Source organism: Roseibium sp. RKSG952 (assembly GCF_009711355.1).
In genome coordinates this window covers 243,090-285,011 of the sequence record NZ_SMMF01000963.1, presented here as the reverse complement: position 1 = coordinate 285,011, position 41,922 = coordinate 243,090, and the positions used below count along the sequence as shown (strand labels likewise).

The window sequence follows — 41,922 nt, the reverse complement described above, 5'->3', positions numbered from 1 at the left end:
GCAGAAACAACGCTGGGAAACCTCCATAACCAGAGAACTGATGGAGGGTCCGCTTGGTTTGAAGCACAGGCAGCGTCGCAATCGGTAATGCCTTCAACATTGATTTCGGACAAGCTGGGAGAATTGACGAGGGTCGAAGAGGGCGCTTGGAAACATGCTCCTAATGTGCCGGTGGACGTTCGGCCTATCTACATAAATTACCTTGCGATGATCGGTGATCAGAAGATGTTTCTGAAAATGCTGAACTAGATCGAGTAAGCTGCCACGGTGAATGCTTTGCGGCATGGCTCGCTCGCTAATCATCCACTGGTTTACTTAAGTAGAGACGTCTCGCCCTATACTTCCGGCCCGAGGTTGCTTTAGGTTCTTTTAAAAAAGATCGAAGCAGATTCTTAGGGTATTCAGTGTCTCAATCCACAAACAACCTTGCCTCATACATATGGTCGCTTGCTGACCTACTCCGTGGTGATTTCAAGCAGAGCCAGTATGGCCGAATAATCCTGCCTTTTACGCTTTTGCGCCGCCTTGAGTGCGTTCTGAAAGCAAACAAAGCCGAAGTATTGGCTCAGGCTGACAAACTGACAAACTCACCACTTCCAGAGGAGGCAAAGGAGAAAATCCTGCTCCGGGCCTCTAAGCTCTCCTTCTACAACACCTCCAAGATGGATCTCGCTTCTCTTGGTGCTAGCGGGATCAAGGATAACCTAGAAAGCTACATCCAGAGCTTCTCGACCGACGCCCGTGAAATCTTTGAACACTTCAAGTTCGGTGAGTTCATCGCCCAGTTGGATGATGCCAATCTGCTCTACAAGGCCGTTCAGCAAGTCAAAAGCGCTGATCTGCGGCCGGAAGTCATTTCGAACCATGACATGGGGCTAGTGTTCGAAGAGCTGATCCGTCGCTTTGCGGAAAGCTCCAATGAAACCGCTGGTGAACACTTCACTCCCCGTGACATCGTCGATCTGACGACCTCCCTTGTATTTATGGAAGATGATGAAGCCCTCACCAAAGAGGGCATCATACGTACGATCTATGATCCTACTGCTGGCACCGGAGGCTTTCTGTCCGCCGGTATGGAATATGTCCTGAAACTAAATCCCGCAGCCGTCATGCGGGCTTTCGGGCAGGAACTGAACCCGGAAAGCTACGCCATCTGTAAGGCGGACATGCTTATCAAGGGGCAGGACGTTACCAACATCAAACTGGGAAATACTCTTTCGCAGGACCAGCTGGCGAGCGACAATTTCGACTACATGCTCTCAAACCCGCCCTTCGGTGTGGATTGGAAGAAGATCGAGAAAGACATCAAGGACGAGCACGCGATCAAAGGGTTTGACGGGCGCTTTGGTCCGGGCTTACCCCGAGTATCGGACGGATCACTGCTGTTCTTGATGCACCTCATTTCCAAAATCCGGGATACGGACAAGGGTGGGGGACGCATTGGTATCATCCTGAATGGTTCTCCACTGTTCACCGGGGGTGCAGGTTCGGGCGAAAGCGAAATTCGCCGACACATTCTGGAATCCGACCTGCTGGAGGCGATCATCGCCCTGCCAACGGACATGTTCTACAACACGGGCATTGCCACCTATGTCTGGGTGCTGACCAACAAGAAAGCCCCTGAACGCAAGGGTAAGGTGCAGCTGATCAATGGCGTCGATCTATTCGGCAAGATGCGCAAATCCCTAGGGTCCAAGCGCAAACGTCTTGAGGACAGCCATATTGCAAAGATCACCCGCTGTTTCGGAGGGTTCGAGGCGGTTACTGCGGAGGAGGGTAATACGTTCGCCTCAAAGATCTTTGAAACACATGAATTTGGTTACCGCCGCCTGACCATCGAACGCCCACTGAGGGAAAGTTATCAGTTCAGTGATGATCGCATCGAAACCCTGCGTTTTGCGCCCAAGCCGCTGAATGCGATCACCCGTTGGATCTATGACACCTACGGCAAAGGTTGGGATGAGGAGGGCGCGGATTATGGTGTTCTCGATGCATATGAGGATGAAATCCGCACCCATATCAAAGCTGAGTTCACCGAGTTGAAGGAAACGCAGATTAAGGATGCGCTGGACCTAAGAACATGGCGCAGACAATTGGAAATCCTGAAAAAGGCTAGGGAACTAAAATTCGAGATCGGCGCCGATCAGTATGACGATATGAATCTTTATGACAAAGTGCTGAAGGCGAGCGGTGTTGCGTTGGACACTACAACCAAGAAACAGATCACGGCCGCCGTCAGTTGGAAGAACCCCAGGGCCGAGAAGGTCATCAAAAAGGTGCACAAGAATACAGGGCCGAACCCGACCTATGGCCTGTTTGAGGTGAATGGCCAGACCATCGAATACAAACCTGATGGCGATCTGCGGGATAACGAGAATGTGCCGCTGAGCCCGTCGCAAAGCGTGAATGCGGTGAATGAGGCCTATTTCGCGACCGAGGTCACACCCCACGTACCGGACGCCTGGATCGATGGCGGTAAGGTGGATGCGATTGACGGAGAGATCGGGATTGTCGGCTATGAAATTCCGTTTAACCGACAGTTCTATATCTACCAACCGCCCCGCGACCTGGTTGAGATCGATGCTGAGTTAGATGCGGTCAGCGCCGAGATCATGGATCTGCTGCGTGAGGTACATGTTTAATGGAGGGGGATGTTGGAAAGTATGCACCGTATCCAGCTTACAAAGCTTCGGGGGTGGCGTGGTCGAAAACAATTCCTGAGAACTGGTGCGTTAAGAGACTTTCAACTTTAGTAGAATTTCAGCAGGGAAAGGCTCACGAACCATTCATCGATGAAGATGGAAGCTACATTTGTGTCAACTCTCGCTTTGTATCGACCGAAGGGCAAAAAGTTAAATACTGCACCCGCAATTTAACTCCAACCAAGATTGGAGATGTTTTGATGGTAATGAGTGATTTGCCAAACGGCAGGGCCTTGGCGAAAGCGTACTTCGTCAAAGACTCTGGCCCCTATGCTGTGAACCAACGTGTATGCAGATTGCGCGCAACTGAGGCAGACCCAAGATTTCTTTTTTACCTGCTAAACCGCAACAACTACTTTTTGCGATTTGATGATGGAGTTAACCAAACTCATCTTTCGAATGCAGCATTCACGAAATTCCCTGCTGTAGTCCCATCTCTGTCCGAACAAACCCAAATCGCTGCCTTTCTCGATCATGAAACGGCAAGGATTGATGAGTTAATCGCCAAGCAGTTGCGATTGATCGCGCTTTTGGAGGAGAAACGACAGGCGGTGATCAGTCATGCGGTTACTCAGGGCCTGAACCCCAACACCCCCTTACGCCCCTCGGGTATCGACTGGCTCGGCGACGTGCCGGCGCATTGGGAGGTTGGCTATTTGGGTTATGAAGCTTCGATCAAAGCTCGTTTGGGTTGGAAAGGCCTAAAGGCAGACGAATACGTTGACGATGGGTACATCTTCCTTGCGACACCAAACATAAAGAGTGATCAAATTGACTTTGAAAACGTCAACTTCATCACCCAAGAACGCTATGATGAGTCTCCTGAAATTGCCCTCAAAGTCGGAGACGTGCTTGTTACAAAAGATGGCTCAACCACTGGAACAACCAATGTTGTTCGTGATTTGCCTCGCCCGGCAACCGTAAACAGCTCAATTGCCGTCATCCGTAGTTCAGGCCGCTTGGCTAGTATTTACCTCTATTTCTGGTTCCAATCAGAATACACGCAAAATGTTATTAAACGTATGCAGGACGGAATGGGCGTTCCTCATCTATTTCAAGCGGACCTAAGAAAGTTCTGTGTTCTGTTGCCGCCCGCTACAGAACAATATGAAATCGTTCGACATTTGGAAGATGTGGTTCCAGCATTGGACAAGCTGCTCAGAAAAGCCCAATCCGCCATCACACTCCTCCAAGAACGTCGCTCAGCCCTGATTTCTGCTGCCGTCACTGGTGCGGTGGATGTGCGTGATTGGCGCCCTCCAGCTGACAGAAAAACCTCCCAAGGAGAAGCCGCATGAACATCTCAACCGGCAAGACCAGGGAAATCGTCTTTCAGGACGAGATGATACAGCAGTTGATCGCGGCCGGATGGCAATTGGGCTCACCCGCCAACTATGACAGCGAACGAGCGCTGTACCCAGAAGACCTGTTGGGCTTTGTGAAAGACACGCAGGATACAGAATGGCAGAAACACACCAAGAACTATCCCACCGACCCCGAGGGCAAACTGCTCAACCGGGTGGTCAGCCAGTTGCAAAAGGCTGATCCACATGCGCTCAACACCCAGCTGCGCACCTTTGGCACTCTCGGTGTGTTGCGCCACGGCATCAAGGACCGCAACGCCAAGTTCAAGCTGTGCCAGTTCAAACCCGAACACGACCTGAACCCAGATACGCTGGCTCGCTACAAGCAAAACCGGCTGCGTATCGTGCCCGAACTGGTCTACTCTCCCTATGCCACCGAAGAACATCTGGACGGGTCCGGTACACAAGCCAAGAAATGGCGTATTGATCTGGTTCTGTTCGTGAACGGTCTGCCGATTGCAACGTTGGAGCTGAAGTCCGAGTTCAAACAATCCGTTCAAAACGCCATAAACCAGTATAAGAAGACCCGCCTTCCTGTTGATCCTGCTACAAAAAAGCCGGAACCACTGCTGACTTTCAAGCGTGGTGCATTGGTGCATTTCGCGGTCAGTCAGTATGAGGTCTACATGACCACCCGTCTGGACGGGAATGGTACGTTCTTCCTACCGTTCAACAAGGGTACTAAAGAAGGCGGCGCCGGCAATGATGTTCCCGAAAACCAGGACGAATACGCAACCGGCTATCTTTGGCAAGAGGTGCTGCAACCCGACAATCTGCTGAACATCCTCGCCCGTTTCATGCATTTGCAGATCGAGGAGAAAGAAGACTGGCAGGGGAAGAAGTACAAGAAAGAAACCATGATCTTCCCGCGGTATCATCAGTGGGATGTGGTCGGAAAGCTGATCGGCGCAGCCAGAGATGAAGGGCCAGGAAACAAGTACTTAATCCAGCATAGTGCAGGGTCGGGCAAGTCAAACTCGATTGCCTGGACAGCGCATCAGCTTGCGTCGCTTTATAATGAAAAGGGCAACAAGACCTTCAACTCGGTGATCATCGTTACAGATCGGACTGTGCTAGACGACCAGTTGCAGGAAACGATTTATCAGTTCGAGCATGCGGATGGTGTGGTTGGCCGGATCAATCGTCAGGAGGGCGATGGGTCGAAGTCTGAGAAACTGGCGAAGGCGCTGGAAGCGTCGCAGCCCATCATCATCGTGACGATCCAGACCTTTCCTTATGTTCTGAAAGCGATTGAGAACAGCACAAGCCTGAAAGAGCGCTGCTATGCGATCATCGCGGATGAGGCGCATTCTTCGCAGTCAGGATCGACGGCAAGGCAGTTGAAGGAAGTCCTGTCGATTGATGCCAAGGAAGACGGCGAGGAGATGACCTCGGAGGATATCCTGGATGCCGCTGTGGCGTCCCGCAGGGCTTCGCCAAACCTCAGCTATTTCGCGTTCACGGCAACGCCAAAGACGAAAACCCTTGAGCTGTTCGGGCGCGTACCAAATCCTGCGGAACCTCCGTCCAAGACGAACCTGCCGGAGGCCTACCATGTCTATTCCATGCGGCAGGCCATCGAGGAGGAATTCATCCTCGATGTTCTGAAGAACTACACCAGTTACAAGGTGGCCTACAACCTCGCGCTAAAAATGCAAAAAGCCGATGAGGAGGTCGATGCCAAGAAAGCCAAGGTCAAGCTGAACCAATGGGTGCGGCTGCATGATTACAACATCGCCCAGAAGGTTCAGGTTATTGTTGAGCATTTCAAGGCCAACATCATGGGCCTGCTTGGTGGACAGGCGAAGGCCATGGTCGTCACAAGTTCTCGTAAAGAGGCAGTTCGTTATAAGTTGCTTTTCGATAAGTACATTCAGGACAAGGGATACGATAAGATCCATGCCATGGTGGCGTTCTCGGGGGAGGTCGAGTTCAAAGCGAGCGATCCGAATGCTGCCGGTCTGGTCGGTGAGAAGTTCACCGAGCACGGTATGAACCCTGGCCTAAAAGGGCGGGACATGCGCAAGGCGTTCGACACCGATGAATACCAGGTGATGATCGTTGCCAACAAGTTCCAGACTGGTTTCGATCAGCCCAAATTGTGCGCCATGTATGTCGACAAAAAGTTGGCTGGCGTTGAGTGTGTGCAAACCTTGTCGAGGCTCAATCGCGTATATCCAGGTAAGAAAATCAGCGGAACATATGTGTTGGACTTCTTCAATGAGCCCGAAGACATCCTGAGCGCTTTCCAGGAATACTACCAGACTGCCGAGCTCATCGATGTATCAAACCCCAATCTTGTCTATGACCTTTCTGAAAAACTAAGAGCGACCGGCATCTTTCAATGGTCAGAAGTCGAACAGTTTTGCGAAGCCTACCTGCAAAAAAACAAAAGCAATGCAGCGATCTCAAACATTTGTAAGCCAGCCGTTGAAAGATGGACGAGCAGATACAAGTCGGCGGTAGAGGCATACAAAATTGCGTACGAGACCTTCGAGCGAGCCAAGAAATCTGGTGACGCGGTCCTGATCGCCAACACCGAAAAGCACTTCAAAGAATGTAAAGAAGAAAAAGACGCACTGGAGATCTTCAAAAAGGATCTCGGGACTTATGTTCGCTTCTATGAGTTCATTTCCCAGATCGTCGACTACGATGACAAGGATCTCGAAAAGCTCAGCCTATTTGCTCGAAATCTGGGTCCCCTTCTTAGAGAGGCTAATGTAGATGACGAGTTCATTGACTTGGAAGATGTGGCCCTCAGCCACTACCGGTTATCCAAGCTGAAGCAGCAAAACCTGTCTCTGGCGGTGGGAGGGCACGAAGGTTTAGAGCCAGGATCTGGCCTTGGCAGTGGTGTCGCTAAGGACAAGTCAGAAGAGTTGCTTTCACAGATTATTGCGCGCCTGAATGACCTGTTTGCAGGAGATGGTTTGTCGGACGCCGACATGGTGAACTATGCGCAGACGATTTCCGACAAAGTTCGTGAAAACAGTCGTGTGATGACCCAGATCGCCAACAATACGAAAGAGCAGGCTATGCTGGGGGATTTCCAGAAGGCGGTTGAGGATGCAATTCTGGACAGCAGCGCGGTACACCAGAAACAAATGACCCAGCTCTTGTCCATGCCCGAGAAAGGGAGTGTTTTTGCCGACATCATATATGAGCTGCTCAACAGGGATCGGAGTAAGTAGGTAAAATTGCAGAGCTGATCTGACGATTACATCTTGGTCTGTATGTCTGCCCGGTGAACTCAACCTAGCGTGTTCCGTAGGGGGCCATGGTGGCCACCATTGATGGTGGCCACCATGGCTGACCTAAGTGTTGGAGCGCATCGCAGGTCACAAGACCAATCGCATTGGTGAACTGGCCAACGGCTCCGACTGTTCAGCTTCCCAGTATAAATTCTGCCCATTTGGCTTTCAGGCTGCGACGTGGTTCCAGTAGGTCCGACCTTTGGTATGACCGTTCGGTCTTGTTGCCAACTTTATGAGCAAGACATGTCTCCGAAATCGATTCTAGGCCCGGATGAGTTTCACGCTGCCAGTCTTTAAAACTACTTCGAAATCCATGAGGTCGACCCGGTTCTTCCAGTTCATTGAGCGCCTTCAACAGAGAGTTCCCATGAATTGGTTTACTTCTGTGTCCAGGAAACAGAAATCCGTTTTTCCGTCTTTTCCTGCATTCCTCTACAACAAGCATTGCCTCGGCCGACAAGGGGACACGGAAGTCTTCAGCTTGGCTCTCGTTACTCTTCATGCGTTCTGCGGGCACAGTCCAAACATCACCTTCAATCTCGTCAAAGCGTGCTCCACAGACACTGTCGGCTCGCTGAACGGTTAGGATGACCAGCCTTAATGCAAGATTGCTAGAGGTGAACTTGTTCAAGCGACGGTATAAGGCGGGCACATCCTGCCAAGGAGTGGATTCGATGTTTTCAGTTTTATGATTGACAATAGGAAGACGGCCTACCGCTTTATTCACGATCAGAGGGTCTACTTTGGCGTCCTGATCCAGGCAGTAATTCAACACCATCTTCGTTCTTTGAACTACTTTGTCGGCGGTCGGCTTGTGGTTCTTCCAAATCGGTTCCAACACCCGTTTGATGTCATGGGTTTTTAACGAGGAAACACGCCGCTTCCCAAGTTTCGGAATTACATGGGTGTCCAGTGGAGAACGCCACTTGCCGGCAACCCCACCTTTTTTCAACTTGGCCGCATTGTGTTTGAGGCAGCTTAACACAGCGTCTTCGAAAATCGGATCATAAGCATTCTGTTCGATTTTCTGTTGAGCGAGTTCCTCTTCTCTAACGTCAATTGGATCACAACCGTTGTTCTTGACGCTTTCCCAATGGTCCCTTGCCACACGGGCATCAGCCAAACTAATGCTGGGGTACGGCCCTAACCCCATATCTCTTCTTCTGCTAAGGCGGCTGTAGCGGTAGATCCATTTTCCTGAGCTTCGGGATGTCTTTTCAAGTTGCAGACCACCACCGTCGTATAGGGTTCCAACTTCAGCGTTTTTAGCTTTTGACGCACTTAGTTTGTGTCTTGTTCTACTCATTTCCTTGCCTTCGGCCCCACAATTAGCCCCACATTTGACTTGCGATTTTCTGCATCTGCATGCGGCGCCTGGCAACAGGGCGCCAGGTAAGTTATTGAATTTAAAGTGTTCGTGCTTCAGCCTGCAACAACCTGCTGCACTGAGTGTGTCTTCTCGACCGCACCAACTGATCCAGAAGTGTGACAATGGATTAGTCGCCAGATCAAATCCAAGACTTTGAAGGGCTTCGGACCATCGCAATTGGTTTGGAGGCGACTGAAACCAAACAGATATGTTATTGATCGATCACACGGCGCTGCCCCGTTCCACTTCCCTTTTGATGGGCATATATGCGAGACAGACAATCGTACTGTTGTTTCGCTGGCAATCAGCGACTTGCTTCCTGCAGTGCAACGAGCACTTCGGGACGACAGCAAAGTGAAAAACTACACCATCCTGCGGATAGCGCGCCAGAGTTGAATATGACAAATCCTGACGTAAAAACAAATCTCTGGCGGAGTGCGCGATTGAGCGTTGCTCCAATGATGGACTGGACGGATCGACATTGTCGCTATCTGCATAGGCTGCTCAGTTCGGAAACGTTGCTCTATACTGAAATGGTCACCGCGCCGGCGTTGGTCCGGGGTGGGGCGCTGCATTTGCTGGAGTATCATCCTCAGGAGCATCCGGTTGCGCTGCAACTGGGGGGCTCGGACTCGCAGGAACTGGCGCAGGCGGCCCGGATGGGGGCTGATGCGGGGTATGATGAGATAAATCTGAACTGTGGTTGTCCTTCGGACCGGGTGCAATCCGGGACTTTTGGTGCCGTGCTCATGAAAGATCCGGGGCGAGTGGCCGAGTGTGTCGAGGCTATGCGCCAAGCAGTCGATGTCGATGTCACGGTCAAATGCCGGATCGGGGTGGATGAGCAGGAGCCGGAAGAGGTCTTGCCAGAATTCCTCGAACGAATTCAGTCAGCTGGGTGCCAAAGGGTGACGATTCATGCGCGCAAGGCTTGGCTACAGGGACTGAGCCCAAAAGAAAATCGAGACATTCCACCACTCGACTACGATCTGGTACATCGGATGAAGTCTGCGTTTCCCGATCTTCATGTTTCGATCAATGGGGGCATCACCTCGTTGCAACAGGCGCGCGAACATTTGGAAGCGGGACTAGACGGTGTCATGATTGGCCGTGCGGGCTATCATCAACCGACCGATATCCTCGCTGAGGCTGATCCGTTGATTTTCCAGACTGGGAAGGCTGCTGATCCGATTGAAGTTGTCGGAAAAATGGTGCCCTATATCGAACAACACCTTGCCGACGGTGGTCGGTTGCACCAGATCACCCGGCATATGTTAGGTCTGTTTGCGGGCCGCCCTGGCGCACGTGCGTGGCGCAGAATGTTGTCTGAGGGTGCGGTTCGGGATCATGCAGGACCAGAGGTTTTGTTGCAGGCGCTTGATCGCGTGATGCCGCAGGAACAAGTGCAAAGAGCAGTTTGATACGGCCCTGAGCCGGTATGGGGGGATGATGCCCGAGACGATGTTGCTGGCCCAGATGCTGGGCCTTTTGCTTGCAATCGGGGCTTTGGCCGGTGTTCTGGCTGGATTGCTTGGCGTTGGCGGTGGTATTGTTCTGGTTCCAGCTTTTTTTTATGCCTTCCAGACGCTGGGATATGGCGGGCCGCAGTTGATGCAGATGTGTCTGGCGACTTCGCTGGCGACAATCATCGTGACGTCGGTCAGGTCGGTGATGGGCCACAACAAAAAGGGTGCGGTCGACTGGGATATCCTGCGCAGTTGGGGTCCGGGAATTGTGATCGGGGCGATTTTTGGGGTTCTGGTTGCATCAGCGCTGCATACTGAAATGCTTCAGGCCTTGTTTGGCATATTGGGAATGGTGATCGGGGCTTATCTGGGGCTTGGTCGCTCAGAATGGCGATTGGGTGATGCTATGCCCAAAGGTCTTCGGCGCGCTGCGCTGTCCCCTTCGGTTGGTTTTCTCTCTGTTCTGATGGGGATCGGCGGAGGCAGCTTCGGGGTGCCCCTGATGAGTCTGTATAACACCCCGATCCACCGCGCCGTCGCCACGGCCGCCGGATTTGGCGTGATTATCGCGGTCCCTTCGGTTCTGGGGTTTCTGTTTCTGGACATCGCTCCTGAACATCGTCCACCGTTGACAATCGGAGCCGTGAACCTGATCGCGTTTGGCATCGTGGTAGCGATGACAATGATAACCGCCCCGTGGGGTGTTAAGTTGGCACATGCGATGGACCCCAAACCGCTCAAGCGGGTTTTTGCGGTGTTCCTGACGCTGGTGGCTTTGAACATGTTGCGAAAGGCGCTGGGCTGGTGAGCGAGTTTCTCGAAAAGGGTTGGATCAAATTCCCCCATGACCCGGTACTGTCAAACTGGGTAGAGCAGGTTCTGCCTTCGGCAAAAACATCGGTGTCTGATCCTGCACATGCTGAGTGGCACGATTGCGAGGGTACTTGGTTCATCGGGGTCGATGCATTGGATAATGACGCTCGGGGCAGGGTGGCGGGCTCTGCTGTCTTGTCCGGAAGTGCGATCGAGTTTGTGGAAAATCACTATGGACGACTTGATCTGCACAAAGGGCAGGTCTCGATTATCTATCCGGGTTATCCGCGACCAAGACGAGGAGAGGGTGAAGCTGCTGCGCGCTATCGTGCCAATCGGGATGCAGCCCATGTAGATGGGCTAAAACCCATGGGGCCGAACAGGCGACGTCAGGTGGATGAGCCGCATGCCTGGATATTAGGCATCCCGTTAAGTGAGGCCAGTGCCGATGCCTCTCCCATGGTTTTGTGGGAAGGCAGCCATAAGGTCATGGGGGCGGCTTTCAAACGTGCTGTCGCCGGAGTGCCCGCTGCGCAGTTGGGATACACAGACGTAACTGAAATCTACCAGTCGGCGCGACGTGAGGTTTTTGATACCTGCCCTCGGATCGAACTTCCGGCCAAGCCGGGCGAAGCCTATTTGCTGCACCGCCATTGCTTGCACGGCGTCGCACCTTGGGGAGAAAATGCAAGCGCGGGACCGGATGGACGGATGATTGCCTATTTTCGGCCTGAGTTCACTGGTGGTGTGGCGGAATGGATCGAATCCCCGTAACGTCCTGTCATTCTTAGGATTTGGAGGGTTTGTTCAATGATTACGGTCCACACGAATTCCGATGGCGCGCTGATCGAAGTTGAGCTGTCGGGGGAAGTGACAAGCGCTGATTATGCCACCACACTGGTTCCGGCCATTGAGGCGGCGCTAGCCGAACACGACTCGGTTCGTCTGTTGGCGATCGTGTCACCCGAGTTCAAGGGATACGATCTGGGTGCCGCCTGGTCGGACACTAAGCTGGGCCTCAGCCATTGGCGCGGCTTTGACCGGATCGCGGTGGTGGCAGATCAGGGATGGGTGCAAACCAGTATTCGACTGGCGGCACCGATTTTGCCATGTCCCGTGCATGTGTTTGAAATGACCGAAGTCGAAACCGCCCGGCGCTGGATTCGTGAATCCCTTGGCGCGATCCATGTCATCGATCTGGGTGGCCCCTGTGTTCAGGTCAGCCTGATGGGAAAGCTTGACCCGGAAGAGTACAAGCAGGCCGAACGTGATCTGGATGACAAGCTGCGCGATCGCGACGGGTTTAGGCTGTTGATTGATTTGCGTGAGTTTGACGGCTGGCAGGGTCTGACAGCGATGGCGGCGCACTTCCGGTTGGCGCGCGGGCATATCGGGCTACTCGACAGGGCGGCTATTGTCGGAGACAAAGCGTGGCAACACATGGCGCAGCGTTTGGCAAGCCACGTATTGGGCACGCGGACACAGTATTTCCCCTCAGATGAATATGAAAATGCCAAATCCTGGTTGGCTGCAGGATAGGTGTGCTGGCGGAGGAATCGGATTCCTCCGCCACATATTGTTGTGCTGCGCAGGCATGGGGATGCTCAAACGGTTTGGTGTCAGACCTCGTGCGAACAGCTGAAACTACGCCTTTGAGATACTAAACGCTCGGTGACGTTGCGTCGTAAACGCGCTCGGGTGCCAATGTGGTTGCGAATAAATGTTGAGTTTCGAATGATTTTTTATCATTCGGTAAAAAAATGATGTAGATTACCCGGATTTTCCCCCTAATCCCTGCATCCATTTTTTGTATTGGCACCGCGTCGCTGCGGGTCTCCACTCACTCACTTGAAGTCCTCGAGCTCTCCCCCTCGGAGTTCGGATCGGATCCGCAGCGGCACAGGTATCACAGGTATTGGAACACCCAGATGCGATTGCTCGAAAGATTGAAGTACAAATTTCTGATCAAAGACGTGAGCACCCCTGTTCCACTCGGAGTGCAAAAAACACTGCAGCGGGCCACTGAGAAACCAGCGACCAATCGCTCGGAGATTTCAAAGATCTTCCAAGCCGAGTTGGAAAACCCAGCAGCAGGCGGCCCAGAGAGGGAATAACTAAGGTGCCGTTGTTTCGTGCAATCCGGGGGCAGATTAACTGCGCTCCAACCGCGCTGCACGGCCACCACGACGTTTTGCCAGTCTGGGCTTACGTTCGGGCAGATCCTGCATGATTTCGGCGCGTTCGTTGCTGTCCATTTTCGACCATCGTGTGATTTCATCAATGGTGCGATAGCAGCCGGTGCAGATGCGCTCGGTCGGATGAACGACACAGATCTGGACACAAGGGCTTTCAACCTCGTTCCTTTTCCAAACCATATTAGTCATCAGAGGTCTCCGACCCGTTACAGAAAGCGCAGCCTGTCCAGGGCTCCTTGCAGGATATAACCTGCCGCGACATGATCGATAACCTGTCCGCGACGTTTTCGTGTCGTATCCGCCTCAAGCAGTGCCTTTTCTGCCGCAACCGTGCTGAGCCGTTCGTCCCAGAAACCGATGGGCAATTCGGTCAGACGCGACAGATTTCGTGCAAAAGCACGTGTGGACTGACAGCGGGGGCCCTCGGTTCCATCCATGTTTTTGGGCAATCCAAGCAGGATCCCTCCAATCTCGCGATCGGTGACGATTTCCATCAAGCGGGCAGAATCCAGTGTGAATTTCTTGCGCCGAACGGTTTCCAGTGGACTGGCGACACCACGCATACGGTCTGAGACGGCAACACCAATGGTCTTTTCACCGAGATCCAGGCCCATCAGCGCCGTCATCGGCTGCAGGTCGGCAGCAAAATCTTCGAATGCATCGTGAATCATTGGGCAATCCCGGCCTGTTGTGCAGCGGCAGCTATCATCTGCAGCGCATTGTCGTTTCCTGCGAAAACGCTTAGCGCTTCATCCCGAATTCCGATTGCGCGTTCCTTATCACCTAGCACACCAAGTGCAGCAATCAGACGCGCCCACTCTTCAGGCGACCCACCTTCGGTCGCAAGCCGATCGGACAGCTGATTGACCATACCTCTGATCATGTCCTGACGTTCTTCGGCTGTCAGTTCTGACGCGGCCTCCATGTCTTCCTGGGTTGGGCCAGGTGAAGCGACAGGCAGTTGAGGTGGATTGAAGACGCCAGCGCGGAAGGCGAGATCGTCCATTTGCGACCGGATCGCATCCGCCCAAGGCGCCCCGGCGGGCGCAGAGCGCAAGGTATCCAGCCAGACGCGGTAAGCTATATCGGGGCGTCCTGTCTGGGCCAGCATCTGTCCCCAGTAGTATCGGGCAGGGCCAAGGTCGGGGCTACGCTCAAGCGCCTGACGCAAGGCTTCCTCGGCCTCGGGCGAAACATATCCGCCTGCTGCAAGAATCATCATTTCTGCCAGGTTTGAATAGGCCTCAGCTGACGCCTCGGAGCCGGACAGTTCTATCACCCGACGTTGGGCTTCGTATCCAGCCTTGAAGTTGCCTGCGTTGGTCTCGTGCTGTGCCAGCAGGATATGCCCCTGCAGGTCATCGGGGCGCTGGGCAACCGTGTCGCGCAGTTTTTGCAAGAGTTGCGCATAGCTCTCTTCCAGTTTGGGGGGCTGAACCGGCGTCGTCTGCTCTTCGGCGGCGGCCTGGCTTGGGCGGTTCACGCGCAACTCCTCGGCCAATTCCAACCGTTCCGAGAGCGGCATATCGGGAAAACCTGCTGCACCGATGCGATGATACATGAGCCATGCGCCACCAATCAGAACAAGGGCAACTGCGATCACAGCAACTGCGGACGTCACGCTGGATGGGCCTGATTGAGCCTTCTCGCCCCGCATCTGTGTATCAGCGGCCAGAATGCGGCGCGAAATCTCGGTCCGAACACGTTCTGCATCTGCCTGTCCGATGACGCCGCGTGCCAGATCGCGGTCCACGCCTGCCAGCTGTTCGCGATAAACGCGCAGGTCATAGGCCGCAGTCGGCTCATCGCTGCGACGTCCCCGAAGCATCGTGTAACCCAAAAATGCTGCGACCAGTAGCGCGGCCAGAATAGTCAGGACCGTGAATGGCATATTATCTCCGAATTCGTTGCCCTGACTTAGACCTGTGAGCACCTCAAAAAAAGGGACAAATGGCCGCGAATGGTGCACATGTCGCAATAGCACTATATTGCGGCGTTGTGCGGCAGGGGTATTCTGCCCTCACAATGCATATCTGCGCCCAATCACGAGACCTGACGGATTCGCACATGAGACACTATTCAGCCTTTGCTGTAGCGCGTGAGGCGCTGCGTTATCACACCGGGTGGGAACGCGCTTGGCGTTCGCCCGAGCCTAAAAAACGCTATGACGTCATCATCGTAGGCGCTGGTGGTCACGGTCTGGCGACCGCGTATTACCTGGGCAAGAACTATGGCATCCAGAATGTTGCAGTAATCGAAAAAGGATGGCTGGGCGGTGGTAACACTGGTCGGAACACGACCATTATCCGCTCGAACTATCTTCAGGATCCATCCGCCGCGATCTACGAAAAGGCGCGTGGCCTCTATGAAGACCTGAGCCAGGACCTGAACTACAACGTCATGTTCAGCCCGCGCGGCGTTATGATGCTGGCCCAGACCCAGCACGAAATCCGCGGGTATCAGCGTACGGCCCATGCCAACGCGCTGCAGGGTGTAAAGACCGAATGGATCGGCCCCGAGCGCGTGAAGGAACTGGTGCCAATCATCAATATCCACGGTCCGCGTTATCCCGTTCTTGGGGCGCTGTGGCAGGAACGTGGTGGCACCGCACGCCACGATGCTGTGGCCTGGGGTTATGCTCGTGCCTGCTCGAACATGGGCATGGATATCATCCAGAAATGCGAAGTTACCGGCGTCCGTCAGGAAAACGGCCGAGTAACAGGTGTCGAAACCACCAAAGGCGCGATCGAGTGTGACAAGCTGGGCATCGTGGTAGCGGGTCATTCCGGTCAGTTGGCCGAGATGGCAGGCTTCCGTCTGCCGGTGGAATCACTCGCCCTGCAGGCGTTGGTTTCTGAGCCGATCAAACCCTGCATGGACGTGGTCGTAATGGCCAACACCGTGCACGGTTACATGTCTCAGTCCGACAAGGGTGAGATGGTGATCGGCGGCGGTACCGACGGTTTCAACAACTACACTCAGCGCGGGTCTTTCCATCACATCGAGGAAACGGTCCGAGCGCTGGTAGAAACATTCCCGATGATCTCGCGTCTGAAGATGCTGCGCCAGTGGGGTGGCATCGTGGATATGACCGGTGACCGGTCTCCGATCCTGTCGAAAACGCCTTTGGGTGGCTGCTTCATCAACTGCGGTTGGGGTACCGGTGGCTTCAAGTCGATCCCTGGCTCTGGTTGGGGCATGGCGCAGCTTATGGCTACGGGCCACTCGCCACTCACCGAAGCCTTCTCGTTGGAGCGTTTCAAAGAAGGTCGCTTTATCGACGAAAGCGTTGCAGCCGGGGTGGCGCACTAAGGTCCGGTTGAACTGGTCCTGACTGTGTCAAACGATAGATTTCAGGTCGGCTTTGTCGCTGACCTACCGCCGAAAGGATGAACATATGCTGATCCTCAATTGCCCGTATTGCGGCGTGGATGCTGAAGAGTCGGAACTGGCCGCTGGCGGTGAAGCGCATCTGAAGCGCTTTGGCCCCGGGTCGTCGGATGGTGACTTCCACGACTACCTGTTCATGCGTGAAAACCCGAAAGGTGTTCATTTTGAACGCTGGCGCCATGCAAATGGCTGCGGCAAGTGGTTTCACGCTGCGCGCTGCACAAACACGCTTGAAGTATTCGGAACGTATTCCGCTCAGACTACTGAGCCACCAAAAGAAATTCGCGAAGCCATTTCGGCCAAGCGCCCCGGCTGGAAGTGGAGAGACTTTGAATGATCCGCTTCGCCATTTGTAATTCCGCCTGCGAAAGGTCCGCAACATGAGTACCCGTCTCGCAAAACAAGGCCGGCTGATTGACCGGTCGAAACAGGTCACCTTTACCTTCAACGGCACCTCAATGCAGGGCTATGAGGGCGACACGCTTGCCTCAGCCTTGCTGGCCAATGATCAGATGATGATGGGCCGGTCGTTTAAATACCACCGTCCGCGTGGCGTTGTCGCCAGCGGCGCGGAAGAGCCGAACGCCTTGGTTGGTCTGGGGCAGGGCAGCCGGTTCGAACCGAACCAGCGCGCCACAACCACTGAACTGTTCAATGGCCTGACCGCAATTTCACAGAACCACTGGCCGAACCTCGAATTCGACATCGGCGCTGTGAACACCGCGCTGGCCCGGTTCCTGCCGGCTGGTTTCTACTACAAGACGTTCATCCACCCCAAACCGTTCTGGAAGCACGTCTATGAGCCGTTCATTCGTCAGTCCGCCGGTCTGGGCAAGGCGCCGGACAAAGAGACACGCGATGCCGATACCTATGAGCACTTTTACGCCTTCACCGATGTTTTGGTGATCGGCGGCGGTGTTGCTGGTCTTCAGGCGGCTAAGGCTGCAGCACAATCCGGCGCAAAGGTCATGCTGATTGAGCAGACCGCGCATTGGGGTGGTCGCGCCCCGGTTGATGGTGGAACCATCAACGGCGAACCTGTGGATAAGTTCGTGGAACAATTGGTTTCCGAACTCGAAACAATGGATAACGTCACCATGCGGTCGCGCTGCATGGGGGCAGGAGTCTATGACCACGGTTATGTACTGGGTTACGAGCGTCTGACGGATCATAAACCGGGTACACAAGGCCCTCGTCATCGCCTGTGGCGCATCCGCGCCAAACAGGTCGTGACTGCGACCGGTGCAATCGAACGCCCGCTGTCTTTTGCCGGAAACGATGTGCCGGGTGTCATGCTGGCCTCGGCCATGCGCGACTATGTCGTGAACTGGGGTGTGACCCCGGGTGACCGCGTTATCATCGCCACCAACAACGATGATGCCTATCGTACCGCAATCATACTGAAACAGGCCGGTGTTGACGTCCTGCGTGTCGTTGATGCCCGTGCTGCAGCAGGACCATTGGCTGAGGAAGCACGCCAGCTTGGCATTCGTGTTGATCCCGGTAAGGCGATTGCCAAGGTCAAAGGTGGCAAGCGCGTTAAGAAGGTTGCGATCTGCAATCAGGAAGGCATCGGTGGTGCCCGGGAAGAGGTCGAATGTGATGCCGTTGCCATGTCGGGCGGCTGGTCTCCGGTCGTTCACATGTGGTCTCACTGCGGTGGCAAGCTGATCTGGGATGAAGCGAATGCGCATTTCCGTCCTGATCCGGATCATCCGCCACTGGGCGCCAACGGAGAAGGGTTCGTTCTGGCGGCCGGTGCCTCCAACGGGCCGCTGGGCTTGGGCGACGTTCTCACCGATGCGCATGCTGCTGGTAAAGCGGCAGCCAAGGCTGCAGGCTTCAAACCCAAAAACACCAAGGCACCAGAGGGAGCGACGACAGACGAGGCTGCGATGGAAGCAGTCTGGCTGATGCCGGCGAATGCTGAAATTCAGCTGCGCATGAAGTCCTGGCTCGACTTCCAGAACGACGTCAAAGTGTCCGACGTTCAACTGGCTGCGCGTGAAGGTTATGAAAGCGTTGAGCATACCAAGCGGTACACAACGCTGGGCATGGCAACGGATCAGGGTAAACTCAGCAATATCAACGGTCTGGCGATCCTTGCTGACTCGTTGGATTCTGAGATTCCTCAGGTCGGAACCACCACTTTCCGTCCGCCTTACACCCCGATTTCGATGGGTGCGATTGGCGGTGAGGCTCGTGGCGATGTCTTCCAGCCGATCCGTCAAACACCGATGCACAACTGGCACGACAAGAATGGCGCCGATTGGGAGCCGGTCGGCCACTGGCGCCGGACCTACGCCTATGTGCGCCCCGGAGAGTCTGTGCATGACGCGGTGAACCGTGAGGTGAAGAACACCCGCGACAACCTTGGCCTGCTGGACGCTTCGACGCTTGGTAAACTGATCGTCAAAGGCCCTGATGCCGGCAAGTTCCTGGACATGATGTACACCAACATGATGTCCACATTGAAGGTTGGCAAATGCCGCTATGGCCTGATGTGTTCAGAAAACGGTTTCCTGATCGACGACGGCGTTGTTGCGCGTATCGATGAGGATACATGGCTTTGCCACACGACCACCGGTGGAGCGGAACGTATCCATGGCCATATGGAAGAGTGGCTGCAGACCGAATGGTGGGACTGGAAAGTCTACGTTGCCAACGTGACCGAGCAATATGCGCAGGTCGCCGTTGTCGGCCCCAACGCCCGCAAGGTGTTGGAGAAGCTGGGCGGCATGGATGTCAGCAAAGAGGCGTTGCCGTTCATGGAGTGGCGTGACGGCAAGATCGGCGAGTTTGATTGCCGGGCCTACCGCATCTCGTTCTCAGGTGAGCTATCTTATGAGATCGCCGTCCCTGCCAGCCAGGGTCAGGCGTTCTGGGATGCCTTGATGGACGCAGGCAAGGAATTCGGCGTGATGCCTTATGGCACCGAATGTCTGCACATCCTGAGGGCCGAGAAGGGCTTTATCATGATCGGGGATGAAACCGATGGCACCGTGATCCCGCAGGATCTGGGGCTGCACTGGGCGATCTCGAAAAAGAAAGAGGACTTCCTCGGTAAACGTGCGCAAGAGCGCGAGCATATGATCGATCCCGACCGCTGGAAACTGGTTGGTCTCGAGACTGTGGATGGTTCCGTAATCCCTGATGGGGCCTACGCAGTGGGTGAGGGGGTAAACGCCAACGGTCAGCGCAATATGATCGGGCGTGTAACCTCGACCTATTACTCGGCCAATCTGGGCAAGGGAATTGCCATGGGTCTGATCAAACATGGTCCGGATCGCATGGGTGAAATCGTCGAGTTCCCGGGTACAGACGACAAAATCTACAAAGCCAAGATCGTAGACCCGATCTTCTTTGACAAGGACGGGGAGAAGCAGAATGTCTGAACCCATCAGCGCATTGAACCACGCCAGCTATGATGGCATTGCCAAGGTCGAAGAGTGCGGCCTGCAGGGTATGATTACCTTGCGTGGTGATCTTTCAGACAAGGTTCTGATCAAGGCAGTCAAAGATGCGACAGGGCAGAAGGTTCCCGGTCAGCGCGAAGTCTTCGTGGATGGAGATACCGGCGTTTGCTGGATGTCGACCGATGAATTGCTTGTATTGGTGCCATATGCCGAGGTTGAGGCCAAACTGGCAGCGATGACCAATGCTCTTAGCGGGACACATGCACTTGCGGTCAACGTATCTGACGCGCGTGCGGTGTTCCGTATCTCGGGTGGGAATGCACGCGAGGTTCTGGGCAAGCTGGCGCCGGTCGAACTGTCGGCCGAAGCCTTCCAACCCGGGCAGATCCGCCGTTCACGTTTGGCTCAAGTGGCTGGGGCGTTCTGGATGGATGACGCCGAGACTTTCCGCGTGGTGTGTTTCCGTTCGGCAGCAGACTATGTATTCAAACTGCTCAAGGTTGCAGCGCAGCCCAGCAGTGAGGTCGGGGTCTACTGACCTCACAGTTTTTGATAACTGCGAACAAATTGTGCCATCCTGCTGTTGCAGGATGGCACATTTAGTTTTGATATTGCATATCTATTTGGTCTTCAGCTATGAGTTTGGAAGTTCACAAAGTGACATTGATAAGTTGATGAGGTCTAAGTTTTTGTGTTTGCCGGAGCTTTCGCAGTTTGATCGGAAATGTCGGTTTCGTAAGTCACTGATGCAATCATAACTTGTTTTTTGAAACGAGCCATAGACGAAAGCCATAGATAGTAAAATTGTAATGAAGATTTTTAGAACTGGCGTTCTGGCCGCGTTGGCGACAGCTGTATCTGTCGGCCTGGCCAATTCTGAGGAATACAAAGAGACGTTTGAATGCTCATTCGAGAGGGGTATGGGAAAACGTCCCACGCCAACTCGTTTGGTGTTTTCTGTAGATCTCTACGGGCGATCTGCACTTTTACACGAAGTAGAAATTCCACGTATCGATACAACACCAGGTGTAGCTGACGTTAAAAGAGATAGTTACAAGGTACTTTCAATCTCGTGGCCAGCAAAACGGTACGTCTTCTCAGAAGATGGCAGAAAGATAAATTCTCATAGTATAAGTATCGAAAGTATCGACCTAAATACGCAGGAGTTTTCCATTTTTTTGGATCGCCGAACGATGAAAGCTATTGCGCGGACACAGTCTAGCGACATTCGCTACAAATACGGCGAAGCCGAAGGTCAATGCATTCTAAGAGCCTTTCCCAATAACTAGATGAGTAAAAAATGAAGACTGCTATAGCTGCCCTTTTTCTGGGTTTGTCTACGGTTGGTACATCCGTGGCTGCCGAAACATATAAAGAGACTTTTGAGTGTGAGTTTGGGCGTGGCCTTGCAAATCGGCCAACGCCGAGCCGGGTCGTGTTCTCGGTGGATGAATATGGACGGTCAGCACTGTTGCACAACGTCGAAATTCCAAAGCTCGACACCGATACCGGATCAGGCAGGATAAAGCGGGATACTCACAAGTTACTGGCTATAGCGTGGGTCGGCGATAACTACCTCTATTCCGCGAGCGGACGGCCTTACGCGACGAACGAGTCTCGGTATGACGCGATTGACCTGCGCGATCTCGAATTCACGATCAATCTAAACCGAAATACTATGAAGGCGACGGTAAAGTCGGCGACTTCCATCGCATACAACCGGCGTGATGGCTTCGCGAAAGGAAGCTGCATCGCAATCGCTGCACCAAAATAACCAGACAAGGAATGTATCGATGAAACAAGTAATCATCGCGACGAGCTTAGCGCTTTTTGCAGCAACTGCTCAGGCGGAAGTACGGAACTACGAATGTTCCGTACATAGTATCGAAGCACAAGGTTGGATTCCACCGCGCGTGATACTTAGCATCGACCCTGAGAATAAGCGAGCAAGGGCCTTTGATGGAGCTATCATTTCCGCAAATGAGCTCGCAGGACGGGAAGAAAATACGCCTGTGGACGCTCGCTTCAAATCTACGCGCAAAGGTGAATACGAGGTGAGCTGGCGGATTACGCTTTCCTCAAATTCAACCCGAAAATTTCGAGTGAACTATACCGCGAAATTAAATCCGGAAACCAACAAGCTGAACATGCGTGCGAATTTCCCCATGGATGGCTTAGCCAATAGGCCTAAGGGTGACGGAGTCTGTAAATTGGTAAGTAAACCAAGCCTTTATTGAATGTACCCAAGCTGGAGAAAGCGGGATATCCTCGCTTTCTTCGTTGTCGCCGGGAGCTTTCGTATTCTTCGTCCTGGCGTTGTTCAGTCTTTGAACAAGACTGTATGATAGCGTGATAATCCAGCGCTGGATAGCAGGCTTAGTCTATCCAGAGGTGCGTTGTTCCCGTCGTAAGCATCAGAGTAAAAGGACAAGACATTGAGTAGAGCAGCAGTTTTTTCGTGCCGCTCCTCAACTTCCAACAATGGTGCATGAAGGGAAAACAATAAAGCGGGGCGTTGCTTTTTCAGCCATTCCAACAAAGTCGGTAGCACGAGGAACTCAGCCCCTTCGATATCCATTTTGACCAATGAGACTTTCGACAGATCGTTTGCAGTTTCGAACTGATCCCATGCGATTGTCAGTGCGTCGCTTCCATGCGCTCCGTCGTGTAACAGAGAACTGGTTGAATCCCCGGGCTCTCCGCGAACCGAGGCCATGCGAGCGACGCCGAATTTGTCTGAAAGGGCCACACCAAACGCCGAGACGTTGTCGATGTTGTTGAGGTCCAGATTCCATGCCAGATGGCGGAATGCTGTTGGATCGGGCTCGAAACACCAGACATGCCGGGATTTGCGGGCACCGTATAGAACCGTCGGGCCAATCCAGGCACCGATGTCCAGATAGTCACCGTCGGGCGAGAGGTATTCGTCGAGTATCGCGAACGTCTCAGGCTCCCATGCACCGGATGATGCCTTGCGCCAGAATTTCGAATGATAGGGGTCAAGGCGGAAGGGCTCGCCATTCAGATTGCCCGCATAGTATCCGCGGGCGCGGTAGAACATCTTGCGCACCTGTGTAAGCATTGCCTGCCTCCGGGTTTTCTTGTCTCGGCTCTTGACCTGCGCGCGTGGCCAAAGCATTTAACCTTGGGAACCGCAACTTATATTTAACAGGGGGCCGACATGGCTTTTGAACTTCCTGATCTTCCTTATGCACATGACGCGCTGGCAGCCAAGGGTATGTCCGCGGAAACGTTGGAATATCACCACGACCTGCACCACAAAGCCTATGTCGACAATGGCAACAAGCTGATCGCCGGGACCGAGTGGGACGGCAAGTCGCTGGAAGAGATCATCGTTGGCACCTACGACGCCAACGCTGTTGCGCAAAACGGCATCTTCAACAACATCAGCCAGCTGTGGAACCACAACCAGTTCTGGGAAATGATGGGCCCCGGCGGCAACGCTATGCCCGGTGAGTTGGAGAAAGCTCTGACCGAAAGCTTCGGCTCGGTTGACGAATTCAAGTCGCAGTTCAGCGCTGCCGGTGCAGGTCAGTTCGGCTCGGGCTGGGCGTGGCTGGTCAAGAATGCAGACGGCTCGCTGGCCGTGACCAAAACCGAGAATGGCGTGAACCCGCTGTGCTTTGGTCAAACCGCGCTGCTGGGTTGTGATGTGTGGGAGCACAGCTACTACATCGATTTCCGCAACAAGCGTCCTGCTTACCTGTCGAACTTCCTCGACAACCTGGTGAACTGGGAAAACGTTGCATCGCGGATGTAATTGTTAACCCGATGTGGGTTTATCAATGGCCTGCTGGCGGTGACGCTGGCAGGCCTTTTCTTTTTGGGTTGGCTGTTACCAATGCCATTGCGGCGTTTTTCTTTCTTCATCGAATGACTGGTTCGAGCCCGAACTCGCCAATGGTACGCGATGTCTGGACTTCCGCTTTCTGCGGCACACGGCTTGCTGCGTGAGCAAAAAGTCGAAATCCGATCAACGTCCGCTCAGGGCTTATGCGACCCGTCCAAAATCGCCGGTGTTAGTCCAAGGCAGACATTGTCCAAGTGTCTGACTGCCTCACGTTTTACGAAAGTGACAAGTCGTCAGGTTAGTACTAAGGTGGCAAAATAAAAATTCGAATGTTTGACTATTCCGCTGCTCAACTTCATCTTTCGAGAGTTTAGTATGTCTAAGTTCAAATTTCCCACCGCCTTCACGATACTCTTTATTCTAATTGCCGTGGTGGCAATTCTCACTTGGGTTATCCCCGCTGGTGAGTATGAGCGCCAGATGAATGAAGCACTGGGTAGCGAAGCACCCGTGCCAGGCACCTATCATGAAGTGGAACCAAACCCTCAGGGTCTTGCATCGGTCATACTTGCGCCGATTGCCGGCATGTATGACCCGGGCCTACTCGGAAGCTCGTCCAGCGCCGCAATTGATGTGGCGTTCTTTGTTCTGATCATTGGCGGTTTTCTGATGGTTGTCACCAAAACCGGTGCGATAGATGCCGGAATAGGATGGTTGCTGCACAGGTTGGCAGGGCGGGAAATCCTGATGATCCCGATCCTGATGATCGCATTCGCATTTGGCGGAACCAGCTATGGTATGGCCGAGGAATCGCTGGCGTTCTATGCGTTGATCATTCCTGTTTTCATAAGAGCTGGATACGACTCGCTGACTGGTGTCGCTGTTATCATGCTGGGCGCGGGGATCGGCACTTTGGGTTCGACCTTCAACGCATTTGCGACGGTTGTTGCGTCGCAAGGTGCAGGTATTCCATTCACGAACGGGATTGTCCTGAGGTTCATCATTCTTGCCTTGTGCCTGGCTGCAGGCATTGCCTTCGTCATGCGATATGCAAGGCGGGTAAAAGCTGACCCATCCTTATCAGTGGTGGCGGATCAGGCCGAGGATAACAGGGCTCATTTTCTGAAAGGTTCGGAAAGCGGTGACGCATTCCCGGAATTGACGCGGACGCGGTCTATCATCCTGATCCTGTTCGGAATTACGTTCGCTGTGATGATCTATGGTGTGGTTGCATTGGGCTGGTGGATGGCCCGAATGTCGGGTCTCTTCCTTGTCATGTCGATCATTGTCTGGTGGGTCGGCAAGCTGGACGAAGGATCCCGAATGGATGAGGCGACCTTTGTCGAAACCTTTGTCGACGGTGCGCGCGATCTGTTGGGGGTCGCACTGATCATCGGCGTGGCGCGCGGTGTGGTCGTCATCATGGATGCGGGCAAGATCACCGACACTATTCTGGCGGGGGCCGAGGGATTTGTGTCTGGCCTAAGCGAGTTTGCCTTTATCAACGCCATGTTTGGCATTCAGATACTGATGTCATTCCTTGTGCCATCGTCATCGGGGTTGGCGACGCTTTCGATGCCGATCATGGCGCCCCTTGCTGATTTCGCGGGTGTCGGGCGCGATCTGGTGGTTACTGCCTATCAATCCGCCAACGGGTGGGTGAACTTGTTCAACCCGACGTTCGCGGTTGTTATGGGCGGTTTGGCCATTGGGCGGGTTTCTTACGACCGATGGCTTCGGTTCGTATTCCCATTGCTTGTTGTCCTTGCCGTCATCATTTGCGCCGCGCTCACCATTGGGGCCATGACAGATCCGGGGATCGACGCGCCTCAGACGGAGACTTCAGACGCAACTTCGAACTGAGTCCACGCGATGACTGAATATTCCCCATCAAAGGCTAAGCCAACATCAGGTGCTCTTGGGCTGACTGCGTGTATCGCGCTGGTTGTGGGGAACATGATAGGTTCAGGGGTGTTTTTGCTTCCGGCCTCGTTGGCACCGTTTGGGCCGATCGCAATCGGAGGTTGGGTTCTGACATCGGCCGGGGCCCTTGTTTTGGCGATTATCTTCGGAAGATTATCCCGTGTGGTGACCAAACCGGGCGGTCCTTATGCCTACTCGCAAGAGGCGTTCGGGGATTTTGCCGGTTTCATCATTGCGTGGGGCTACTGGATCGCCCTTTGGACCGGAAATGCGGCCGTGGCGGTGGCATTGGTCGGATATCTGGGCTTTCTGTTTCCGATTATTGTCGATGTCCCCATGTATGGGCTGGCAACGGCGCTTATCGCGATCTGGTCGCTGACTCTGATAAATATTCGCGGTGTCGAAGGGGCCGGGTTTGTTCAGATCATTACGACGATCCTGAAACTCGCCCCTCTGATCCTGATCGGCGCGTTGGGGATTTTCTGGGTCAATACCGAAAACTATTTTCCGATCAATCACAGCGGCACTACCGCGATTTCCGCGATCTCTGCTTCGGCTGCGCTGACATTGTGGGCCTATCTGGGTCTTGAATCGGCAACTGTGCCCTCAGGGGATGTCATCGAACCTGAAAAGACGATCCCGCGCGCCACCGTGATCGGCGTCATCATCGCAGCCTGCGTCTATATCTCGGTCACTGCTGTATCGATGGGTGTGCTCCCGCCCGATGTACTGGCGGCATCGGCTGCTCCGCTCGCTGCAGTGGGTGAGGTTATGTTTGGCACATTCGGCGGTCTTCTTGTTGCGTTCGGGGCGGTAATCTCAACATTTGGAACCCTGAACGGGTTTACCTTGCTGAGCGGGCAAGTGCCTTACGGCGCGGCCCTTGACCGGGTCTTTCCGGCCGCCCTTGGGCAGCAGTCGAAATTCGGAACTCCGGCCAATGCGCTGATCCTGTCCAACCTTCTGGCATCCCTGCTGCTTATCCTGAATTTCGCGCAAGGTTTGGTTGCAGCATTCAACTTTGTGATCCTGCTGGCGGTCATGGCCAGCCTGCTTCCATACGCAATTTGTTCAGTCGCCGAGATCATGATCCGGCTGAAAGGTGGCGAAGTCCTGCGGGGTGCGGAACTGGCGAAAGTAGCTGTTCTGGGAATGCTTGGGTTCACTTACTCGGTCTGGGCATTCATCGGGTCCGGTGCGGAAACTGTTTTGATTGGTTCTGTCCTGCTGCTTGCGGGCGTGCCCATCCATGTCTGGGTTCGCTGGAACCAGGCCAATGACGTTGAAGACATTCAGAAAACGGATACTTCGAAAGGAGAGTTGCCATGAAGCTCGGCGTTCATTCCGAGATCGGAAAGCTCAACAAGGTGATTGTCTCGCGCCCGTCACTGGCGCACGACCGCCTGACACCGCGAAATTGCGAAGAGCTTTTGTTCGATGACGTGATTTGGGTCGAACAGGCCCGCAAGGATCACGCCGAGTTCTGCTCGTTGATGCGTGAACGCGGGGTTGAGGTTTATGACATCCAGGATCTGCTGGCCGAAGCGATCCGTTCAGATCCTGCTGCACGTGCTTTCCTTCTTGATCGCCTGATCACACCCAACATGGTCGGGCTGGGGTTTTCCGTGGAAATGAGGGCCTGGCTGGATGAGATGGATGCAAAGCTGCTTGCCCGGCATATGCTGGGTGGCATCATCTTTGCAGATCTTCCCAAGGGAATGATCGACGAGCAGTTCGGTGATCTGGTTTCATTGGGCGATTTCATCCTGCCGGCGATCCCCAACGCGCAGTTCCAGCGCGACCCCTCCTGCTGGATTTTCGACGGCGTGACGACAAACCCGATGTTCTGGCCCGCACGTAAGCCGGAAACCTTGATCATGCGCACGGTGTACCGGCATCATAAATTGTTCAAAGACGCCGAATTCGAATTTTGGTGGGGCGATAGTGATGACGATTTCGGTCTAGCCTCTGTCGAAGGCGGTGATGTTCAGCCGGTTGGCAATGGAACGGTTTTCATTGGAATGGGCGAACGTACGACCCGTCAGGCTGTGGCACAGGTTGCCGAAGCGCTGTTCAGAAAGGGTGGCGCCGAGCGTGTTGTCGCCTGCGCCATGCCCAAAAGCCGCGCGGCCATGCATCTTGATACGGTCTTCACCTGCCTAGACCACGACAAGGTCACTGCGTTCTCGGAAGTCGCAGACCAGATCACCTGTATTTCGATCCGTCCCGGTGACCGTGGGGATTTGGATATCCACGTGGAGAAAGGGCACCTGTTCGACGTCTACAAAGAGGCTCTGGGGCTGAATTCGCTGGAGGTCATTTCAACCGGCGGCAATGAGTTCCAGGCCGAACGCGAACAATGGGATGACGGCAACAACGTCGTGGCCCTCTCGCCTGGTGTGGTCGTCGGCTATGCGCGCAACACGTTCACAAACGGCAAGATGCGTGCAGCTGGTGTCGAAGTTATCGAGATCTCGGGTCAGGAACTGGGGCGCGGTCGCGGCGGTGGCCACTGCATGACCTGCCCGATCGACCGCGATCCCGCCTATTGAATTTACCAAGGGCGCAGCCCCCTGCACCCACTGATTTTTGTTAGGGAGAGACAAGATGGCATTCAATCTCAAAGGCCGTAGCTATCTGAAAATTGCCGACTTCAGCCAACGTGAAATGCTGTATCTGCTGGATTTGGCCCGCGACCTGAAACGCGCAAAATACGCACGTGCCGAACAGCAGTCGCTAAAGGGTAAAAACATCTGTTTGATCTTCGAGAAAACTTCGACCCGCACCCGCTGCGCGTTTGAAGTTGCGGCTTACGATCAGGGTGCGAACATTACCTATCTGGACCCATCGGGCTCGCAGATCGGTCACAAGGAATCCATGAAAGACACGGCCCGCGTATTAGGGCGTATGTTCGACGGGATCGAATTCCGCGGCGCTGGCCAGGACATGGTCGAAACATTGTCAGACTATGCTGGTGTCCCGGTCTACAACGGCCTGACGGATGACTGGCACCCGACCCAGATGCTCGCTGATATGCAAACGATGATCGAGCATGCGGACAAACCACGAAAAGACATCGTCTACGCCTATTCAGGCGATTGCAGGTCGAACATGGGCAACTCGCTGCTGATGCTAGGCGCGATCATGGGATGTGATGTGCGGATGATTTCGCCGAAAGAGACGCAACCCCATGACGATGTGCGGAAGTTGGCAATGGAGCGGGCTGAAAGGACAGGCGCACGTGTGACCATCACGGACGATACCTCGGCCGTAGAAGGCGCGGATTTCATTCATACTGACGTCTGGGTGTCGATGGGTGAGCCAAAAGAGGTCTGGGCCGAGCGTATCAAGTTGCTGAGCCCTTATCAGGTCAACATGGATCTGATGAAGAAGACCGGTAATCCAGCAGTCAAGTTCATGCATTGTCTGCCCGCCTTCCACAATCTGGACACCAAGGTCGGACAGGACATTCATGAACAGTTCGGCATCACCGAAATGGAAGTGACAGAGGAAGTGTTCGAAAGCGATATGAACATCGCTTTTGAACAGGCCGAAAACCGGATGCACACCATCAAAGCGATCCTTGTCGCTACGTTAGGAGCCTGACCTATGGGACGCGTTGTTGTAGCACTCGGCGGCAACGCGCTTCTCAAGCGGGGTGAGGAGATGACGTCAGACAATCAGCGCAAGAATGCGAAGATTGCTGCCGAAGCCCTTGCCCCTCTTTGCGAAGCGCATGAGGCTGTCATTACCCATGGCAATGGCCCGCAGGTCGGGATGCTGGCCCTGCAGGAAATCATGTATACCGATGTTGAGGAGTACCCGCTGGACGTTCTGGTTGGTGAGACGATGGGCATGATCGGTTACATGATCGAACAAGAGCTTGGTAACATCCTGCCTTTCGAACACCACATCGCTACTTTGCTGACTATGATCGAGGTGGATCCTGACGATCCAGCCTTTGACAACCCAACCAAGTTCATTGGCCAGGTCTACGCTGAGGAGGAGGCAAAAAAAGAGGCTGCCGAAAAGGAGTGGACGGTAAAACCGGATGGCGAGTACTGGCGCAGGGTCGTTCCGTCACCCCGACCAAAGCGCATCTTTCAGGTCGAACCGATCCGTTGGATCTTGGAGAAAGGCGCCACTGTCATCGCGGCTGGCGGCGGTGGCATTCCAACAATGTATGAGAAAGGTGCCGATCGTAAACTGGTGGGAGTCGAAGCCGTCATTGATAAGGACTTCGCGTCATGCCTGCTGGCACAGAACCTTGGTGCGGATTTCTTTGTCATCGCCACGGACGCTGAGGCCGTGTTCCTGAATTGGGGCGAACCTGACCAGAAGGGCATTCGCTCAATTACGCCCGATGCTCTTGATGAGTATGAATTCCCAGCGGGATCAATGGGACCAAAAGTGCAGGCGGCACAGGACTTTGTACGTTCATCCGGAGGTAGGGCAATTATCTGTGCATTGGCAGATGTTCCCGCAGCCGTTCGTGGTGAAAAAGGGACAACCATCTCATTGAACGCGGGGCAAACACAGTTTCATTAGGCGTAAAAAGTAGTCTTCTGCTCATTGGAATGCTGCGAGGTTTAGTTCGTGTGCTTTGCCTCCAAAGCACCGGCATATTTTGCGAGTTTTGAACGGTGGCATTACTGATCTGAGTCAACACTGCAAATATCGCCTGTCGAAATGCGTTCGTCCTCTTCCAAGCTCCCATAGCGATGCCTCACTTATCGCTGGTCGCTCTCGCAGGTACAGGTGGAAACTTGCCTATACGTCAACTTTCGAATTGAGAGTTATTGTACCCGTGCTTGGCAGTTCCTAGCTAAAGGATGCGGAGGGGAGAGTTCCGCCAACCAATTGATAAGTAATCGGGCAGCGCGCCAAAAACCGAGGGCGCGTCACAGGTGAACTGTGCCTGACAGGCGAGGGATAGCCACAAAAACGGTATCAGGAGATCACTATGGTCGAACTTGCACAGGGAACTTGGGTTATCGTCGCCGACGGAGAAAAGGCGCTGTTTATGGAAAATATCACAGACGCCGAAGACCCAAATCTGGTCGTCGTCTCAGTCGAAGAGCAGGAACAGGAAACGGCACGCCTGAAACCTTCGGATCGGGCCGGACGTCGCTATGATCGTGGCCCCAAGCAGAAATCTGCGGTCGAAGAGGGCACCTGGAAGACCCATGCGAAATCTCTGTTTGTGCAGGATCTGGCCAATTTGCTGAACCGCAAGGGCCTCAAGGGGGCCTACAAACGACTGGTGCTGGTCGCCAGCCCCCACGTTCTTGGGCTTTTGCGGCGGCGCCTACATAGCGAAGTCCTGGCAAAAGTGGTGGCCGAAGTCGACAAAACACTGACCAACCATCCCTTGCACAAGGTCGAACAGGTTTTGACCAGTCGTCTGAAAGCTAATGCGCGCGCATAAGCAAAGCAGGTGGGCGGTTTGCACCGCCCACATTCGCTCTGATCACGCAAGCAATCTGCGCAGTTCAGTCATAGCGGTTTCAGCATCCCCCACCCATGTGATGAAATCGGACAGCGATGCATCTGCAAAGCCCTGATCAATCACTTGGTCCAATAGGGCACGCAAAGCGTCCCAGTATCCATCCACATTCATGACCAAAATGGGTTTGTCATGCAGACCCAGCTGGCGCCATGTCAGCGCCTCGAAAAGTTCGTCCAGTGATCCGGGGCCGCCGGGCAGTACGACAACTGCATCGGCATTCATGATCATGACCTTCTTTCGTTCGTGCATCGTCTCGGTGATGACAAAGTGGGTCAGGTCGGTTTTACCGACCTCGCGGCGCACCAGATGTACCGGGATCACTCCAAAGGTTTCGCCGCCCGCAGTCTGTGCCGCGCGTGCGACCTCGCCCATAAGACCGACATCTCCGGCACCATAAACCAGTCTCCAGCCTTCATTTGCCAAAAGCTGGCCAAACTGGCGGGCAGCGTCCGAATAGGCGGTATTTTCGCCATTTCGTGACCCGCAGTACACACAGACGGATTTCTGAGACATGAATGGGGGGCTCCGGGCTTGTGTCAGAAGTTTTGACCCGTGATAGCGGGATTGATAGGTTGGCTCAACTGTCGGGCGGAATGCTTTTAACTCAAAGCATTTTTGTCGCGGGGTGAAAGGAAAAAAATGGACGCCAAGTCGGGAAACGGAAGTTCAGGCACATTCATCTGGGGGGTGATCGCCGGTATCGTTGCATTGCTGATTGCAGGAGGTTTGTACCTGACAGGCATGTTCGGTGGAGATGCAGACAAAGATCAGCAACCGCAGGAAGAGGCTGCAGTCGTGCCTGAACCTGAAGAGCAGGTCACCGAGGCTGAGGAAACACAGACCACGCAGTCAGTCGACGAACCAGCGGCAGCCGAGACTGCGGAAGCGCAGGAAACCGACGAGACGGCAACCGAAGCACCTAGTGAGCAAACCGCTGATCAAGGGCAGGAGGAGCAGACAACAGAAGCTCCGGCACAAGACGCCGCCGCAGAGGCTGAAGAACCTGATACCGAACAGGAAGCAAGCGCAGATAAACCGCCCGCAGTAGCTCCACCTGTGTTGGACCAGATATTTGTTGAAAAGGATGGCAACGCGCTTTTGTCCGGAAATGCCGAGCCGGGTAGCCAAATTCGCGTCTTGCTGGACGGCGAGCCTGTGCACTCCTTTACGGTCGACAACAGCGGACAGTTTGCTGAATTTGTTGCGATCCCATTCAGCGAAAATGCACGCGGGTTGGTTTTGGAGCATTCTGATGGGACGCAATCGGCAAGATCCGATGATTATCTGATTGCTGCTCTTCCCGAGCCGGAGCCCGAAGTTGCTGAAGAAGAACAGATCGCCAGCGCCGAGCCAACGGCGACCGAAGAACCTGTAACCACCGCAAATACCGAAGAGACGCAGACAGCCACGGATGACACCGATGAACAGGTGGCCGAAGAACCTGAAGCAGAGGCGACCGACGATCAACAAATCGCAGTGTTGCGTTCGGGTGAAGAGGGGGTTGAACTTGTCCAATCGCCGACTGCATCTGCTGACGCTCCGAAACAGATCGAGTTGGACACAATCGGCTATTCTGACACCGGCGATGTTCAGTTAACCGGTCGGGCACAGGATGGTTCGGCAGTTCGTCTGTACCTGGATAACCGGTTGGTTGCTGAACTTTCGCCCGATGAAAGCGGAAAATGGCGCGGCGACCTCGAGGGAATCGATCCCGGCGTCTACACATTGCGTGTAGATGAGATCAACACCGACGGAACGGTACTGAGCCGCGTCGAAACGCCGTTCAAACGCGAACCGGTTGAGGTTTTGCAGGCGACTGAGGAAGCAGATCCAAATCAGGCACCGGCTGAAACCCCGTCAATCCGCTCGGTCACCGTACAGAAGGGGGATACATTGTGGGCAATCTCACGTGAGCGTTTTGGGGACGGTATTCTGTACGTAAAGCTGTTCGACGCGAACCGTGAACTGATCCGCGATCCAGATCTGATTTACCCGGGGCAGATATTTACTATCCCTGAATAAAAGCTTGGCTCTGGTCCTTTCGGGGGCTGGGGCCTATCTCTGACCGCAGCTAAGGTACGTGAAGAGATGACCGATCAATGAGTTCTGACAACCTGCCAGAGATAGATGAGCGCCGTTCAGGCTGGCTGACCATCCGTAAGGTCGCACCGTATCTGTGGCCAGAGGATGAGCCTTGGGTCAAACGCCGTGTGATCTTTGCGATGGTCATGCTGGTGCTGGCGAAGCTGATCGCTGTTTATACTCCGATCCTTTACAAAGGCGCAGTTGACAGCTTGGCGGGCGAAGGCGTGCCACCGCTTGCATTGGGCGCGGTGGGACTCACCGTAGCCTATGGAATGGCGCGCCTGATGACGGTTGGTTTCCAGCAGCTGCGTGATGCCCTGTTTGCTCCGGTCGGCCAACGGGCCTTGCGAGCGCTGGCGCTGGAGACATTCCAACACATCCACCAGCTATCGATGCGCTATCATATCACGCGACGCACAGGCGGCCTGAGCCGGATTATCGAACGTGGTGTGAAAGGCGTTGAGTTTCTGCTGCGGTTTTTGCTGTTTTCCATCGGCCCGCTGATCCTCGAGCTTCTGCTGGTCGCGATCATTCTCATGTGGCTGTTTGACGTTTGGTATCTGGTTGTCGTTGCTGTCACCATCGCGCTCTATATCTGGTTCACCTTTGCAGTCACTGAATGGCGGGTGAAGCTGCGGCGCGAGATGAATGATCAGGATACCGAAGCCAATCAGCGCGCCATCGACAGCCTGCTGAATTTCGAAACTGTCAAATATTTCAATGCGGAAGAGCGTGAAGCTGCACGCTATGATGTCTCGATGAAGGCATATGCGCAGGCCGCGTTAAAAACCGCATATTCGCTGGCGTTCCTGAACTTTGGTCAATCGCTTCTGATCACCTGCGGTCTGATAGGTGTGATGGTTCTGGCAGCTATTGGCGTCCAGAAGGGCACATTGACCGTCGGTGATTTCGTTATGGTGAATGCCTATATGATCCAGATAACCGTCCCCTTGAATTTTCTTGGTACGGTATATCGGGAAATCCGACAGTCGCTTGTCGATATGGGGCAGATGTTCCAACTGCTGGAACAGCCTGCAGAGGTCACGGACAAACCTGACGCAAAAGATCTGGTCGTCTCCGGAGGGCAGGTTGAGCTGGACCAGGTTCATTTCGGATATGAGGCGGACCGGGACATCCTGAAAGGCGTTTCGCTGACAGCCGAAGCGGGACAAACGGTGGCGATTGTCGGGGCTACAGGATCGGGAAAGTCGACGATAGGGCGGCTGCTCTTCCGGTTTTATGATGTCACGGGTGGTGCGCTCAGGATTGATGGACAGGACGTTCGCGATGTGACCCAGACCAGTCTGCACGCGGCCATTGGTGTGGTTCCGCAGGATACCGTCCTGTTCAATGATACCATCCGCTACAACATCGCTTACGGTCGCGAAGGCGCAAGTCAAGTCGACGTGGAAGCAGCGGCCAAAGCGGCGCAGATTCATGATTTCATCATCGCTTTGCCAGAAGGTTATGACACGAAGGTAGGAGAGCGGGGCCTCAAGCTTTCGGGCGGTGAGAAACAGCGGGTTGGCATCGCGCGGACACTGCTCAAGAACCCGCCCATTCTGTTGCTGGATGAGGCGACCTCGGCGTTGGACACAGACACCGAGCAAGACATCAAAGATGCTCTGGCGCGAGCGGGGGAGGGGCGTACGGTGATAACAATCGCGCACCGCCTCAGCACGATTGCCGAGGCTGACCAGATCGTTGTGTTGGAGCAAGGTGAAATCATCGAGCAGGGCTCCCACGATGAATTGTTGGCGCGTCAGGGCCGCTATGCGCAGCTATGGAGCCGTCAGCAGTCAGATACGCAGGCAGCTTAAGATCGTTGGCGCTATTGTGCTTCGGAAACAAGGAACTCTCAGTATGAAAAAACACATATTGGTTGCGCTCTTTGCATTGGGAGTACCTGCAGTTGCGTGTGCTGACCCTATCATTGGGCTTTGGAAAACCGAGCCCGACCGCAAGAACCTGATTTCGCACATTCAGATATCGGCCTGTGGCGACAAGTTCTGCGGCAAGGTTGAATCCGCTTATGATTCCTCGGGCAAGAAGGTTCAGACACCGAATGTTGGAAAGCAACTATTCTGGGACGTGACGAGTGAGGGAAGTGGAAAATATGGTGGGGGCGAGTTCTGGATCCCAATGATTGACGTGGATGTGGCACCTCAGATGACGCTATCGGGTAATACGCTGACGGTTCGTGGGTGCGAGCATGTGGTGTGCGGACATCAGACCTGGACCCGTTTGGAAAAATAAACCCTCATCGTGTTTGTGGGTGGGATCGAATATCACCCGGTATGAAAATTGCTTCATTAAGACGGTTTTGGTTGACGCGTCCACGTTCAACCTTGAAATCAACTGGACCATTTCACCAAGCGAACCCGGCCGGGTTCATTCACAACAATAGGGAAGTACCGATGAAGTTTCGTCTTGTTGCGCCGCTGATCGCGGTTGCATTGTCCGCTACTGCGGCAGTTGCCGAAGATCTGGAATTTTTGCTGATAAATGAAAGCTCGGCAGATCTTGTTGAATTCAACGTATCGTCGGCTTCTTCCGATGATTGGGAAAGCAATCTGCTGCAGGGGGGATATCTGGCGCCGGATTATGAAATCGGCGTACTGATCGCGGATGGTCTTGAAACTTGCGTGTACGATATTCGCGGAGTTTTCGCGGATGGATACACGGTCGAAGACTATAGCCTCGATCTATGTGATTTGGGTGCCTATACTTTCTCAGATTAAAGTTTTGAACCTAAAAGAAAAAGGCGAACCCGAAGGTTCGCCTTTGTTCACTCTGCCGCTTTGATAGGTGCGGTTGGCGGATGTTCCGTCGGGTCGCTGTCTTCGTTGGACGACGTAACCTCACGCGGTGTCCGGCCATCTTCCCAGACGATTTCGGTGGATTGCATGTCCCGAGCTGAGCGCCCGATTGCCATGTCCTGTGCAATCTGGCTGGATCGGCCGGCCGTCAACCGGGCCAACAACTTGCCTAACCAGACAGCATAGGTGGTCACCCAAACCCGCAGAGCAAGGAGTGACGGGGTGACGATCAGCGTCAGCACCGTCGCGATACCCAGTCCGAACACCACAGCAGTCGCCAGTTGTTTCCACCACAGGGCGGTTGGACTGTCGATCGAGTAGCCGCCGTTTATGAAGTCCAGAGACAGACCAAACATCATAGGTGTCAGACCAGCCATGGTGGTCAGGGTCGTTAGAAGAACCGGACGAATGCGTGCTTCGGCGGTACGGACGATTGCATCAATTCTGGGCATGTATCGGCTGTATTCCTGATAGGTATCGATCAGAACAATGTTGTTGTTCACCACGATCCCCGCCAGTGCGACAATACCGGTACCTGTCATGATGATTGAGAACGGCTGTTGCATCACCATCATCCCGATCAGAACGCCGGTCGTTGACAGCACAACCGCCAACAGAACCAGCACCGAATTGTAGAACGAGTTGAACTGAGCCAGCAGGATCACGAACATCAGACCCAATGCACCCATGAAGGCATTCACAAGGAACGCTCCGGATTCAGCCTGCTCTTCCTGATCACCGGTCCATTCCCAAGAGATTGTTTTGGGGAAGGGGTCGCTGCTTAGCCACTCAGTCAGTAATGCAATCCGCTCGTTTGGATTGATCAGCGCAAAGCGGGCGTCACCGCTGTCGATGCTTGTGATCAGGTCGCCCGTGCTTTCGGCGCCGGTAAGCTGCACCAGCTCGAACTCTCTGCCGTCTCCACTCGTGATAACAGTACCGGCGGGTGTAGCACCTTCAACGATTTCCCGCACAACGGCCAGTCGTTGTTCCGTACCATCAGGACCATCAACAACCACCTTACTCAGGCCTGCTTCAACATCTGCCTTGATGTCGTAGTACCGTTCCTGATCGATCCGATTGATCTCCGCCAGCTTCTTGACTGGCTGCCGCGTGACGAAGTTCGACAAGGGGATCAAACCGTCCGGTGTCCGAACCTTCAGCGTATCAAGAGTGGACAGAACCCTATCTTCGTCTGGCAGGCGGACACGGATTTCGATTTCCTCATCCGTGCTGTCGGGACGCATTTCGCCCAACAAGATGCCCCGCGTGACCAGCTGGACCATAGCGCCGACGGTTGCAACATCCGCGCCGAAACGACCCGCCTTGGCGACGTCGACGTCAATCTGCCAGTCAATGCCAGGCAATGGCAGCGAGTCCTCAGTCTTGATCAGGCCGGGGGTGTTGTCGAACGCCTCTCGCGCTGCAAGGGTCGAATTCGTCAGCTCTTCCCAATTGTCACCCCTGATCCGCAGATGTACCGGCTTGGCCGATGCAGGGCCCTGCTCAAGCGGCTGGATCTCGACAATTATGCCGGGAATTGAGGCCAGCTCTGCAGACAGTTCTTCCAGAACAAAGTCCCCGTCGTATTCAGGGGAAATGACCTGCCGATCGAACAATCCACCTAGGATGGGTTCTGAGATATTCGGGCGATCTTCCCAAGGCAGGATCTCAAACTGGACGCGACCAACTGTATCAGCAGGGGCCTCGGCGCCGCCATTGTTCTGGTTGAGACCACCTTCGCCTGCAAAAGAGAACACATTGATCACTGCAGGGTGGGCGCCGATGACTTCTTCGGCGGCCAAAACCATGTCGTCCTTTTCATCAAGTGAAAGGTTCCCACGTGCACGGACGTAGGCCGTTGCCTGTTCCGGCTCGGTCTCAACAAAGAATTCGACACCACGATTGTTACTTCCGAAAGCGAACATGACCGCAAAAACGCCGGCCCCGATCAGCAGGATCGAAACAACGGGCATAACGGGATTGCCAACGAGAAACTTCATGACATAGCCGAAGACGCTGTGCTCTTTGGCAGTATGCACACGGGTTTCAGGTGCGCGTTCGATTTTGGCAGCGCTCAACGCTACGGACCCGCCGAACGCTCCGAACATCAGCAAGATCGCCCCAAAGATCACGCCTCCAAAGGATGACCCGGGCATCAGATAATCGGGGTTCACCATCTGCATCGCACCCAGGAACATCATATAGAGTACTGGCGGAACAAGAACTGCACGCACCCACCAAGGAGTAGTGGCGCGCAACCAGTCAGAGGTGCGATCAAAGACGCGGCTAAGACGTCCGGAAACACCACCGACAACCGGCAGATAGATCAGCGCGACGACGAGTGAGGCCGACAGAACGAAGATCAGCGTGATTGGCAGCATCTTCATGAACTCGCCCGGAACGCCCGGCCAGAACAGCATCGGCAGAAATGCGCAGAGCGTCGTGGCGGTCGAGGATACGATCGGCCAGAACATCCGCTGCGCCGCCTCGACATAGGCGTGCATCGGGCCAACACCTTCCTTGATGCGTTTGTCCGCGTATTCCACAACCACGATCGCACCATCGACCAGCATGCCGACGGCCAGGATCAGCCCGAACATTACCATGTTCGAGATGCTGACCCCCATCATCGCGAGCAAGGCAAAACACAGCAGGAAAGAGGTTGGGATCGCAAAACCCACCAGCAACGCGGCACGGGTCCCCAACGAGGCCAGAACGACGATCATCACCAGCGCGATTGCGGTCAGAACCGAGCCTTCCAGCTGGCGAACCATTGAATCGACGATACGGCTCTGGTCGTTGGATGTGCCGACATCAACCGCTGCCTGCAGTTCAGTTGGCCACTTTGATTGTGCTTCGGCAACTTTCGCTTTCACCTCGGCAACCGTATCGATCAGGTTGAACCCTTTGCGTTTGACGACCTGAAGCGCCACGGTCGACTCGCCATTGAAACGGGCGGTGCCAGCTCGGTCTTCGAAGGTGTAGTTGATCTCAGCAAGCTCACCCAGCGTCACGACACGATCGCCGTTCACCTTGACGGGCAGGCCATACACATCCTGAGCTGTTTTGAACGAGGAAGGGATCTTGACCGAGAATGTGCCCTGTTCGGTTTCAACCTCGCCAGCTGCAATTAGCTGGTTGTTATTCTGAACAACATTAATCAGCTCATTGGCGGTGACATTGTAGGCTTCAAGACGCAAAGGATCGATCACGACCTCGAGCATCTCGTCGCGATCACCCGCAATTCCCGCTTCAAGAACTGAATCAAGCGCTTCGAGATCGTCCTGCAGGTCCTTGGCGATACGCGCCATAGTACGTTCGGGTACCGCACCGGTCAGGTTGACGATGACGATTGGGAACTCCGAGAAATTGACCTCGGTGATCGTGTATTGCTCGGCTCCGTCGGGGAATTTGCTCTGTGCCGTGTTCATCGCATCGCGTACATCAGCGATGGTGGCGGACTTATCCCAGCCGAACTCGAATTCCATCAGGATACCAGCGTAGCCCTCGGCGGCGGTAGCTGTCATCTTGTCCAGCCCGTCGAGATCGGCCATCTCGGTTTCCATCGGCTTGATCAGCAGGCTTTCGCTGTCCTCGGCCGAAATGCCCGGGAACTGAACCGATACGAACAGCATCGGGATATCAATGTCCGGTTCGCCTTCCTTGGGCAGGTTCACATAAGCAAACCCGCCGATAATCAGCGAAATCGCGATGAAGGCCAGAACCATTCGGGCTCGATCCGCGGCCCAACTGACAATACCCGTCATTGCGAAGCTTCCCGATATGTTGGTGCGACCGTGACGCCTCGGGTCACGAATTCCTGCCCGACAACGATGATATCAGTTGTTTCCGGCAGCCCGCCGATCCAGACGCCCTCGGAAGTATCGCGCAGGATTCGGACGGGTTTGAAGTCTACGACATTTTCTGCGCCGACGGTTCGTACTCCGAGTTGACCGTCATTGTTCAGGGTCAGCGCGGATTGGGGCAGCAAATGCGCCTTAACCCCTTCGGCTGCGATCTGAATGTTTGCGGTTTGACCGTCGCGGATCAGCAATTCCGGGTTCGGAACAGTGATCTCAACCTCGAATGTGCGGGTGGTTTCGTCTGCCGAGCGGCTCAGAAATGTCACCCGGCCTTCGACCTGAAGGCCTGTTACCAGTTGAGCCGATGCAAGCGAGCCTACGATCACACGGTTCACTTCGGTCTCCGGAACGAAACCAACCAGCTTGATCGGATCAAGCTGAATGACAGTCGCACAAAGCGAGCCTGGTTGCATCAGGCTGCCCAATTCGGCTGTGTCACTTTCCAGAAGGCCACGGAAGGGCGCTTCGATAGTCAGACGCTCCAGCTCACGCTCAGCCGCTGCAACCTCAGCAGAGGCGGCTTCGATGCCCGCCTGTGTGGCTTCCAGCCCGGCTTCGGCCGATTTGATGCCTGCCTGGGCCGTGCTCATCGCAGCTTCGCTGGAGATACGGCGGGTTTCAGAACCAAATCCGGTCTCGGACAGTTTGCGTGCCGCTTTCAGGTTGATCTCTGCTTCGGCAACCAGCGCATGCGCTTCTTCGAGACGTGCCTCAGCTTCGGGAACCCGGCTTTGCGCTTCTAGTTGGGCGGCTTTTGCCTCGGTCAGGCTGGCGTGGCGCGTACCCGGATCAAGCTCGCATAGCAGATCGCCCGCTTCGACAAAGGCGCCCTTGCGCTTTGGCTCGGATACGACAGTCGAAGTAGTTTCAGACAGAACTTCAACCTGACGGTTGGCTTTGGTCTGCCCTCTCAGCAGCACAGCGCTGTCAATTTCACGAGCGGTCGAACGCAGCGCCACCACTCCGATGGCCTTTGAGGCCAAGGTGTTAACTTCTTCAGAATCGGTCTCTGACAAGGTTTCGGTCTCGGCATCGCCGCGACCTGCAAATGCAAACAGAGCGTCACGCTCAAAAACTATTAAATATAACGCGACAATAACCAAAAGGGCGTTGATGAATGAAATCAACCGCATGCCGTGCGTCTCCTTGAGTTCTTCGCAATACCGTAATCGGTGTGCATGCCATGAAATGGGGTCGGGCATGCTGCATGTCCATACTGAACTGAATAGTTCGGTTTAGTTTTTTTCGCAAGAGGCGGCCCATCTGGTGCAAATGTGCAAATTCCGGCACTTGGCTTGCCGATGGTGCCGGGGTATGACATGGCGCTATACAGCTGAATACAACGCCTGGGGGCAGGAATGAGCGACGTCGACAGTTTTATTGATGAGGTCACCGAAGAGGTGCGCCGCGACCGGCTCTATCTGCTTTTGCGCCGTTGGGGCTGGGTTGGCGTAACTGCGGTAGTTCTGATCGTAGGCGGCGCGGCGTTCAATGAATACCGTAAGGCGCGTGACACAGGCAGGGCCGAGGCTCTGGGAGATTCGATTCTGTCTGCTCTTGCCGAAAACGGTTCGGCTGAACGGGCCGCGAAACTGGAAAGTGTGGAAACCCAGTCTGTGGGTGGTGATGCTATCCTGAACATGCTGCTGGCTGCCGCACAGGTTGATACGGGTTCTGAGCAGGATGCCATCGCAAATCTGAATAGCATCGCAGTTCAGGGCGAGCTGCCGCAGATCTATCGCGATATGGCGGCATTCAAAGCCTTGCTGTTGCAGGGAGATAGCCTGCCTGCTGCCGATCGCCGACTGCAATTCGAGGCGCTGGCGGCACCTGGTGCCCCGTTGCGCTTGCTGGCTGAGGAACAGTTGGCGCTGATCGACGTGGCCGAAGGAAACACTCAGGCAGCGGTGGACCGACTACAGGCGTTGCGACAGGACGCC

At 54.5% G+C, this 41,922-nt stretch carries 35 protein-coding genes; 27 read left to right on the top strand and 8 right to left on the bottom strand.

Features of this window, described 5'->3' with window-relative positions; translation table 11 throughout:
- The 4 genes from E1297_RS50005 to E1297_RS47495 all read left to right on the top strand — a co-directional run.
- Positions 1-249, top strand: a 249-nt coding sequence (locus E1297_RS50005; RefSeq protein ID WP_209016426.1) for a hypothetical protein, incomplete at its 5' end; no start/stop codon positions are given.
- A gap of 155 nt (positions 250-404) precedes the next feature.
- A complete protein-coding gene (locus E1297_RS47505) occupies positions 405-2,642 on the top strand; it encodes an N-6 DNA methylase (RefSeq protein ID WP_368669871.1) in 2,238 nt (745 codons plus the stop codon).
- Positions 2,642-4,000 carry a restriction endonuclease subunit S gene (locus E1297_RS47500; RefSeq protein WP_155151309.1) on the top strand — a complete coding sequence of 453 codons (1,359 nt, stop codon included), beginning with the start codon at positions 2,642-2,644 and terminating at the stop codon, positions 3,998-4,000. Before E1297_RS47505 ends, E1297_RS47500 begins: the two co-directional genes overlap by 1 nt.
- A complete protein-coding gene (locus E1297_RS47495; protein WP_155151306.1) occupies positions 3,997-7,257 on the top strand; it encodes a type I restriction endonuclease subunit R in 3,261 nt (1,086 codons plus the stop codon). The genes E1297_RS47500 and E1297_RS47495 overlap by 4 nt, the downstream gene beginning before the upstream one ends.
- Before the next feature lie 193 nt (positions 7,258-7,450).
- Here E1297_RS47495 and E1297_RS47490 read toward each other — a convergent pair whose 3' ends face one another.
- Positions 7,451-8,626: a site-specific integrase gene (locus E1297_RS47490; protein WP_155151303.1), complete on the bottom strand. Its 1,176-nt coding sequence runs from the start codon at positions 8,624-8,626 to the stop codon at positions 7,451-7,453.
- Positions 8,627-9,087: 461 nt separating this feature from the next.
- Here E1297_RS47490 and dusA point away from each other — a divergent pair, with 461 nt between their 5' ends.
- The 4 genes from dusA to E1297_RS47470 are packed head-to-tail and all read left to right on the top strand — an operon-like array spanning position 9,088 to position 12,507.
- Positions 9,088-10,110 (top strand): tRNA dihydrouridine(20/20a) synthase DusA, encoded by a 1,023-nt coding sequence (gene dusA, locus E1297_RS47485; protein WP_155151299.1) that lies wholly within the window; start codon positions 9,088-9,090, stop codon positions 10,108-10,110.
- Positions 10,111-10,138: 28 nt separating this feature from the next.
- Complete coding sequence (locus tag E1297_RS47480; RefSeq protein ID WP_155151294.1) at positions 10,139-10,963, top strand: sulfite exporter TauE/SafE family protein; 825 nt, start codon at positions 10,139-10,141, stop codon at positions 10,961-10,963.
- Positions 10,960-11,742 carry a hypothetical protein gene (locus tag E1297_RS47475; RefSeq protein ID WP_209016425.1) on the top strand — a complete coding sequence of 261 codons (783 nt, stop codon included), beginning with the start codon at positions 10,960-10,962 and terminating at the stop codon, positions 11,740-11,742. Before E1297_RS47480 ends, E1297_RS47475 begins: the two co-directional genes overlap by 4 nt.
- Before the next feature lie 36 nt (positions 11,743-11,778).
- A complete protein-coding gene (locus E1297_RS47470) occupies positions 11,779-12,507 on the top strand; it encodes an STAS/SEC14 domain-containing protein (protein ID WP_155151288.1) in 729 nt (242 codons plus the stop codon).
- 611 nt (positions 12,508-13,118) lie between these two features.
- On the opposite strand, the gene E1297_RS47465 is transcribed toward E1297_RS47470, so the two are convergent.
- From E1297_RS47465 to ccmI, 3 genes are read right to left on the bottom strand one after another with little or no spacing between them, the layout of a single operon-like run.
- Positions 13,119-13,352 (bottom strand): DUF1289 domain-containing protein, encoded by a 234-nt coding sequence (locus tag E1297_RS47465; protein ID WP_155151285.1) that lies wholly within the window; start codon positions 13,350-13,352, stop codon positions 13,119-13,121.
- A 17-nt stretch (positions 13,353-13,369) separates the two neighbouring features.
- Positions 13,370-13,834: a Holliday junction resolvase RuvX gene (gene ruvX, locus E1297_RS47460; protein ID WP_155151282.1), complete on the bottom strand. Its 465-nt coding sequence runs from the start codon at positions 13,832-13,834 to the stop codon at positions 13,370-13,372.
- The gene (gene ccmI, locus E1297_RS47455; protein WP_155151279.1) at positions 13,831-15,054 is read right to left on the bottom strand and encodes a c-type cytochrome biogenesis protein CcmI; all 1,224 of its coding nucleotides are present in this window, start codon (positions 15,052-15,054) and stop codon (positions 13,831-13,833) included. Before ccmI ends, ruvX begins: the two co-directional genes overlap by 4 nt.
- Positions 15,055-15,230: 176 nt before the next feature.
- Here ccmI and E1297_RS47450 point away from each other — a divergent pair, with 176 nt between their 5' ends.
- The 7 genes from E1297_RS47450 (at position 15,231) to E1297_RS47420 (ending at position 22,206) form a co-directional block, all read left to right on the top strand.
- The gene (locus E1297_RS47450; protein WP_155151276.1) at positions 15,231-16,475 is read left to right on the top strand and encodes a sarcosine oxidase subunit beta family protein; all 1,245 of its coding nucleotides are present in this window, start codon (positions 15,231-15,233) and stop codon (positions 16,473-16,475) included.
- Positions 16,476-16,560: 85 nt separating this feature from the next.
- Positions 16,561-16,890, top strand: coding sequence for a sarcosine oxidase subunit delta (locus tag E1297_RS47445; protein ID WP_155151273.1), 330 nt, complete (start codon positions 16,561-16,563; stop codon positions 16,888-16,890).
- A 43-nt stretch (positions 16,891-16,933) separates the two neighbouring features.
- Positions 16,934-19,948, top strand: a complete 3,015-nt coding sequence (locus E1297_RS47440; RefSeq protein WP_155151270.1) for a sarcosine oxidase subunit alpha family protein — start codon at positions 16,934-16,936, stop codon at positions 19,946-19,948.
- Positions 19,941-20,507, top strand: a complete 567-nt coding sequence (locus E1297_RS47435; protein WP_155151267.1) for a sarcosine oxidase subunit gamma — start codon at positions 19,941-19,943, stop codon at positions 20,505-20,507. Before E1297_RS47440 ends, E1297_RS47435 begins: the two co-directional genes overlap by 8 nt.
- Before the next feature lie 271 nt (positions 20,508-20,778).
- On the top strand, positions 20,779-21,258 hold the full coding sequence (locus tag E1297_RS47430; RefSeq protein ID WP_155151264.1) for a hypothetical protein: 480 nt from the start codon (positions 20,779-20,781) through the stop codon (positions 21,256-21,258).
- A gap of 11 nt (positions 21,259-21,269) precedes the next feature.
- Positions 21,270-21,743, top strand: coding sequence for a hypothetical protein (locus E1297_RS47425; RefSeq protein WP_155151261.1), 474 nt, complete (start codon positions 21,270-21,272; stop codon positions 21,741-21,743).
- 19 nt (positions 21,744-21,762) lie between these two features.
- The gene (locus E1297_RS47420; protein ID WP_155151258.1) at positions 21,763-22,206 is read left to right on the top strand and encodes a hypothetical protein; all 444 of its coding nucleotides are present in this window, start codon (positions 21,763-21,765) and stop codon (positions 22,204-22,206) included.
- Positions 22,207-22,289: 83 nt separating this feature from the next.
- Here E1297_RS47420 and E1297_RS47415 read toward each other — a convergent pair whose 3' ends face one another.
- The gene (locus E1297_RS47415) at positions 22,290-23,051 is read right to left on the bottom strand and encodes an FkbM family methyltransferase (protein ID WP_155151253.1); all 762 of its coding nucleotides are present in this window, start codon (positions 23,049-23,051) and stop codon (positions 22,290-22,292) included.
- A 99-nt stretch (positions 23,052-23,150) separates the two neighbouring features.
- On the opposite strand from E1297_RS47415, the gene E1297_RS47410 reads away from it, so the two are divergent.
- The 7 genes from E1297_RS47410 to E1297_RS47380 all read left to right on the top strand — a co-directional run bounded on the left by E1297_RS47410 (position 23,151) and on the right by E1297_RS47380 (position 31,131).
- Positions 23,151-23,750 carry a superoxide dismutase gene (locus E1297_RS47410; RefSeq protein WP_113789565.1) on the top strand — a complete coding sequence of 200 codons (600 nt, stop codon included), beginning with the start codon at positions 23,151-23,153 and terminating at the stop codon, positions 23,748-23,750.
- Positions 23,751-24,155: 405 nt separating this feature from the next.
- The gene (locus E1297_RS47405; RefSeq protein WP_155151250.1) at positions 24,156-25,643 is read left to right on the top strand and encodes a YfcC family protein; all 1,488 of its coding nucleotides are present in this window, start codon (positions 24,156-24,158) and stop codon (positions 25,641-25,643) included.
- A 9-nt stretch (positions 25,644-25,652) separates the two neighbouring features.
- Positions 25,653-27,032, top strand: a complete 1,380-nt coding sequence (locus E1297_RS47400; protein WP_155151247.1) for an amino acid permease — start codon at positions 25,653-25,655, stop codon at positions 27,030-27,032.
- Positions 27,029-28,255, top strand: a complete 1,227-nt coding sequence (locus tag E1297_RS47395; protein ID WP_155151242.1) for an arginine deiminase — start codon at positions 27,029-27,031, stop codon at positions 28,253-28,255. Before E1297_RS47400 ends, E1297_RS47395 begins: the two co-directional genes overlap by 4 nt.
- Before the next feature lie 55 nt (positions 28,256-28,310).
- Entirely contained in the window at positions 28,311-29,309 is a 999-nt protein-coding gene (gene argF, locus E1297_RS47390; RefSeq protein WP_155151239.1) for an ornithine carbamoyltransferase, read from the top strand.
- 3 nt (positions 29,310-29,312) lie between these two features.
- On the top strand, positions 29,313-30,251 hold the full coding sequence (arcC, locus tag E1297_RS47385) for a carbamate kinase (protein WP_155151235.1): 939 nt from the start codon (positions 29,313-29,315) through the stop codon (positions 30,249-30,251).
- A gap of 415 nt (positions 30,252-30,666) precedes the next feature.
- Entirely contained in the window at positions 30,667-31,131 is a 465-nt protein-coding gene (locus tag E1297_RS47380; RefSeq protein ID WP_155151233.1) for a host attachment family protein, read from the top strand.
- A 42-nt stretch (positions 31,132-31,173) separates the two neighbouring features.
- Here E1297_RS47380 and E1297_RS47375 read toward each other — a convergent pair whose 3' ends face one another.
- Positions 31,174-31,725 (bottom strand): TIGR00730 family Rossman fold protein, encoded by a 552-nt coding sequence (locus tag E1297_RS47375; RefSeq protein ID WP_155151230.1) that lies wholly within the window; start codon positions 31,723-31,725, stop codon positions 31,174-31,176.
- A gap of 126 nt (positions 31,726-31,851) precedes the next feature.
- Here E1297_RS47375 and E1297_RS47370 point away from each other — a divergent pair, with 126 nt between their 5' ends.
- The 4 genes from E1297_RS47370 (at position 31,852) to E1297_RS47355 (ending at position 36,038) form a co-directional block, all read left to right on the top strand.
- Positions 31,852-33,234, top strand: a complete 1,383-nt coding sequence (locus E1297_RS47370) for a LysM peptidoglycan-binding domain-containing protein (protein WP_155151227.1) — start codon at positions 31,852-31,854, stop codon at positions 33,232-33,234.
- A 77-nt stretch (positions 33,235-33,311) separates the two neighbouring features.
- Positions 33,312-35,117 carry an ABC transporter ATP-binding protein/permease gene (locus E1297_RS47365; RefSeq protein WP_155151224.1) on the top strand — a complete coding sequence of 602 codons (1,806 nt, stop codon included), beginning with the start codon at positions 33,312-33,314 and terminating at the stop codon, positions 35,115-35,117.
- A gap of 43 nt (positions 35,118-35,160) precedes the next feature.
- Positions 35,161-35,553: a DUF2147 domain-containing protein gene (locus tag E1297_RS47360; RefSeq protein ID WP_155151221.1), complete on the top strand. Its 393-nt coding sequence runs from the start codon at positions 35,161-35,163 to the stop codon at positions 35,551-35,553.
- A gap of 161 nt (positions 35,554-35,714) precedes the next feature.
- The gene (locus tag E1297_RS47355; protein ID WP_155151218.1) at positions 35,715-36,038 is read left to right on the top strand and encodes a hypothetical protein; all 324 of its coding nucleotides are present in this window, start codon (positions 35,715-35,717) and stop codon (positions 36,036-36,038) included.
- 47 nt (positions 36,039-36,085) lie between these two features.
- Here E1297_RS47355 and E1297_RS47350 read toward each other — a convergent pair whose 3' ends face one another.
- A complete protein-coding gene (locus tag E1297_RS47350) occupies positions 36,086-39,886 on the bottom strand; it encodes an efflux RND transporter permease subunit (protein WP_155151215.1) in 3,801 nt (1,266 codons plus the stop codon).
- Entirely contained in the window at positions 39,883-41,115 is a 1,233-nt protein-coding gene (locus E1297_RS47345; protein ID WP_155151212.1) for an efflux RND transporter periplasmic adaptor subunit, read from the bottom strand. The genes E1297_RS47350 and E1297_RS47345 overlap by 4 nt, the downstream gene beginning before the upstream one ends.
- Positions 41,116-41,340: 225 nt before the next feature.
- Here E1297_RS47345 and E1297_RS47340 point away from each other — a divergent pair.
- The coding region (locus E1297_RS47340) for a hypothetical protein (protein ID WP_155151892.1) at positions 41,341-41,922 on the top strand (582 nt) is incomplete at its 3' end.

Coding starts and splice junctions, on each gene's coding strand:
- E1297_RS47345 (WP_155151212.1), bottom strand. CDS start 41,115: ATGCGGTTGATTTCATTCATCAACGCCCTTTTGGTTATTGTCGCGTTA.
- E1297_RS47450 (WP_155151276.1), top strand. CDS start 15,231: ATGAGACACTATTCAGCCTTTGCTGTAGCGCGTGAGGCGCTGCGTTAT.
- E1297_RS47400 (WP_155151247.1), top strand. CDS start 25,653: ATGACTGAATATTCCCCATCAAAGGCTAAGCCAACATCAGGTGCTCTT.
- E1297_RS47350 (WP_155151215.1), bottom strand. CDS start 39,886: ATGACGGGTATTGTCAGTTGGGCCGCGGATCGAGCCCGAATGGTTCTG.
- E1297_RS47470 (WP_155151288.1), top strand. CDS start 11,779: ATGATTACGGTCCACACGAATTCCGATGGCGCGCTGATCGAAGTTGAG.
- E1297_RS47445 (WP_155151273.1), top strand. CDS start 16,561: ATGCTGATCCTCAATTGCCCGTATTGCGGCGTGGATGCTGAAGAGTCG.
- E1297_RS47355 (WP_155151218.1), top strand. CDS start 35,715: ATGAAGTTTCGTCTTGTTGCGCCGCTGATCGCGGTTGCATTGTCCGCT.
- ruvX (WP_155151282.1), bottom strand. CDS start 13,834: ATGATTCACGATGCATTCGAAGATTTTGCTGCCGACCTGCAGCCGATG.
- E1297_RS47380 (WP_155151233.1), top strand. CDS start 30,667: ATGGTCGAACTTGCACAGGGAACTTGGGTTATCGTCGCCGACGGAGAA.
- E1297_RS47490 (WP_155151303.1), bottom strand. CDS start 8,626: ATGAGTAGAACAAGACACAAACTAAGTGCGTCAAAAGCTAAAAACGCT.
- dusA (WP_155151299.1), top strand. CDS start 9,088: ATGACAAATCCTGACGTAAAAACAAATCTCTGGCGGAGTGCGCGATTG.
- E1297_RS47370 (WP_155151227.1), top strand. CDS start 31,852: ATGGACGCCAAGTCGGGAAACGGAAGTTCAGGCACATTCATCTGGGGG.
- E1297_RS47420 (WP_155151258.1), top strand. CDS start 21,763: ATGAAACAAGTAATCATCGCGACGAGCTTAGCGCTTTTTGCAGCAACT.
- E1297_RS47480 (WP_155151294.1), top strand. CDS start 10,139: ATGCCCGAGACGATGTTGCTGGCCCAGATGCTGGGCCTTTTGCTTGCA.
- ccmI (WP_155151279.1), bottom strand. CDS start 15,054: ATGCCATTCACGGTCCTGACTATTCTGGCCGCGCTACTGGTCGCAGCA.
- E1297_RS47495 (WP_155151306.1), top strand. CDS start 3,997: ATGAACATCTCAACCGGCAAGACCAGGGAAATCGTCTTTCAGGACGAG.
- E1297_RS47500 (WP_155151309.1), top strand. CDS start 2,642: ATGGAGGGGGATGTTGGAAAGTATGCACCGTATCCAGCTTACAAAGCT.
- E1297_RS47465 (WP_155151285.1), bottom strand. CDS start 13,352: ATGACTAATATGGTTTGGAAAAGGAACGAGGTTGAAAGCCCTTGTGTC.
- E1297_RS47410 (WP_113789565.1), top strand. CDS start 23,151: ATGGCTTTTGAACTTCCTGATCTTCCTTATGCACATGACGCGCTGGCA.
- E1297_RS47405 (WP_155151250.1), top strand. CDS start 24,156: ATGTCTAAGTTCAAATTTCCCACCGCCTTCACGATACTCTTTATTCTA.
- E1297_RS47375 (WP_155151230.1), bottom strand. CDS start 31,725: ATGTCTCAGAAATCCGTCTGTGTGTACTGCGGGTCACGAAATGGCGAA.
- E1297_RS47440 (WP_155151270.1), top strand. CDS start 16,934: ATGAGTACCCGTCTCGCAAAACAAGGCCGGCTGATTGACCGGTCGAAA.
- E1297_RS47365 (WP_155151224.1), top strand. CDS start 33,312: ATGAGTTCTGACAACCTGCCAGAGATAGATGAGCGCCGTTCAGGCTGG.
- E1297_RS47435 (WP_155151267.1), top strand. CDS start 19,941: ATGTCTGAACCCATCAGCGCATTGAACCACGCCAGCTATGATGGCATT.
- E1297_RS47430 (WP_155151264.1), top strand. CDS start 20,779: ATGAAGATTTTTAGAACTGGCGTTCTGGCCGCGTTGGCGACAGCTGTA.
- E1297_RS47360 (WP_155151221.1), top strand. CDS start 35,161: ATGAAAAAACACATATTGGTTGCGCTCTTTGCATTGGGAGTACCTGCA.
- argF (WP_155151239.1), top strand. CDS start 28,311: ATGGCATTCAATCTCAAAGGCCGTAGCTATCTGAAAATTGCCGACTTC.
- arcC (WP_155151235.1), top strand. CDS start 29,313: ATGGGACGCGTTGTTGTAGCACTCGGCGGCAACGCGCTTCTCAAGCGG.
- E1297_RS47395 (WP_155151242.1), top strand. CDS start 27,029: ATGAAGCTCGGCGTTCATTCCGAGATCGGAAAGCTCAACAAGGTGATT.
- E1297_RS47425 (WP_155151261.1), top strand. CDS start 21,270: ATGAAGACTGCTATAGCTGCCCTTTTTCTGGGTTTGTCTACGGTTGGT.
- E1297_RS47415 (WP_155151253.1), bottom strand. CDS start 23,051: ATGCTTACACAGGTGCGCAAGATGTTCTACCGCGCCCGCGGATACTAT.